This window comes from Paractinoplanes deccanensis, assembly GCF_016862115.1.
GTDB lineage: Bacteria > Actinomycetota > Actinomycetes > Mycobacteriales > Micromonosporaceae > Actinoplanes > Actinoplanes deccanensis.
On the sequence record NZ_BOMI01000144.1, the window covers coordinates 1 to 57,671 of the forward strand.

The 57,671-nt window shown below is 73.7% G+C and carries 45 protein-coding genes (1 of these 45 running past the window's edge); 24 read left to right on the forward strand and 21 right to left on the reverse strand.

The genetic code is table 11. From position 1 onward, the window contains the following. Positions 1-63: 63 nt before the first annotated feature. Together Ade02nite_RS34470 and Ade02nite_RS34475 are read right to left on the reverse strand one after the other, a co-directional pair. A complete protein-coding gene (locus Ade02nite_RS34470) occupies positions 64-978 on the reverse strand; it encodes an ADP-ribosylation family protein (RefSeq protein ID WP_203772980.1) in 915 nt (304 codons plus the stop codon). Positions 979-1,096: 118 nt separating this feature from the next. Beyond that, a complete protein-coding gene (locus tag Ade02nite_RS34475; protein ID WP_203772982.1) occupies positions 1,097-2,065 on the reverse strand; it encodes an ABC transporter substrate-binding protein in 969 nt (322 codons plus the stop codon). 91 nt (positions 2,066-2,156) lie between these two features. On the opposite strand from Ade02nite_RS34475, the gene Ade02nite_RS34480 reads away from it, so the two are divergent. Further along, complete coding sequence (locus Ade02nite_RS34480; RefSeq protein WP_203772984.1) at positions 2,157-5,492, forward strand: CHAT domain-containing protein; 3,336 nt, start codon at positions 2,157-2,159, stop codon at positions 5,490-5,492. Here the strand turns inward: Ade02nite_RS34480 and Ade02nite_RS34485 are convergent. Then, positions 5,456-6,673 carry an FAD-dependent monooxygenase gene (locus Ade02nite_RS34485; RefSeq protein WP_239169258.1) on the reverse strand — a complete coding sequence of 406 codons (1,218 nt, stop codon included), beginning with the start codon at positions 6,671-6,673 and terminating at the stop codon, positions 5,456-5,458. The two genes, Ade02nite_RS34480 and Ade02nite_RS34485, sit on opposite strands and share 37 nt — an antisense overlap. Positions 6,674-6,934: 261 nt before the next feature. Between Ade02nite_RS34485 and Ade02nite_RS34490 the strand changes: the two genes are divergently transcribed. Next, complete coding sequence (locus tag Ade02nite_RS34490) at positions 6,935-9,832, forward strand: AfsR/SARP family transcriptional regulator (RefSeq protein ID WP_203772986.1); 2,898 nt, start codon at positions 6,935-6,937, stop codon at positions 9,830-9,832. Here Ade02nite_RS34490 and Ade02nite_RS34495 read toward each other — a convergent pair. Further along, positions 9,795-10,256 (reverse strand): hypothetical protein, encoded by a 462-nt coding sequence (locus Ade02nite_RS34495; protein ID WP_239169259.1) that lies wholly within the window; start codon positions 10,254-10,256, stop codon positions 9,795-9,797. The genes Ade02nite_RS34490 and Ade02nite_RS34495 overlap by 38 nt on opposite strands. A gap of 143 nt (positions 10,257-10,399) precedes the next feature. On the opposite strand from Ade02nite_RS34495, the gene Ade02nite_RS34500 reads away from it, so the two are divergent. Together Ade02nite_RS34500 and Ade02nite_RS34505 are read left to right on the forward strand one after the other, a co-directional pair. Further along, positions 10,400-13,672 carry a TIR domain-containing protein gene (locus Ade02nite_RS34500; RefSeq protein WP_203772990.1) on the forward strand — a complete coding sequence of 1,091 codons (3,273 nt, stop codon included), beginning with the start codon at positions 10,400-10,402 and terminating at the stop codon, positions 13,670-13,672. Positions 13,673-13,788: 116 nt separating this feature from the next. After that, positions 13,789-14,262 (forward strand): hypothetical protein, encoded by a 474-nt coding sequence (locus Ade02nite_RS34505; RefSeq protein ID WP_203772992.1) that lies wholly within the window; start codon positions 13,789-13,791, stop codon positions 14,260-14,262. Positions 14,263-14,327: 65 nt separating this feature from the next. Here the strand turns inward: Ade02nite_RS34505 and Ade02nite_RS34510 are convergent, their stop codons facing one another. Then, complete coding sequence (locus tag Ade02nite_RS34510) at positions 14,328-15,467, reverse strand: RCC1 domain-containing protein (protein WP_379037967.1); 1,140 nt, start codon at positions 15,465-15,467, stop codon at positions 14,328-14,330. A 147-nt stretch (positions 15,468-15,614) separates the two neighbouring features. Here Ade02nite_RS34510 and Ade02nite_RS34515 point away from each other — a divergent pair, with 147 nt between their 5' ends. Together Ade02nite_RS34515 and Ade02nite_RS34520 are read left to right on the forward strand one after the other, a co-directional pair. Beyond that, positions 15,615-17,927 (forward strand): beta-L-arabinofuranosidase domain-containing protein, encoded by a 2,313-nt coding sequence (locus Ade02nite_RS34515; protein ID WP_239169260.1) that lies wholly within the window; start codon positions 15,615-15,617, stop codon positions 17,925-17,927. A gap of 188 nt (positions 17,928-18,115) precedes the next feature. Further along, complete coding sequence (locus tag Ade02nite_RS34520; protein WP_239169261.1) at positions 18,116-19,141, forward strand: alpha/beta hydrolase; 1,026 nt, start codon at positions 18,116-18,118, stop codon at positions 19,139-19,141. A 474-nt stretch (positions 19,142-19,615) separates the two neighbouring features. On the opposite strand, the gene Ade02nite_RS34525 is transcribed toward Ade02nite_RS34520, so the two are convergent. The 3 genes from Ade02nite_RS34525 to Ade02nite_RS34535 are packed head-to-tail and all read right to left on the reverse strand — an operon-like array spanning position 19,616 to position 25,100. Next, positions 19,616-20,827: a hypothetical protein gene (locus Ade02nite_RS34525; protein ID WP_203772998.1), complete on the reverse strand. Its 1,212-nt coding sequence runs from the start codon at positions 20,825-20,827 to the stop codon at positions 19,616-19,618. After that, positions 20,824-23,622 carry a glycosyltransferase family 39 protein gene (locus Ade02nite_RS34530; protein ID WP_203773000.1) on the reverse strand — a complete coding sequence of 933 codons (2,799 nt, stop codon included), beginning with the start codon at positions 23,620-23,622 and terminating at the stop codon, positions 20,824-20,826. The genes Ade02nite_RS34525 and Ade02nite_RS34530 overlap by 4 nt, the downstream gene beginning before the upstream one ends. Continuing rightward, positions 23,619-25,100: a lipopolysaccharide biosynthesis protein gene (locus Ade02nite_RS34535; RefSeq protein ID WP_203773002.1), complete on the reverse strand. Its 1,482-nt coding sequence runs from the start codon at positions 25,098-25,100 to the stop codon at positions 23,619-23,621. Before Ade02nite_RS34535 ends, Ade02nite_RS34530 begins: the two co-directional genes overlap by 4 nt. A gap of 176 nt (positions 25,101-25,276) precedes the next feature. On the opposite strand from Ade02nite_RS34535, the gene Ade02nite_RS34540 reads away from it, so the two are divergent. The 5 genes from Ade02nite_RS34540 (at position 25,277) to Ade02nite_RS34560 (ending at position 30,955) form a co-directional block, all read left to right on the forward strand. Further along, positions 25,277-26,410 carry a glycosyltransferase family 4 protein gene (locus Ade02nite_RS34540; RefSeq protein ID WP_203773004.1) on the forward strand — a complete coding sequence of 378 codons (1,134 nt, stop codon included), beginning with the start codon at positions 25,277-25,279 and terminating at the stop codon, positions 26,408-26,410. A 444-nt stretch (positions 26,411-26,854) separates the two neighbouring features. Next, on the forward strand, positions 26,855-28,735 hold the full coding sequence (locus Ade02nite_RS34545; RefSeq protein WP_203773006.1) for a glycosyltransferase: 1,881 nt from the start codon (positions 26,855-26,857) through the stop codon (positions 28,733-28,735). Positions 28,736-28,743: 8 nt separating this feature from the next. After that, complete coding sequence (locus Ade02nite_RS34550) at positions 28,744-29,853, forward strand: GHMP family kinase ATP-binding protein (RefSeq protein WP_203773008.1); 1,110 nt, start codon at positions 28,744-28,746, stop codon at positions 29,851-29,853. Then, positions 29,850-30,437 (forward strand): D-sedoheptulose-7-phosphate isomerase, encoded by a 588-nt coding sequence (locus Ade02nite_RS34555; protein WP_203773009.1) that lies wholly within the window; start codon positions 29,850-29,852, stop codon positions 30,435-30,437. The genes Ade02nite_RS34550 and Ade02nite_RS34555 overlap by 4 nt, the downstream gene beginning before the upstream one ends. Continuing rightward, a complete protein-coding gene (locus Ade02nite_RS34560; protein WP_203773011.1) occupies positions 30,434-30,955 on the forward strand; it encodes a D-glycero-alpha-D-manno-heptose-1,7-bisphosphate 7-phosphatase in 522 nt (173 codons plus the stop codon). The genes Ade02nite_RS34555 and Ade02nite_RS34560 overlap by 4 nt, the downstream gene beginning before the upstream one ends. A gap of 14 nt (positions 30,956-30,969) precedes the next feature. Here Ade02nite_RS34560 and manB read toward each other — a convergent pair whose 3' ends face one another. Continuing rightward, positions 30,970-32,001, reverse strand: coding sequence for a mannose-1-phosphate guanylyltransferase (gene manB, locus Ade02nite_RS34565; RefSeq protein WP_307871246.1), 1,032 nt, complete (start codon positions 31,999-32,001; stop codon positions 30,970-30,972). Between the two features lie 61 nt (positions 32,002-32,062). Between manB and Ade02nite_RS34570 the strand changes: the two genes are divergently transcribed. Continuing rightward, complete coding sequence (locus tag Ade02nite_RS34570; protein ID WP_203773015.1) at positions 32,063-32,815, forward strand: PIG-L deacetylase family protein; 753 nt, start codon at positions 32,063-32,065, stop codon at positions 32,813-32,815. On the opposite strand, the gene Ade02nite_RS34575 is transcribed toward Ade02nite_RS34570, so the two are convergent. Further along, a complete protein-coding gene (locus Ade02nite_RS34575; protein WP_203773017.1) occupies positions 32,772-33,872 on the reverse strand; it encodes a glycosyltransferase family 4 protein in 1,101 nt (366 codons plus the stop codon). The two genes, Ade02nite_RS34570 and Ade02nite_RS34575, sit on opposite strands and share 44 nt — an antisense overlap. Before the next feature lie 429 nt (positions 33,873-34,301). On the opposite strand from Ade02nite_RS34575, the gene Ade02nite_RS34580 reads away from it, so the two are divergent. After that, entirely contained in the window at positions 34,302-35,609 is a 1,308-nt protein-coding gene (locus Ade02nite_RS34580; RefSeq protein ID WP_203773019.1) for an epoxide hydrolase family protein, read from the forward strand. Positions 35,610-35,667: 58 nt separating this feature from the next. On the opposite strand, the gene Ade02nite_RS34585 is transcribed toward Ade02nite_RS34580, so the two are convergent. Then, entirely contained in the window at positions 35,668-36,117 is a 450-nt protein-coding gene (locus tag Ade02nite_RS34585) for an acyl-CoA thioesterase (protein WP_203773021.1), read from the reverse strand. Between the two features lie 240 nt (positions 36,118-36,357). Between Ade02nite_RS34585 and Ade02nite_RS34590 the strand changes: the two genes are divergently transcribed. Then, positions 36,358-36,927 carry a TetR/AcrR family transcriptional regulator gene (locus Ade02nite_RS34590; protein ID WP_239169262.1) on the forward strand — a complete coding sequence of 190 codons (570 nt, stop codon included), beginning with the start codon at positions 36,358-36,360 and terminating at the stop codon, positions 36,925-36,927. Between the two features lie 13 nt (positions 36,928-36,940). Here the strand turns inward: Ade02nite_RS34590 and Ade02nite_RS34595 are convergent, their stop codons facing one another. Next, on the reverse strand, positions 36,941-37,993 hold the full coding sequence (locus Ade02nite_RS34595; RefSeq protein WP_203773023.1) for a magnesium and cobalt transport protein CorA: 1,053 nt from the start codon (positions 37,991-37,993) through the stop codon (positions 36,941-36,943). Between the two features lie 10 nt (positions 37,994-38,003). Further along, complete coding sequence (locus Ade02nite_RS50815; RefSeq protein WP_203773089.1) at positions 38,004-38,447, reverse strand: nuclear transport factor 2 family protein; 444 nt, start codon at positions 38,445-38,447, stop codon at positions 38,004-38,006. Between the two features lie 20 nt (positions 38,448-38,467). On the opposite strand from Ade02nite_RS50815, the gene Ade02nite_RS34605 reads away from it, so the two are divergent. Further along, on the forward strand, positions 38,468-39,280 hold the full coding sequence (locus tag Ade02nite_RS34605; protein ID WP_203773025.1) for a response regulator: 813 nt from the start codon (positions 38,468-38,470) through the stop codon (positions 39,278-39,280). On the opposite strand, the gene Ade02nite_RS34610 is transcribed toward Ade02nite_RS34605, so the two are convergent. Both Ade02nite_RS34610 and Ade02nite_RS34615 read right to left on the reverse strand, forming a co-directional pair. After that, the gene (locus tag Ade02nite_RS34610; protein WP_203773027.1) at positions 39,266-40,252 is read right to left on the reverse strand and encodes an AraC family transcriptional regulator; all 987 of its coding nucleotides are present in this window, start codon (positions 40,250-40,252) and stop codon (positions 39,266-39,268) included. The two genes, Ade02nite_RS34605 and Ade02nite_RS34610, sit on opposite strands and share 15 nt — an antisense overlap. A 9-nt stretch (positions 40,253-40,261) precedes the next feature. Continuing rightward, entirely contained in the window at positions 40,262-41,950 is a 1,689-nt protein-coding gene (locus tag Ade02nite_RS34615) for a long-chain-fatty-acid--CoA ligase (protein WP_203773029.1), read from the reverse strand. A gap of 129 nt (positions 41,951-42,079) precedes the next feature. Here Ade02nite_RS34615 and Ade02nite_RS34620 point away from each other — a divergent pair, with 129 nt between their 5' ends. Both Ade02nite_RS34620 and Ade02nite_RS34625 read left to right on the forward strand, forming a co-directional pair. Further along, entirely contained in the window at positions 42,080-43,468 is a 1,389-nt protein-coding gene (locus tag Ade02nite_RS34620) for an alpha/beta hydrolase family protein (RefSeq protein ID WP_239169263.1), read from the forward strand. A 75-nt stretch (positions 43,469-43,543) separates the two neighbouring features. Further along, positions 43,544-43,888, forward strand: a complete 345-nt coding sequence (locus Ade02nite_RS34625) for a helix-turn-helix domain-containing protein (RefSeq protein WP_203773033.1) — start codon at positions 43,544-43,546, stop codon at positions 43,886-43,888. 3 nt (positions 43,889-43,891) lie between these two features. On the opposite strand, the gene Ade02nite_RS34630 is transcribed toward Ade02nite_RS34625, so the two are convergent. The 3 genes from Ade02nite_RS34630 to Ade02nite_RS34640 all read right to left on the reverse strand — a co-directional run bounded on the left by Ade02nite_RS34630 (position 43,892) and on the right by Ade02nite_RS34640 (position 47,726). Further along, positions 43,892-44,506 (reverse strand): ClpP family protease, encoded by a 615-nt coding sequence (locus tag Ade02nite_RS34630; RefSeq protein WP_203773035.1) that lies wholly within the window; start codon positions 44,504-44,506, stop codon positions 43,892-43,894. Next, the gene (locus tag Ade02nite_RS34635) at positions 44,503-45,129 is read right to left on the reverse strand and encodes a ClpP family protease (protein WP_203773037.1); all 627 of its coding nucleotides are present in this window, start codon (positions 45,127-45,129) and stop codon (positions 44,503-44,505) included. The genes Ade02nite_RS34630 and Ade02nite_RS34635 overlap by 4 nt, the downstream gene beginning before the upstream one ends. An 80-nt stretch (positions 45,130-45,209) precedes the next feature. Beyond that, positions 45,210-47,726, reverse strand: coding sequence for a sensor histidine kinase (locus Ade02nite_RS34640; RefSeq protein ID WP_239169264.1), 2,517 nt, complete (start codon positions 47,724-47,726; stop codon positions 45,210-45,212). 117 nt (positions 47,727-47,843) lie between these two features. Between Ade02nite_RS34640 and Ade02nite_RS34645 the strand changes: the two genes are divergently transcribed. The 3 genes from Ade02nite_RS34645 to Ade02nite_RS34655 are packed head-to-tail and all read left to right on the forward strand — an operon-like array spanning position 47,844 to position 51,010. Continuing rightward, positions 47,844-48,749: a TIGR03619 family F420-dependent LLM class oxidoreductase gene (locus Ade02nite_RS34645; protein WP_203773039.1), complete on the forward strand. Its 906-nt coding sequence runs from the start codon at positions 47,844-47,846 to the stop codon at positions 48,747-48,749. After that, complete coding sequence (locus tag Ade02nite_RS34650) at positions 48,746-49,720, forward strand: SMP-30/gluconolactonase/LRE family protein (RefSeq protein ID WP_203773041.1); 975 nt, start codon at positions 48,746-48,748, stop codon at positions 49,718-49,720. The genes Ade02nite_RS34645 and Ade02nite_RS34650 overlap by 4 nt, the downstream gene beginning before the upstream one ends. 9 nt (positions 49,721-49,729) lie before the next feature. Next, a complete protein-coding gene (locus tag Ade02nite_RS34655) occupies positions 49,730-51,010 on the forward strand; it encodes an alpha-hydroxy-acid oxidizing protein (RefSeq protein ID WP_203773043.1) in 1,281 nt (426 codons plus the stop codon). Here the strand turns inward: Ade02nite_RS34655 and Ade02nite_RS34660 are convergent. Further along, positions 50,973-52,169, reverse strand: a complete 1,197-nt coding sequence (locus Ade02nite_RS34660) for a Fic family protein (RefSeq protein ID WP_239169265.1) — start codon at positions 52,167-52,169, stop codon at positions 50,973-50,975. The two genes, Ade02nite_RS34655 and Ade02nite_RS34660, sit on opposite strands and share 38 nt — an antisense overlap. Before the next feature lie 31 nt (positions 52,170-52,200). On the opposite strand from Ade02nite_RS34660, the gene Ade02nite_RS34665 reads away from it, so the two are divergent. Beyond that, entirely contained in the window at positions 52,201-53,664 is a 1,464-nt protein-coding gene (locus Ade02nite_RS34665) for a GGDEF domain-containing protein (RefSeq protein WP_203773045.1), read from the forward strand. 12 nt (positions 53,665-53,676) lie between these two features. Beyond that, a complete protein-coding gene (locus Ade02nite_RS34670; protein WP_203773047.1) occupies positions 53,677-54,078 on the forward strand; it encodes a response regulator in 402 nt (133 codons plus the stop codon). On the opposite strand, the gene nhaA is transcribed toward Ade02nite_RS34670, so the two are convergent. After that, complete coding sequence (nhaA, locus tag Ade02nite_RS34675; RefSeq protein ID WP_239169266.1) at positions 54,069-55,352, reverse strand: Na+/H+ antiporter NhaA; 1,284 nt, start codon at positions 55,350-55,352, stop codon at positions 54,069-54,071. The two genes, Ade02nite_RS34670 and nhaA, sit on opposite strands and share 10 nt — an antisense overlap. 345 nt (positions 55,353-55,697) lie before the next feature. Between nhaA and Ade02nite_RS34680 the strand changes: the two genes are divergently transcribed. Next, positions 55,698-55,868 carry a hypothetical protein gene (locus Ade02nite_RS34680; RefSeq protein WP_203773051.1) on the forward strand — a complete coding sequence of 57 codons (171 nt, stop codon included), beginning with the start codon at positions 55,698-55,700 and terminating at the stop codon, positions 55,866-55,868. Positions 55,869-55,996: 128 nt separating this feature from the next. Next, positions 55,997-57,370, forward strand: a complete 1,374-nt coding sequence (locus Ade02nite_RS34685; protein ID WP_203773053.1) for a UTP--glucose-1-phosphate uridylyltransferase — start codon at positions 55,997-55,999, stop codon at positions 57,368-57,370. 29 nt (positions 57,371-57,399) lie between these two features. Here the strand turns inward: Ade02nite_RS34685 and Ade02nite_RS34690 are convergent, their stop codons facing one another. After that, positions 57,400-57,671, reverse strand: partial view of a cellulose-binding domain-containing protein gene (locus Ade02nite_RS34690; RefSeq protein WP_203773055.1) — the end only. The gene runs 889 nt beyond the window's last position; the window shows 272 of its 1,161 coding nt (coding positions 890-1,161); the start codon falls outside the window, past its right edge; it ends in the stop codon at positions 57,400-57,402.

Genomic DNA, 57,671 nt, shown 5'->3' on the forward strand with positions numbered 1-57,671 from the left:
AACGGGTAACCGACGAGCACGCGCGTGCGGAGGACCTGAAGATCGAAGAGTCCGCTCGGCGGATCAAGCGGCCAGCACCTGCACCGAGGGCAGGTCGCGGTGGGCGGCGTGGACCAGCGCGATCTCGGCCAGAGCGTCGCGGCCCAGCGCACGATAGGCGCCGACGAGCAGGTCGAGACCGGCGTCGCGATGCGCGTCGTCGTCGAGCCAGTGCAGTTCGCTGCCGACGGCCAGGGCGAGTGCGGGCTGCCCGGCGGCGAGTTGGTGGCGGGCCTCGGCGATCCACGCCGCGGCTTGGACCGGGTCGTCTTGGAAGGCGGCCAGCCGGGAGCCGGAGGCGGCCACCTGGGGGTCGCCGCTGCCCGGCGGCAGCAACGGCATCGGTGACATGGCGAGGTAGGACCGCGGCATCGACGCCGCGCCGGGTGGTCCGTCCTGCCGCAGCGCCGCCTCGTCGGCGGCCTGGTACCAGTCGAGGGCCTCGATCAGTGGGGCGACCCGGCCGGCTTCCTCCTCCTCGTCGCCGTAGTCGGCGAGGAACCCGTTCACCCTTTCGCGCACGACGCGCAGCAGGGTCGGCTCGGTGGACGTCCAGGTCTCGGCCGAGTCGCGGGCATAGTTGTGGGCGATGGCCGTCGGCAGCTCGGCGGGATCGTCGTACCAGAGCCCGAAGTGCAGGCCGTCCGTATTGCCTCGCATGACCGTCAGGAATTCCGCCGGATCGTGGCGGAAGCGTGCGTGCAGCCGCTGGTCGAGGCCGTCGCGGCCGCGCCGGTCGAGGCCGCCGTCGCGGAAGTAGTCGGTGACGCCCCAGGGCGAGAGGCCGATCTCGCCGAGGGCCGCGCCGTCGCTGGCCGCGAGGGCCGCGAACACTGCGACATGGTGGGGCAGCCGCAGTCCCCACACCTGACGGACGTGCGCCGCAACCGGCGAGAACCGTTGCGTCATGGTGGTGAGGGCGTCGTCTCGCGAAGTCATGACGGGATCGTAGGACCCGGCTACGACAAAAGACGGCTCGAGCCGCCCAGTGACGCAGCGAGCTGGTCGGCCCAGCCGTGACCCGGATCAGAAGGGCGGAGAGGCGAAAGAGAAGCGGTCAGGGCAGCAGGGCGTCCAGGTCCGGCGGGGTGGTGAGGAGGCCGTCGGTCTGGGCCAGGCCGGCCAGGGTCTCGACGGAGGCCCGGTTCACGTCGGCCGGCCAGCGGGGCAGGATGAGGGCGCTGCGGGTCTCGGGTGGGATCTTGGTGTAGGTGGCGAGCGCGTCGCGGACCTCGTCGGGGTGGGCGTCGGCGTAGGCGAGGGATTCCTTCATCGCCTCGGTGAAGCGGTTGACCAGGTCGGGGTCGCGGCCGAGGAGGGCCTGCGAGGTGAAGTACATGGCCACGGTCAGGTCCGGGGCGACGTCGACGTAGCTGGAGGCGATCTTGCGGGCGCCCGCGGCCAGGGCTGCCTGTTGGAACGGCTCGACGACGAAGATGGCGTCGACGCGGCCGGACTGCAGGGCCGGCACCTGTTCGGGGAAGGCCAGCTCGGTGAACTTGACCTTGGTGGGGTCGCCGCCGGCCTTGCGGACCGAGGCGCGGACGCTGGTCTCGGTGATGTTCTTCAGGGTGTTGGCGGAGACCGTGCGGCCGGCCAGGTCCTTCGGCGTGCGGATCGGGCTGTCGGCCCGGACGAAGAGGCCGGCGAAGTCCTTGCCGTCGACGCCGGTGCTGTTGTTGCCGTTCGAGATCGCCTTGATCGGCACGTCGCGGCTCTGCGCGAGCAGCAGCGAGATGGTGTTGCTGAACCCGAACTGGAACTCGCCGCTGAGCACGGCCGGCACGATGGCCGAGCCGCCCTGGGCGGTGGTCAGGGTGAGGTCGATGTCGCGTTCGCTGAAGAAGCCCTTGGCCTTGCCCAGGTAGATCGGGGCGACGTCGACGATCGCGATGACACCGACGTTGACCTTGTCGGGGCCGGCGGCCTCGTCCGGCTCGTCACCGGAGCCGCCACAGGCCGCGACGGCCAGGACCGCCGTGGTGAGGGCGGCGAGAAAGGCCGCGAGGGAAGGGGATCGCCGCATCGGGGCTCCGTCCGGCAGGAGCTGGCACAGGTCCCTGGCAACTTAGATCGACCAATGCCGATCGGTCAATGCCCGTCCGTCAGACCCTGGTGTGGACACCGACCGAGCGGGAGACGACGTACGGATCGTCACCGCGATCGACATCTCGTGGGCCTGCGAGCACTGCGGCGCCGACCAGCGGTCCGCGTGGCCGCTCGTCCTCGAGCTGCGCCCCGGCCTCACCTGGGACGGCCTCCATCCGGCGGTCACCCTGGACTGCGCGGAATGCGGCGAGGGCGCGATCCCCGGCCTGCCGTTCGTCATCCTGCCGCTGACGGCCGACGGCGTGCCGGCCGCCTTCGCCGTCGTGCCGCCGGTGCCGGGCGGCCCCGACCCGGAGGGGGCGCTCGATGAGCTGCGGCACTACCTGCCGCCCGAGGCCGTGAACGGGACCATTCCCGTGCTCTGGCCGAGCGGGGAGGGCGCGTTCCGGCGACCGGTCGCGGAGTCGCTGCTCGAACGCGACCACGTCGCGGAACGGCTGGGCTACGCGGCCGAGCAGCGGCCCGTGACCGAGGCGGTGATCGACCTGCTGCTCGTGTCCTCGATCGACGAGGCCCGCGCCGCGGTCGCGAGGCAGCCGGCGTTGCTGAGCGCCCGCGCCCCCGACGTCGTGGCCGAGTTCGTGAGCCGGCTGCCGGTGCCGGACGCCAGCGGCCCCCTGGCGGAGGCGCTGGTGCGCTTCCTGGAAGCGCTGCGCGGCGACCCGGACGACGCGGCCCTCGGGGAGGCCGTCGAGGCGTTCACCCTGCGGCGCGAGGAGGCCGTACGGACGTTGGCGGCGGAGGGCCGCCGCCGTGTCGAGTGGCTGGACGCCCACCCCGACGCCGGCGACGAGGATTGGGACCGCGCCGTGGCCGAGGCCGACGCGTTACTCGGCATGGCCGGTGCCGTCAGGGACCGGACGACGCTGCTGTTCGGCGCCGGAACGGCCCTGCTGTCACGGCAGCGCCGCAGCACCGAGGAGATCGAACGCGCCATCGCCTTCCTGGAGGAGAGCCGCACCCTCGCGCTGGCCTTCGACGACGAGGAGGGCGCCGTCCGGGCCGCGACCCATCTGGCGATCGGGCTGACGTTGCGCACCGGCCGGGACGACGAGGGCGCCGGACTGCGCCGGGCCGAGCAGCTGCACGGCGAGGCGATGGAGTTCCATCGCGCCCGGGGCAACGGCCCGGAACTGGCCCGGTCCGCCACCAACCGGGCACAGGCCCTGCTCCAGCTGGCCGAGACGGAGACCGGGGACGCCCGGACCGGCGCCCTGGAACGCGCCGCGGCGCTGTGCCGCGAGGCCCTGCCGCTGCGCCCGCGCGAGGCGAACCCGGTGGACTGGGCCTACACCGCGATGAACCTGGCGATCATCATGATCCGCCTGGCCGAGGGCAGCCTGGCCGATCACCGGCGGGCGGTAGAGGAGTCGGCCGGCCTGCTGCGCTCTGCGTACGACCTGTTCTCGGCCGCCGAGGACCACGAGGCCGCGCTGCGCGGCTCCCTGGAGCTGGCCATGGCGCTGTCCGGCCTCGCGGACCGGCTGCACCGCGAGGCCCGGAGGGAGGCCGTGCTCGCCGCGGCGGAGTCGATCGGCTTCGCCCTGCCCGAGGACGACGCCGACCCGGTCGCGTTCTGCCGGACTCTGGTGGTCAATCCGATGATGTACGGGCTCCGGTCGGCGCCACCGGAGATCCGCGACGCGGTCGAGGCCGTGCCGAGTGGCGCCGCCGCCGGCCTGCTCGCCGAGGCCGCGTCGGTCGCGCGGCGCGGCACGCGGGAAGCCGCGGAGGCGGGCAACCTGCTGTTGCGCAGCCGGTTCGCGCGCGTCTGCGCCGAGGTCGCCGACCTGCGGTACCGCAGCTCCGACGCGCTGATCGAGGCGCTGGAGGCGGCCCGGCCGCTGATCGACCCGGGTTTCGCTCCCGCCGACGCGCGCGAGACGGCCTGCCGCCTCGCCGACCTGCTGAGCGAGCGGGAGCAGTGGCCGCGGGCCTGGCGGGCGTACACCGACTGCCTCGCGCTCCAGGAGGCCGAGCTGCGCGACGCCGAGAGCCCGGAGGAGCGGTTGCGGGTCCTCGAGCAGCATCCGCTGGTGGCCCGCGCCGCCGCCTACGCCGGCGTGCGCTGCGGGGACCTCGCCGGCGCGGTGCGGGTGCTCGAGCGGACCCGGTTGCGCACCTTCGACGTCACGGTCGGCGAGAGCCGGCCGGGGCGGGCCGGCCTGCTGCGGTGGGAAGCGCCGACGCTGGAGGACATCGGGCGGGCCGCGACGCCGCAGCGCCCGGTCCTCTACGCCTGGAACGTCCCCTCCGGGGGCGCGCTCGTGCTGGTGGGCCGCGACGGCGCCGGGCGGGTGACCCTGCGGTCGTTCCCGGCGCCGCAGTCGTCCGGTGACTTCATCGCCCTGCTGCTCCGCGTCGACGACCAGGCCCAGGGCCTGGTGACCGCGCAGGCCGCCGACGCCGACCTGGCCCCGCCCATCGCGCGCATGGCCGAGGCGCTGGGTGAGCTGGTGCAGCCCGTCGTCGACGCGCTGCTGGCCGACGGGCTCACCCAGGTGGCGATCGTGCCGTGCGGCCCACTGGCCCTGGTGCCGTGGGCGGCCGCGCTGGTCACCGACCCCGCGACCGGCCGCCGGACACCGGTGGCGGAACTGGTGACCATCAGCACCGCGCCGTCGGCCGCCGCGCTCGCGCTGACCCGCCGCCGCGCCGGGCACGCCGGCCGCAACGGCCCGGTCGTGGTGCTCGCCGACCCGGAGAAGCCGGACCTGCCGCCGCTGCCCGGCGCGCGGCGCGAGGCTCGGGCGATCGAGGAGGCGCTGCCCGGTCAGGTGACCGTGCTGAGCGGCCGCGACGCGACGGTGACCGCGCTCGCCGCCCGGGCCCGCGGCTGCCGGATCCTGCATCTGGCCTGCCACGGCTTCAACAACCCGGCCGAGTCGCAGCTCATGCGCGTGTCGCTGAGCGACGGCGACCTGACGCTCGACGGCATCCGCGACCTGGCGCCGCTCGGCTCGCGGCTGGTCTTCCTCAGCGCCTGCCAGACCGGTCACGTCGACCTCGCCCGGCTGCCGGACAGCATGATCGGCCTGCCGCTGGCCTTTCTCACGGCCGGGTCGGCCGCCGTGCTCTGCTCGCTGTGGCCGGTGAGCGACGAGGCCACCGCGCTGCTCGTGGGACGGTTCTACCGGGAGCTCACCCGGATGGCCCGCGACGGCGAGGACGACGACGTCGCGCTCGCCCTGCGACGCGCGCAGCGGTGGCTGCGGACGCTGACGGACGCGCGGCCGTGGCGTCTCACCCGCGACGCGGTGCCGGCCGGCGAGGACGCGGACGACGGGCGGCGCCCGTACTCGGACCCCTATTTCTGGGCCGGGTTCGCCGTCGTCGGCTCGTGACGGCCGTCCGTGGTGGCGTCGTGGGCGTAGACCCAGTCGAGCGCGTTGAACGACCAGGCCCGCGAGCCGGCCGCCATGTGGCTGTCGCGTTCCCGCTGGGCCGGGCCGTCCGGCAGGTGGAAGCGGGTCTTGTTGCCGGCGGACATCTCCTGGAGGCGGGCCGTGCGGGGCAGACGCGCCTTCTCGTACGCGGTGAGCGCACCGGCCACGTCCGCGCCCCGCCGGAGCGGGCCGAGCAGGGCGGCCAGCGTGGCACCGTCCTCGATGGCCTGTGCCGCGCCCTGCGCCATGAACGGCAGCATCGCGTGGGCCGCGTCGCCGAGCAGGGTGACCGGGCCGTCCGACCAGCGTGGCATCGGCGGGCGGTCGAACAGCGCCCACACGTACATCTCGCCCGCCGCGCCGATCAGCTCGCCGACCTGGGGATGCCATCCGGCGTACGCGCTGAGCACGTCAGCCTTGTCCGCCCGGTCGGTCCACGACTCGCGGGTCCAGTGGTCGCGCTCCACCACCGCCACGAAGTTGACCGACCGCCGGGCGCTGATGAAGTAGTGCACGAAATGCCGGCCCGGTCCCATCCAGATCTGGGCGGTCACCTCCAGGTCCAGATGCCGTACGCGTTCCGCGGGCACCACGGCGCGGTAGGCGGCACAGCCGGTGAACCGGGGATCGCCGGGGCCGAACAGCAGCCGGCGGACCGTCGAGTGGATGCCGTCCGCGCCCACCAGCACGTCGAACCGGGCTGTCCCGCCGTTGGCGAAGCGCACCTCGGCGCCGTCGCCGTGGGAGGAGAAGCCGGTGAGCCGGTGGCCCAGATGGACGCGCTCGGCCGGCAGGGCGGCGGCCAGCGCGCCCAGCAGGTCGGCCCGGTGCATCTGGTAGTGCGGGAAGCCGTAGAGCGACTCGGCGAGCGGCGCGCGCAGCAGGGTGCGGCCGTCGTCCCAGCGGCGCTGGTGGAAGGCGAGCGGCCGGACGCCGGTCGCGGCGAGCTCGTCCGCGAGCCCGAGGCCGTGCAGGACGCGCGACGCGTTCGGGCTGACCTGCACGCCGGCGCCCACCTCGGACAGTCGCGGCGCCTGCTCGTACACGTGGACGTCGAGGCCCGCCCGCAGCAGGCTCAGAGCCGCGGACAGGCCGCCGATCCCCCCGCCGATGACGCCGGCCGACAACGGTTCCGTCATCCCTGCGATGGTTCGCCGCGGTCGGTGGCGTCGCTGCCGGATACCTGACAGCGCAAGCATTTGTGCAGGGCAGGCCGCCCGTCCTGTCCCGATTCCCCCGTACGCCTGCGCGCCGTCGGGCCGGGGCGGCCTGTTCCCTGCAACGCGAGCAATGGTCGTCTTCGCACCTTGTATGAAGCGTGCAAGACTTGTCCCGGTCCTTGTGGAGATCTTGAATCCCCAGGTGAGGGACCTGCCCGGGAGCGAGCGTGCGGAGGTCAGGTGACGGCGGAGTTCGGGGTGCTCGGCGCGGTGGAGGCCCGGATCGACGGCCGGCCCGTCGACCTCGGCCATGCCCGGCAGCGCAGCGTGCTCGCCGTGCTGCTCGTCGAGGCGGGGCGCCCGGTCACCGTCGACCAGCTGGTCGACCGGGTCTGGGGTGAGGACGCTCCGCAGCGGGCCACCGGCGCGCTCTACAGCTATCTGTCGCGGCTGCGGCGGGCCGTCGCGGACGCCGGCGACAAGGTGGCCATCGAGCGCCGCCCCGCCGGGTACGTGCTGACCGCCGACCCGCAGTCGGTCGATCTGCACCGGTTCCGCCGGCTCGCCGCCCGGGCCCGGGACGCGGAGTCCGACCGCTCCGCCGCGGAGCTGATCACGGAGGCGCTCGGGCTGTGGCGGGGCGAGCCGTTCGCCGGCCTGGACACCCCGTGGCTCGCCGCGACGCGGGAGCTGCTGCTCACCGAGCGGTTCGCCGCCGAGCTCGACCACCACGACGTGCTGCTGCGGCTGGGCCGGCACGGCGAGCTGCTGCCGTCGCTCTCCGCCGCCGTGGCCGAGCACCCGCTGGACGAGCGGCTGGCCGAGCAGTTCATGCTCGCCCTCTACCGCTGCGGCCGCCAGGCGGACGCCGACGAGCAGTACCGGCGGATCCGCCGCGGCCTCGCCGACGAGCTGGGCAGCGATCCGGGCGCCGGGCTTCGCCGCCTGCACGAGCGCATCCTCGCCGCCGACCCGACGCTCGCCCTGCCGGCCGGCGCCCCCGCGCGCGCCGCCGCTGCCCCGACGGTGCCGGCGCAGCTGCCGGCCGATGTGCGCGCCTTCACCGGGCGCGGCGCCGAGCTCGCCGCCCTGGACCGCTCGCTGGCACCGCCCGAGGGCGACGAGCCGCCGCTGACCGTCGTGCTCCTCTCCGGCACGGCCGGGGTGGGCAAGTCCGCGCTCGCCGTCCGCTGGGCCCACCGTGTCCGCGAGGCTTTTCCCGACGGCCAGCTCTACGTGAACCTGCGCGGCTACGACTGCGAGCAGCCCGTGGCGGTCGGCGACGCGCTGGCCGGCTTTCTGACCGCCCTCGGCGTGCGGGGCCCGGAGATCCCGCCCGGCGTCGAGGAGCGCGCCGGCCGCTACCGCTCCGAGCTGACCGGCCGCCGCGTGCTGGTCCTGCTCGACAACGCGTCCTCGGTGGAGCAGGTGCGGCCGCTGCTGCCCGGCACCGGGTCGTGCCTGGTGCTGGTGACCAGCCGCGACGCGCTGCCCGGCATGGTGGCGCTGCACGGCGCCGAGCGGGTCAACCTCGACCTGCTGCCGGTGGCGGACGCGGTCGGGCTGCTGCGCCGCCTGATCGGCGACCGGGTCGACCGGGAGCCGTCCGTCGCCGAGGACCTGGCCGCCGCCTGCGCCCGGCTGCCCCTGGCGCTGCGGATCGCCGCCGAGCTGGCCGCGGCGCGCGCCGACGTCTCGCTGGCGGAGCTGGTCGGCGAGCTGAGTGACCACCGGGTGCGGCTCGACCTGCTCGACGCGGGCGATCCCCGGGCCGAGGTGCGCGCCGTCTTCTCGTGGTCCTACCAGAACCTGCCCGACGGCGCGGCCCGCGTGTTCCGGCTGCTCGGCCTGCACCCGGGCGACACCGTGCACGCCGAGGCGGTGGCGGCGCTGACCGGCACGGCGGCCGGCGAGGCGCGGCGGCTGCTCGGCGTGCTGGTGCGGGCCAGCCTGGTGCAGGCCGGGCGCGGCGGCCGGTACGGCATGCACGACCTGCTGCGGGCGTACGCCGCCGAGCTGGCGGCCGCGCACGACCCCGAGCCGGAGCGCAGGGCCGCGCTGACCCGGCTCCTCGATCACTACCTGGCCGGTTCCGCGGCGGCGATGGCGAGCCTCTATCCCGAGCCGGGCGCGCCCGGCGGGGACCCGGAGGCGGCCCGGGACTGGATCGAGGCGGAACGGCCCACCCTGGCCGCCGTCTGCACGTACGCCGCCGCGCACGGCTGGCACCGGCACGCGATCGCGCTCGCCGGCACGCTGTTCCGCTATCTCGACGCGGGCGGGCCGGTCGCCGAGGCCGTCACGGTCACCGCCTCGGCCGTGTCGGCCGCGCTGGCGGTCGGCGACCGGCAGGCGCAGGCGCGGGCGCTGTCCGACCTGGGCCGCCTGCACCGCCGGCAGGGGCGTCTCGGCGAGGCGGCCGAGACGTACCGGCAGGCCCTGTCCCTCTACACGGACCTCGGCGACCGTGCGGCCGAGGCGGCGGCGCTGCGCAACCTGGGCAGCGTGCACTGGCGGCTGGGCGACTACCGGCGGGCGGCCGACCACTTCGAGCGGGCCCGGTCACTGCACGCGGAGCTGGGCGACGACGCCGGGCTGGCGGACGCCACGGTGCGGCTCGGCCTGGTCGACGCACGGCTCGGCGACGACGAGCGGGCCACCGGGCGCTTCCGGTCGGCCCTCGGCATCCACACGCGCCTCGGCGACCGGTTCTCCGAGGCGTACGTGCTCTCCCTGATCGCCCGCATCTCGCGCGAGCCGGCCGATCTGGAGCGGGCCACCGGCGCCCTGGAGCTGAGCCTCGCCGCGGCGCGGCGGGCCGGTGACCGCACGGCCGAGGCGTACGTGCTGACCGATCTGGCCGCGGTGCTCGCCCGCGACGGCCGGCCCGCCGAGGCGGCGGACCACCTGCGCCGTGTCGTGCTGCTGCACCGGCGGATCGGCGACCGGGCCAGCGAGGCGGAGGCCCTCAACGACCTGGGCCAGGCGCTGGGCGAGCTGGACGCCGCGGAGGACGCCCGCGCCCAGCACGAGCAGGCGCTGACCCTGGCCCGCGAGATCGGCGACCGGTACGAGGAGCAGCGCGCCCGCGCCGGCCTGCTCAGGGCCGGTGCACGCCGTCGACCCACAGCACCGTGACCTGGCGCCCGCGGGCCCGGGCGTAGGCGACGACGTCGCCGGTGCCGCCCACGCCGCGCGCCGGCCGGCCGTCCCACACGGCGAAGAGGTGGTCGCAGCGATCGACCAGGGCCCGGCCGGCGGCGAGGAACGCCTGCTCGCTGGGCTCCGGGTAGGGCATCGTGGTCACGCTCGCCGCCGCGCGCCGCAGGTCCTCGAACCGCGCCCGGCTGTCGTCGCCGAGCAGCGAGCCGGCGAATCCCTCGCACGGCAGCAGCACCTCGAGGACGCCGCCGGACGCCAGGATGTGGGTGGCGAAGAGCTGGTCGGCGCCGTCGGCGAGGCTCGACACCCCGCACAGGTCGGCGCCGGGCGGCAGCACCCGGCTCCAGTGGCGCACCGCGCAGTCGACGATGCTGGGCGGGAGGATCCGATGGCCTGTCACGCCGAACCGCACATCGACCTCCGCACCCCGGGCTCGTCACGCTGGTGAGGCAGTATGCCCCCACGATCTCCCGCCTTTGCTCACGGGGGCGGTGCCAGGCACAATCTGTCGCCGCACCACGTTCCGACCGCGGGGGACCCAGCATGACCTTCGATGGCTTCATCTCGTACAGCCATTCCGCCGACGGGCGCCTCGCGCCCGCCGTGCAGCGTGGTCTGCACCGTCTCGCCAAGCCGTGGCACCGCCGGCGCGCCCTGTGGATCTTCCGCGACCAGACCGGCCTGTCGGTGACTCCGGGCCTGTGGTCGTCCATCCAGACCGCCCTCGACGGCTCGCAGTACTTCGTGCTGCTCGCCTCGCCCGAGGCGGCGCGCTCGCCGTGGGTCAACAAGGAGATCGAGCACTGGATCGCCACGAAGCCGTCGGACCGCATCCTGCCGGTGGTCACCGACGGCGAGTGGGCGTGGGACGAGGCCCGCGGCGACTTCACCGAGGACTCGACGGCGGTGCCGCCCGCGCTGCGGGACGTGTTCACCGAGGAGCCGTTCTTCCTCGACCTGCGCTGGGCCCGCCGCAGCGAGCACCTGAGCCTGCAACACTCCCGCTTCCGCGACGCGATCGCGCAGCTCGCGGCCCCGATGCACGGGGTGAGCAAGGACGAGCTCGAGGGCGAGGACGTGCGCCTGCACCGGCGGGCGCGGCGGCTGCGCTCGAGCGCCGCGGTGACCGTGGCCGTGCTCGCGGTGCTGGCGGTGGTGACCGGGGTGTCGGCGGTCCGCAACGCCGACCGGGCCCGCAACGCGGCGGCGGAGGCGCTCCGCCAGCAGCAGGTGGCGGACAGCCAGCGCGACAACGCCGAGCGCGCCGCCGAGGAGGCGCGGCGCCAGCAGTCCCTGGCCCAGCAGCAACAGACCCGCGCGGCGCGCGCGACGGCCGAGGCGGAACGCTCCGAGCGGCTGGCCCGCGAGCAGCAGGCGCTCGCCGACCAGGCGACCGCGGTGGCCCAGCGCCAGCGCGAGCTCGCCGCGCAGGCGGCACAGCGCACCCGCGAGCAGGAGCGGCTGGCCGCGCAGGCGGCCGAGCTGGCACAGGGGCTCCGGCAGGAGGCGCTGCGGCTCAAGGACGAGGCGCAGCGGCAGGCGGGCATCGCGGCCGAGCAGCAGCGGCTGGCCCGGGAGGCGGCCGCGCAGGCCAAGGCCCAGCAGGCCAAGGCGCAGGAGCAGCAGCGCATCGCGATCAGCCGGCGGCTGATGAACCAGGCCACGGCGTCGCTCACCGACGACCCGCGGACCGCCCTGATGCTCGGCGCGGCGGCCCAGGCGCTCAACCCCGACGCGGCGACGCGCCGCCAGCTCACCGGCATCGTCACGGCCACGAACTACGCCGGCACGCTCGGCGGCGTGACCACGGCGGCGTACGCGCCGGACGGTGTCGTGGCGGCCATCGGCAACGACGGCCGGGTCGCGCTGTGGAAGGTGACCGACCCGCGCAAGCCCACGCGGATCGCCACGCTGCCCGGCGCGGCCACCCAGCGCCTTCTGGCCTTCACCCCGGACGGGCGCACGCTGGCGGTCGTGGGCTCGGGCGGCGACACCGTCCTGTGGGATGTCGCCGACCGGTCGCGCCCGGCCAAGCGCGCGACGCTGCCGGACGACGGCGACGTCACCGCCTTCGCGTTCGGCGCCGGCGGCGGCACCCTCGTCACCGGCACCTCGGCGGGCGTCGTCAGCGTGTGGGACACAGCCGGCCGGGCCCGGCCCACGCTGCTGGCCAGGATGACCGAGCAGCGCGGCTACCCGGTGGCGCGGCTGGCGCTCAGCCCGGACGGGCGCCTGCTGATCGTCGACAAGGGACGGTTCGTGCCCGTCTACGACCTCAGCGAGCCGGCCGACCCGGTGTCGCTCGACGGCATCCTCGACTTCGGCGCGTCGCCGATGGCGTTCAGCCCCGACGGGTCGACGCTCGCGGTCGGCGGCAGCGACGGCCGGGTGGCGCTCTACGACATGACGAGCCACGACATGACGAGCAAGGTCTCGTCGAAGGCGCAGGACGACCTTCCCCAGCCGCCGCCGGAGATGCCGGAGATGCCGGACGAGTCGCGCGAGCCCTTCGACTCGCTGGACGGGCTGACCGGGCAGATCACCTCGGTGGCGTTCAGCCCGGACGGCAGCGTGCTGGCCGCCGGCGACCAGAGCGGCACGGCGAAGCTGTGGGACCGCTCGGCGGCGGCGAGCCCGGGTGCCTTCGCCGGCGTGCGGGCGCGCGGCCCGATCACCGGGCTCACCTTCGGCCCGGGCGCGAAGACGCTGGCCACCACCGACGGGTCCGGGACGGGCACGCTGTGGAACGTGGCGGCGCCCGGCGCGCCGGCCTCGCTCGCCACGCTCGCCGTCCCGGGCGGGGCCACCCGGTCCACGGTCTTCGGCCCGGACGGGCGCCTGCTGGTGGCCGCCGGCGCGGACGGCACCGCGAGCACGTGGAACGTCGCTGACCCCGCTCATCCCGTACGAGGGGCCGATCTGTCCCTCGGCGGCGAGGATGCGCGTGCGGTGGCGTTCGGCCCGGACCGGCGCACGGCAGCGACCGTCGGCGCGGACAGCGGGACCCTGAGGGTGGGCGGCACGACGCTCGCCACCCTGCCGGGCGAGGTGCGTGGCACGAACGCGATGGCGTTCAGCCCGGACGGCAAGACCCTGGCCGTCGTCGCCGACGCCACCACGCTGATGCTGTGGGATCTGGCCGGCCGGCGCCCCACCCTGCGAGTCCGGCTGACCGGCAGCTTCGGCACGGCGGTGGCCTTCAGCCCGGACGGGCGCACCCTGGCCGCCGCGGGCGGCGCCGACCCCACCATCACGCTGTGGAACCTCGCGAACCGCGCCGCGCCCGTCCGGTTCGCGACGCTGAGCGGCCACAGCGACACCGTGGACGCGCTGGCGTTCAGCCCGAACGGGCGCCACCTGGCCAGCGGCGGCTACGACGACACGGCGGTGCTGTGGGACGTCGCCGACCGGTCGCGGCCGCTGCGGCTCGCCACCCTGACCGGCCACGCCAGGTGGGTGCGCTCGGTGGCCTTCAGCGCCGACGGCCGCACCCTGGCCACCGGCGGCTCCGACTACACCGTGATCCTGTGGGACACGGCGAGCCCGGCGGAGCCGATCCGGCTCGCCGCGGTGCGGACGGCCGACGGCGGTCAGGCGCTCGACCTGGCGTTCAAGCCCGACGGGCGCACGCTCGCCGTCACCGGCCAGCCCGCCAAGGATCCGGCGACCGTCACGCTCTGGAGCTATCAGAAGCTGAACGGCCTGCGCACCGACCCGGCCGCACGCGCCTGCGCGGTCGCCGGGCGCGGCCTCACCGCCGCCGAATGGGCCCGCTACGTGCCGGAGCTGCGCTATCGCCGCACCTGCGCCGGCTGACGCACCGGCGGTACCTGCTGGCGGGTACCGCCTTTTGCAGGCTGGCCGTGATGTCCGCCCGGCCCGGGCGGACGACCGTGGGCGGTGAGAGAGCCTTCCCGAAGGGAGCCGGTCCCATGACCGACCATGTCATGCCCGCCAGGCCGCACGTGGCCTGGCACGACGTCTCCATCGCTCAGCGAACGCTCGCCGTGGTCACCGCGGCCCTGCTCGGCATCGACGCCTACGTGCACCTGCACGATGCCGCCCAGTACGACCAGTTCCACTCGTCCGTGATGAGCGAGGGCACGCTCTTCCGGATCCAGGGCATCGTCGCGATCGTGGTGGCGCTCGCGCTGCTGATCTGGCCGCGCGTGCTCACCTGGGTGCTCGCGCTGCTGGTCGCGGGCAGCGCGGCCGTCGCGGTGGTGCTCTACACGTACGTCGACGTGGGCCGGCTCGGCCCGCTGCCCAACCTCTACGAGAACACGTGGCACGAGCCCGGCAAGGTCTTCTCGGCGGTGGCCGAGACGGTCGCGGCCCTGCTCGCCATCGCCGGGCTGGCCCTCGCCGTCCGGGCGCGCCGGGCCTCGGCCCGGCACGCCGTCTGACGGCTCGCCCCTGCCGACCCCGGGTCAGTCCGGCGCCGCGCTTCACGCGACGCCGGTGGCCCGGGTCAGGCCGGCAGGGTGACCTGGGCCGGCGCGGGGCGTGACGTCGTGGTGCCGTCGCCCAGCTGAGCGCTGGCGTTGTTGCCCCAGCACCACAGACTCGCGTCCGCCCGCTCGGCGCAGACGTGATAGCCGGCGGCGGCGTCGCTCGTCCAGCCGGTGGTGGTGCCGATCCGGACCGGGGCGTACCGGTGGGTCGTGGTGCCGTCGGCCAGCTGCCCGGAGGCGTTGTTGCCCCAGCACCACAGGCTGCCGTCGGCCCGGACGGCGCAGGCCGTGTCGAAGCCCGCGGTGACCCCGGTCCAGGACGAGACGTCGCCGACCCGCACCGGCGCGGCCTGGTAGGTGCCGCTGACGCCGAGCTGCCCGTATCCGTTCTCGCCCCAGCACCACAGCGAGCCGCCCGTGCGCGTGGCGCAGGTGAACAGGTGACCGGCGCTCACCGCCGCCCAGTCGGTGCCGGTGCCGACCTGCCCCGGGGTGGTGCGGTAGCTGAGGATGCCGAGGCCGAGCTGACCGGTCGAGCTGTCGCCCCAGCACCAGAGGGTGCCGTCGGTGCGCGTGGCGCAGGTGTGCGCGAACCCGGCCGTGACGCCGGCCCAGGTGGTGGCGGTGCCGACCTGGAGCGGGCTGGTCGCGTTGTAGACGGCGGCGCCGTCGCCCAGCTGGCCGAACCGATTGAAGCCCCAGCACCAGAGCGTCCCGTCGGAGCGCACCGCGCAGACGTGGCTGTCGCCGGCGCTGACGGTGGTATAGGTGGCGGTGCCGACCTGCACCGGGGCGGTCCGCCGCGTGGTGGTGCCGTCGCCGAGCTGGCCGCGCGTGTTGCTGCCCCAGCACCACAGCGTCCCGTCGACGCGGATCGCGCAGGTGAAGCTGGTGCCGGCGTCGATCGCGGCCCAGGCTGCGTCGCCCACGCGCACCGGGGTGGTCCGCGCGGTGAGGGTGCCGTCGCCGAGCTGGCCGGTGCCGTTGCCGCCCCAGCACCACAGGTCGCCGCCGGCGCGGATCGCGCACGTGTGCGCGTAGCCGCCGGCCACTGTGGAGTTGACGGGCGCGGCCGCGGACGCCGGCTGAGCCAGGCCGGCGACGCCGGCCGCGAAGAGCACCACGGCGATGACATGGATTACGAGACGTCTGCTCACGTCACGGAACGTTACGGGAGCGCTCCCAAACATTCAAGATGACTTTGACGTACGTGGATGCGTAACGACTTTTTGCCGCCCCTTTCTCGCACCATTCTCCGAACGACCCGGGGGTGCATAGTCCCATTGACGGTGAAGAATGCGGTTGTGAACGTTCTCACTCGCCGCCATCTCCTCCAAGCCACCGGCGCCGCCGCACTGGCCACCGCCGCCGGCACCCTCCTCCCCCGGCCCGCCGCGGCCGCGATCGTGCCCCCGGCCCGGTCCGACATCGGCGCCGCCGCGTTCCCCTTCGAGCTCGGCCAGGTGCGGCTGACCGCCGGGCGGTTCCTGGACAACCAGGCACGCACGCTCAGCTACCTGAGGTTCGTGGACGTCGACCGGCTGCTCTACGTCTTCCGGGCCAACCACCGGCTCTCCACCAACGGGGCGGCGGCCAACGGCGGCTGGGACGCCCCGTCGTTCCCGTTCCGCTCCCACATGCAGGGGCACTTCCTGACCGCGTGGGCGCAGGCCGCCGCGGTGCTCGGCGACACGGTCTGCCGGGACAAGGCCGCCTACATGGTCGCGGAGCTGGCCAAGTGCCAGGCCAACAACGCGGCCGCCGGGTTCGCCCCGGGCTACCTGTCGGGCTTCCCGGAGTCCGACTTCACCGCGCTGGAGGCCCGGACGCTGTCCAACGGCAACGTGCCGTACTACTGCGTCCACAAGACGATGGCCGGGCTGCTCGACGTGTGGCGGCACACCGGCAACGACCAGGCGCGCACCGTGCTGCTCGCGCTGGCCGGCTGGGCGGACACGCGTACCGCACGGTTGAGCGCGAGTCAGATGCAGGCCATGCTGGGCACCGAGTTCGGCGGCATGAACGAGGTCTTCGCCGACCTCTACCAGCAGACCGGCGACGCGCGCTGGCTCGCCGCGGCGCAGCGTTTCGACCACGCCGCCGTGTTCACGCCGCTGGCCGCCAACACCGACCAGCTCAACGGGCTGCACGCGAACACCCAGGTGCCCAAGTGGGTCGGCGCGGCCCGCGAATACAAGGCCACCGGCGTCACCCGCTACCGCGACATCGCCGCGAACGCCTGGAGCATCACGACGCGCGCGCACACGTACGCGATCGGCGGCAACAGCCAGGCCGAGCATTTCCGGGCGCCGAACGCCATCGCCGGCTACCTGACGAACGACACCTGCGAACACTGCAACTCGTACAACATGCTGAAACTGACCCGGGAGCTCTGGCTGCTCGATCCCGGCAACGCCGGCTATTTCGACTTCTACGAGCGGACGCTGCTCAACCACCTGATCGGCGCGCAGAACCCGGCCGACGGGCACGGCGGCGTCACCTATTTCACGCCGCTGCGGCCCGGCGGGCGCCGAGGCGTCGGCCCGGCCTGGGGCGGCGGCACCTACTCGACGGATTACAGCTCGTTCTGGTGCTGCCAGGGCACCGGCATCGAGACCAACACGAAGCTGATGGACTCCATCTACTTCCACGCCGGCACGACGCTGACCGTGAACCTGTTCGTACCGTCCACACTGACCTGGTCGCAGCGCGGCATCACGGTCACGCAGACCACCACGTACCCGGTGAGCGACACCACCACGCTGACCCTCTCGGGATCCATGAGCGGCTCGTGGAGCATCCGGGTCCGGATCCCGGCGTGGACCCAGAACCCGGTGCTCGCCGTCAACGGCGTCACCCAGGCGGTGACCGCGACGCCGGGCACCTACGCGACCGTCACCCGCACGTGGGCGGCCGGCGACACCCTGACGGTCAAGCTGCCGATGCGCGTCGTCATGCAGCCGGCCAACGACAACCCGAACGTCCAGGCGATCACCTACGGGCCGGCGGTGCTGTGCGGCAACTACGGCAGCACCGCGCTGACCGCGCCGCCGTCGCTCACCGTCTCGTCGATCACGAGGACGAGCAGCACAGCCCTGACGTTCAGCGCGACGGCCGACGGAGCGCCGGTGGCCATCGGGCCGTTCCACGACGCGCACGGGTTCAACTACACCGTCTACTGGAACACCGGCGGCGCCGGCACGACGTACAAGCTCGTGAACGTCGCCACCGGCCTGGTGCTCGGCGTGCGGGACATGTCGACCGCCGACGGGGGTCTCGCCGTGGTCTGGGGCGACACCGGAACGGCGGACCACCGCTGGGAACGGGTGGCCGACGGCAGCGCGGTCCGGTTCCGCAACGTCCACAGCGGCAAGGTCCTGGGCGTCGAGAACATGTCGACCGCCGACAACGCCCGCGTCCTGCAGTGGAGCGACAACGGCACCGCCGACCACCGCTGGACCCTGACCGACCTGGGCAACGGCACCTACAAGATCCGCAACGTGAACAGCGGCAAGCTGCTGGCCGTCCTCAACGGCGCGAGCGCCTGGGGCACCCAGGTCGTGCAGGACCCCGACAACGGCACTGCCGACAACATCTGGCGGCTCGCCTTGCCCTGATTCAGCCCGCGGCGGGCCGCCCCTCCACGACGACGTGGCCGGGGCGGCCCGTCGCGGCCCGGCTGACCACGCTGCGCGCGGCCGGCGCCCGGAGGAGGGCGTCGACGTCGACCAGGGCGCCGCTCCCGCCGCCCTGCGGCCGACACGAAAGGGAGATCGGCCGGAGTCGATGGTGTTTTACTCGGTGCATGTTGCCTTGGAGTCATGAGCTGTCCGGCCGGCTGCATCAGGAGACGATCGACTCGGCGCTGCTGCGCGGCAATCCGCTGGGTGACCCGCACGAGCGGCCGCTGTGGGTCTACACGCCGCCCGGCTACGAGTCGGGCTCGGCGCGCTATCCCGTCATCTACGTGATCCAGGGCTACACCGGGCACGTCGGCATGTGGGCCAACCGCACGGCGTTCCGCCAGCCCTTCATCGAGACCGCCGACCAGGTGTTCGCCGGCGGCGAGGCGCCCGGCTGCATCCTGGTGTACGTGGACGCCTGGACGGCGTACGGCGGCTCCCAGTTCGTCGACTCGGCCGGCACGGGGCCCTACCACTCGTACCTCTGCGACGAGGTCGTCCCCTGGGTGGACGCCCGCTATCGCACCCTCGCCGCGCCCGAGTCCCGCGCGATCAGCGGCAAGTCGTCCGGCGGCTTCGGCGCCATGATCACCCCGATGTTGCGGCCGGACCTCTTCGGCGCCCTCGCCACGCACGCCGGCGACGCGCTCTACGAATACTGCTACCTCAACGAATTCGCCAAGGCCACCCGCGCCCTGCGCGACCACGACCACGACATCCAGAAGTGGTGGTCGGACTTCCGGGGCCGTACGGCGTTCACCGGCGAACACGACAGCACCCTCCTCATCGTCCTCGGCTGCGCCGCCGCCTTCTCCCCCGCCGCCGACGGCACCCCGCAGCTGCCGTTCGACCCCCGGTACGGCCGGCTGATCCCCGAGCTGTGGGACAGGTGGCTCGCCTGGGACCCGATCCGCATGATCGACCGGTACGCCGGCGCCCTCCGCTCCCAGCGCGCCATCTGGATCGACGCCGGCACCCGCGACGAATGGTTCCTCGACCTCGGCGCCGAGGCTTTTCGCGCCGGCCTGGACCGCATCGGCGTCCCCGCCGAGCGCGTCCAGTTCGAGCTGTTCCCGGCCGGCCACGGCGGCATCGACTACCGCTACCCGCGGGCCGTCGCCTGGCTCGCGAACCGCCTGGCGCGATAGGGCGGTCTCCACGAACGTCTGCCGGTGGCCCGGCATTCGTTGTGAATACACACCCTCGGCGTAGGACCGGGACGCCGGTGGTGGGCACGCCGCCCGGGGTGCGGGTGGTAATGGAGGACCGCGGCGGGATCGCGCTGCCCGGCGAACCGACGGCGGCAGGACATGTCCCTGCCCCGCGGTTTGCTGATCTTCTTGCGGCAGGTGGGGCACGCCGGCGAGGTGCCGCGTTCGTCAGCGCGCCACCGATGCGCGACGGCTCAGCCGATCATGGTCTGTGCTGCCTCGTGCAGCGCGTGCCAGACCCCGGCGACGGCGCCGACCCTCGATCAGACACGGCGCGGCGGACCACCACTAGCGCCGCGCCATCTTGACATGGTACATATGCACCAGTGACTAGCCGTCATGCGCAACCAGCGAACGCTCGCGGTCACCGGTCCGCTCGGCTCCCGCGTCCGAGCGGCACGATTGAGCAGGTCAGCGGGCGGCGCGGATGCGGTCGGCGTAGGCGTCGAGGCTCAGCGGCCCCTGCCAGAGCTGCTCGTCATGTGCGAAGTTGAAGACGTCGAAGCCGCAGCGCACGGCCTGGCGCAGGGCCGCCGCCAGCATGCCGTGGCCGGAGGTGTCGGCGTAGTACGCGCCCTTCGCGGGGCCGTCGCCGTAGCCCGGGTTCTCGCCGCCGGTGCGGAAGCCGTACTCGGCGGCGAGGCGGGTCTGCCAGCGGGTCGCGGACCAGGAGTTCGCCGCGGGGCTGGTCACCGCGACCTGGCGGTCGGCGGCGGTGCACGTGTCGTCGCCGCCCGAGCCGTCCGCGACCGAGGAGATGTAGGTCATCAGGCTCGGCGTGCCCGCCAGCGCGGCGTAGTACTGCTGCCATGCTCCGCCGATGCCCAGCAGGCCGTCGGGCAGGAAGCGGGCGACCGCGTCGGCGTACGCGTCCGGCCGCACGCCCGAGCCGGGGGTGATCGCCTGGTACGTCCCGGTGTAGCCCAGGGCGCCGAAGCGGGACATCTGCCACCTGGTCACGTCGGCCAGGGCGCCCACGTACCAGTCCGCCCAGGCGCGGACCTGGGCGCGGGTGGCCCGCCGGTCCCCGGGACGCCAGCCGGGCATGGGGTTGGCGGCCATCCCCGCCGCCATCGCCGGGCCGTTCTGGGCGGCGCCGCTGAAGGCCGCGTACGACCCTCGGGTGTTGTAGAGCATCTCGGCGTTGCCGCCCGCGGTGAGGCGGATGTACGCGAAGTTGCGCACGCCCAGGTCGGCGTCGACGCGGGCGAAGTAGGCCGCGGCGGCGTCGCGCACCGGCTGGCTGAACACCATGTCGATGCCGGGCAGCCGGGCGCCGTGCTGGTCGACCGCCACGGCGTCCGGCAGCCGGCGCACCCAGTCGGGGCTGTAGTGCAGGCCGAGCGCGAGGGTCAGCTGCTGCCCGGCCGCTTGGAACGTCCGCATCCTTTCCTTGACGGTGGCCGTGTAGGCGGCGGAGAACTCGCCGCGCACCGGTTCGTAGGCGCTCCAGTCGAGTTCGAGGGTGGCGCCGCGCACGCCCGCGGCGTTCTCGGCGGCGGCGGCCGGGGCGTGCGAGCCCAGGGTGCCGAAGACGATGCCGGGCGGCGGCGTGCGGCCGCCGCCGCCGCACGCCGCCACGGCCATCAGCGCGGCCAGGGCGGTGGTCACAGGTCGGGTCACCGATCTTCAACCCGCAGGGCCGCGTACGGGTTGTCCGCGCCACCCGATCCGGTCACCGCGGCCGCGAGGTGGGCGAGCGAGGCCCGCTGCTCGCCGCCCAGGCCGGGTGCCGAGGCCAGCACCTCGTCCAGCGGTTCACGATCGAGGACGCGCACCACGGCGGCGAGCAGCCCGACCGGCCCGTCGCCGGTGCGGTCGTGCAGCAGCACCAGGGTGGCCGCCGAGTCGCCGCCGGCGCGGGTGTCGCGCAGCAGCCGCGCCACCGACGCCACCTGCTCCGCGGAGAGGGCGTCGCCGTCGCCGATCCGCAGCCCCACGAAGCGGATGCCCACGCTCTCGGCGGCGGCCCGTTCCTCGTCGCCGGAGAGGGTGGAGTCGTCCCGCCCGTTGATCGCGATCATGCCGCGGACCCCGTAGTCGTCGTGCAGCCGGACGAGGTCCGCCTCGTCGGGCTGGCCGGCGCGGACAACGCCCGGGGCGACCGGTGCGGCGTGCGGGAGCGCCGGCAGCGTGGCCGGCTCCTCGTGCAGGACCACCCGCGCCGTGAGCGCCGCCGCCAGCAGGGCGGCGAGCGCGCCGACCCGGGTCAGCACCGCCCGCCGGGAAACGGGGGTCAGCTCCCGCAGCCCGGGGTCGGGCGCCGGCGGTGGTGGCGGCGGCGAGCGATCGGGTCGCCGCCGCACCACGAGCACGGCGACGACGAGGTAGAGCGCCACGACGCCGGCGAGCGTCCAGGCGAACGGCCGCACGCTGGTCGGCTGGGGCGACTCCGTCTCGGCCGGCAGCGGGGGCGGTGCGTCCGGCTGCCGGGCCGGCGCCGGCGGGTCCACCAGGCCGGCGTCGAGCACGGGGCGGCCGATCGGGGCCAGGCGCACCTGGGCCGAGTCGGTGGCGCGCTCCAGCACGCCGCCGGCGAAGGCCTGCCGCACATGCCCGTCCGGCATCGCCGTGGCCGGTCCGATCGCCGGGCCGAGCAGCCGATCCATCCCGCCGCGGTAGGCCTTAGCGATCGCCGGATCGGTCAGCGCGGGGTCCGGGGCGAGCGGGGGAAGCTGCGTGGCCGGGTAGCGCCGGGCGAGCTCCGCCACCACGGGCAGCGCCGTGACCGGCCCGCCGCGACCGGTGGTCAGAACGGCGCCGGCGAACACCTGCCGGCCCTCGCCCGATCGCCAGCCGCCGGTCAGCGGGGGCCCGGCGACCGCCTTGCCGCCCAGCGCCTCCCAGCCGGTGGCGAAGGCGCCGTCGGGCCCGTCCACCACCCGGTGCCCGCCGCACCGCGATCCCTCGGTGACGACGAAGTCGCCGGCCGCCGTCCGCTCGACCCCGGCCGTCGCGTCGTAGGGGTCGGCGGCCACCCGCCACAGTTCCAGGCCGCGATACGTGGCGCTGGGATACGCCGCGAGCCGGGTCCCGTGGTCGCGCACCCACGAGGCCAGCTGCGGGCTGGAGTTGCCGAACCGCATGCCGGCGTCCTTGTCGCTGAGCACGAACAGGCTCACGCCGTGGCTCAGCGCCCCGGGGCCGGTGGCATAGGAGGTGATCGGCCGTGACGGGAACAGCTGCACGAAACGCTCGGTGTCGCCGGTGGCGTTCAGCGCGGCGCAGGCCGGCACGTTCGCCGCGACGTAGCGGGTCAGCCGGGCGAGGCCGTCGTTGCGGGTGGCCGAGAAGCGCGCCCAGCTGCCGGTCGAGAGCACCAGGACGGCGGCGAGCAGTGCCCAGGCGACGCCGGCACGCCATCGCGGAGCGGCCAGGACGGAGCCGGCCATCAGCACCGTGCCGACCAGCGACGCCGGCACGACGTACACGAAGAACTGCTCGTTGAGGGTCCCCAGCAGCACCGTCCAGGCACCGAAGGCGTAGCTGGTGATCAGCCAGGCGAGCAGCCACCGGGCGGAGCCGCCACCGCGCCGCACCAGGAGCCAGACGGCCGCCACCGCGCCGAGCGCCAGCACCACGTACGACGTCACGTATTGACCGAGTTGCTCGGACAGCCCGCTGAGCAGCGAGACACCCGGCCGGTTCCAGCCGGTGGTCTGCACGATGCCGAGCAGCCGCTGCAACGTGACGGTCTTGACCTCGACGAAGCTGGTGAGCAGACCCAGCTGGACCGCCCAGAGCACGAAGATCGACCACAGGGCGAGCGCGGCGGCCAGCGCGGCGAGGCACTGCCGCACCAGCCGGCGGTCGCGGCTCAGCAGCGCGTACACCACCGGGGTGAGCACCATGAAGATGCCCACCTCGTTGGTGAGCAGCGTCAGGCCGCCGGCCAGTCCGACGACCGGGACGAACCAGCGCGACCGGCGGCCGTGCAGCCAGATCGCCAGGTGCAGCGTCACCAGGCAGGCCAGGAGGGCGAAGGGCTCTATCATGGCCATCCGGCCGAACCGGAGCAGCACCGGGTCGGTCGCGGCGAGCACCGCGGTCACCAGGGTCAGGACCACCCGGCCGCGGCCCGCGAGGCGATAGGTCATCAGCGCGATGAGCACCACGTTGACCACGCTCACCAGCGCCGCGAGCAGGCGGGTGTCGGTGATGACGTCGACGAGCGGCTGATCGTGCGCCCCGAGAACGCGCAACCAGGCCGCCTGGGCCAGGAAGGAGAGCGGCGGGTGCACGAAGAGCGGCCGGTTCGTCCAGGTCAGCGACCAGTCCTGGGCGACGGCCTGGTCGGCACGGCTGTAGACGACCTCGTCGTACTGGGTGTCGGGGCTGCGGCCGAGGTTCCAGAGCAGGAAGACGGCAGCGACGCTCGCGCAGGCCGTCAGGAGCGCGACCAGCCGGCGGGCGGTCACGCCGGCACCCGCCCGCGCCGGGGCCACATCCGCCGCAGGGCGGTCAGCGCGCGTTCGACGTCCCGCTCGCGCACCAACCGCAGGCGGATCGCGGCGGCCGCGTAGATCACCAGGGCCGCCGCCACCACGGCGAGCGCGGGCAGCGCCGGCAAGCGGGCCGCCAGCGCCGACAGGGCGGCGAGCGGCGACAGAGCCGCCAGGTAGCGCGCCACGGCGCCGCGCGGGAACCATCGTGGACGGTGGGCGCGCCGGTACGTCCGGGCGAGGGCGATCGCGCCGGCCCACGTGCCGATGCCGAAGGCCGTCGCCGCACCGGCGATGCCCCACGTCGGCACCAGGACGGCGAGCGCCGCCGCCTCCACCACCAGCGCGACCGGCACCCAGGTGGCCACGGCCGGCAGCTCCCGCGCGTTCAGCGTCTTGAGCAGGACGTCCATGGCGATCAGGCCCGCGGTGCCGACGGCCAGGAGGCGCAGGACGCCGGCCGCCTGCGCGTAGTGCGGGGGGAACAGCACGCGGAGCACCGGTCCGGGCGCCACGACCAGCACCAGCAGGAGCGGGACCAGCGCCAGGGGGATCCAGCGGAAAGCCGCGCGGAACCACGCGTCGACCTCCTGGGCCGTGCGGGCCGCCGCGATGAACGGGAAGACGGCGTTGCTGAGCGCGTCGCCGACGAAGAAGGGCGCCCGGGCGAGCACCGTGGCCGCCTGGTAGAGGGCCAGGTCGGCCGCGGTGACGCCGCGGTCCTGGCCGATCACGCTGAGCGCGAGGACGTCGACGGTGAGGATGCCGGCGAACGCCGAGCTGGCGAGGCCGATGGAGACGGCGCGCCCGCTCGTGCGCCGCCAGGCGACCGGCCCGCTCCGGGGCAGCCGGTCGCGCAGCGCCCACACACCGATCGCCGCGGAGAGCACGGCGCCGATCAGGAAGCTGATCGCCACCCCCGCGACACCCAGCCCGAGCACGCCGACGACCAGGACGGACACGGCGACCTTGATCGCGATCTCGGAGATCTGCATGACGCCGTAGCCGTCGAACCGCCGCTCGCCCTGGAGACCACCGCCGAGCGCGCTGGTCAGCGAGAGCACCGCGATCATGGCGCCGACGCAGATCACCGTGACCCCGGACGCGCCCGGCACCACCGTGCGGGTGAGCTGGGCGGTGACGAAGACGGCCAGCAGCACCGCGCCCAGGGCGGCGTTGCCCAGGAACGCGGCACGATAGGTCGCCGCCACGGCGCCCGCGCCGGGGTCCTTCGCGATCGTCGCGGCCAGCACCCAGGGGAAACCGGCCGACAGGATCATGGCGCAGAGGAACTGAACGTTCTGCAGCACGCTGACCGAGCCGAACTCCGCCGGGGTCAGCAGCCAGGCGAGGGCCACGCCGAAGCCGTAGTTGAGCACGGCGCCCAGCCCGAACCGCACGATCAGCACGACGCCGCCGCCGGCGGCACTGCGCCGGCCGGTGAGATTCATCATGCCCGGATATCCGTCAACGTCATCGGTCGCCTCCGTGTCCAGTGTTCGGGTGCAGTGCCGGTACACAGGAGACAGCCGCGCAGTGACTGGGAATCCCACCGGCTCACTGGTAGGAAGGCGGGACGATCCATTCCGCAGTCGTACGTTCACGGTACCGCTCGAGGAGCTGATCGGACATGGCCCCATCCACCCCGGCGCCTGACCGGACGGACCATCTCGCCCTGGACGGGCGGGTCCTGTCCGACGAGTACCACGGCATCGGCCGCCTCGCCGAGATGCTGCTCCACCGGCTGGCGGGCTCCGCGGAGTTCGAGGTCACGGTGTTCGTCCGGCCGGGACAACGGTCGCGGCGCTTCGACATCGACGGCCTGATCGAGGGTCTCGGCTACCGGCGGGCACACTTCGATCTGCCGCTGACCTCGCCGATGCAGTGGATCCGCTGGCCGGCCGCGCTGCGCCGGGTGGGCGCCACGGTCACGATCTCGCCGTACAGCCTGGGTGGCCCGGTGGTCGGGGGCGGGCGGCGCGGCACCTTCGTGCACGACTGCATCATGGAGACCGACGCCCGGTTCGCTCCCGACCGCCGCACCCGGGCGCTGTACATGATGCACACCGCGATGATGGCGCGGCGCAATCGGGTCCTCACCCGCAGTTCCGCGTCGGCGCGCGACATCGAGCGCTTCTACCGGGTGCCGGTGCGGGACTGGCAGGTCATCCCCGGCGGGGTGGACGAGACCTTCGCCCGCGGCGCCCGGCCGGCCACCAGCATCGACGGGCAGGACCTGCCCGCGACCTACGTGCTCCAGGTCGGGGCGCGGCGGCCGCACAAGAACGTGGCGGGGCTCGTCCGGGTCCTGCCCCTGCTCCCCGAGCACTACCACCTCGTCCTGATCGGCACGATCGACGCGCGCTTCCCCGATCCGGTGCCCGCGCTGGCCGGCGAGCTCGGCGTGGCCCACCGGATCCGTCATCTGCCCCGGGTGAGCGAGGCGGAACTGCACAGCGTGTACGCCGGCGCGGAGGCCTTCGTCTATCCCTCACTGATCGAGGGCCTCGGCCTGCCGCTGCTGGAGGCGATGGCGGCCGGGCTGCCCGTCGTGGCCAGCGACATCCCGGTGTTCCGCGAGATCGCCGAGGACGCCGCGCTCCTGGTGCCGCCGGACGACCCGCGGGCCTGGGCCGAGGCGATCCTGCGGCTGCGGGCGCCGGCCGAGCGGGCGGCCCTGGTGGCCGCCGGCCACGAGAAAGTGACGAAGAACACATGGGACGTCACGGCGGCGAAAATGCTCGACGCGATCCGCAGGATGTGAAGGTGATCAATTGCGGGCGCGTATCCCGCTGGTGACCGCAAATTGACGCGAAACAGCGCCGCCACGGCCTGTTAGGAAAGCGTTCACGTTCGTTGCACAGTGGAAATCAAAGCGGCAGCGTTCCGGCATGACCGTCCACTGAGAACGGACACGGGCTGAGAAACCGGGCGAAACCATAAAGTAAAAGCAGCATGTCGGGCATGGTCACTCGGAAAGGGTCGTCCGAGCGCGCGCTTCCGATCACCGCGTCGAACCCCTAGCATCGGTTCCGGCGACAGCGCGCAGTCCATTTTGGCCATCGCCCGGCGGCCCGATCCGTCGCCGGCAGGCGCCGTTCTTCACTCTCCTTACGATTCTTTTGACAGTCACGTCCGTCAATGCAACATCCATAAGATCCGTTGCCGACGTGAGGAATTTTTCGTGTCTCAGACCGCGCAGAGACCCGTGCCCGGAAGCCGAGAGGATCCGGTCGGCACGCCGGCCGGTTCCGGGCGGATCGCCGTCATCGTGCCCACCCGCCACGAGGCGGACAGCGTGGGACCGCTGTACCACCGGCTCCGCGCCGCGCTGAACGGGCGGAACTGGGAGATCGTCTTCGTCGACGACTCCGACGACGAGACGCCCGCACGGCTGGCCGATCTGGCCGGCCACGATCCGCGGGTCGCCGTCGTCCACCGCGCGCCGGACCGGCGCCCGGGCGGGCTGGGCGGTGCCGTGCTGGCCGGCTTCGCCGCCACCGAGGCCGGGGTGCTCGCCGTGATGGACGCCGACATGCAGCACCCTCCCGAGGCCCTGCCCCGTCTCGTGGACGCGCTCGCCTCCGGGCCGGCCGACCTTGTGGTCGGCACGAGATACCGGGGCCGCGGCTCGGCCGAGGGGCTCAACGGCTCCTTCCGGCACCAGGCGTCGCGCGCGTGCCGCCGGCTTGTGCACGCCGTACTGCCGCGGACCCGGGTCTCCACCGATCCGCTGGGCGGCTTCTTCGCGCTGCGGCGCGAGGTCGTCGACGGCGTGCCGCTCCGGCCGATCGGCTACAAGATCCTGCTGGAGATCCTCGTCCGCGGCCGATGGAACGCCGTCGACGAGGTGGAGTACACGTTCCGGCGCCGGTTCGAGGGCGCGTCCAAGTCGGGGCTCGGCGAGGCGCGGCGCTTCCTGCGCCACGTCGTCGCGCTGCGCCGGGCCGCGCCGGCCACGCCCGCCCGGCCGGCCGGTTCGCACCGCCCGCTGCGCGTGCTCATCTTCACCTCGGAGGTCGCCCCCGTCGTCAGCGGCATCGCCACGTCGATGGGCAATCTCAGCCGCAGCCTCACCGCCGCCGGCCACCAGGTCGACGTGGTCAGCCGGGCCGACTTCCCGCGCCTGGTCCACCGCGAGGTCCGGCTCTCCGGCTTCGCCCGGTCCTGGCCGCGCTTCCGCCGGCGGCTGAGCGCGTACGACGTGGTGAACGTGCACGGCCCGGTGCCCACCATGAGCGACGCGTTCCTGCTGCTCGCCGCGACGATGCGCCGGCGCCGGCGCCCGGCGGTCGTCTACACGCACCACAGCGACCTCGCGATCCCGGGGCTGCGCGGCCTCTGCGCGCTCTACAACCGGATGCATCGCCGGGTGGCCCAGCTCGCCGACGTCATCCTGGTCAGCTCGGCGGAGTACCGCGACCGGATGCACATGCCGTCCGGCCCGCACGTCGAGATCATCCCGTGGGGCGTGGACACCCGGCGGGTGCTGCCCCGGCCGCCCCGGCCGCCCGGCGCGGCGCTGCGCGTGCTCTTCGTCGGCCAGCTGCGCCCGTACAAGGGGGCCCACATCCTGCTCGACGCGGCCGGCGACCTGCCGGGCGTGACCGTGACGCTGATCGGTGACGGCCCGGAGCGCCCGCGGCTGGAGGCCCGCGCGGCCGGCCTGCCCGCGGTCACCTTCCGCGGCCGGGTCAGCGACGCCGACCTGTGGCACGCCTACAGCACCCACGACGTGATCGTGCTGCCCAGCCTCACCACCGCGGAGGCGTACGGCCTCGTGCTCGGCGAGGGCATGGCGTCCGGCTGCGTCCCGGTCGCCAGCGACCTGCCGGGCGTGCGGGAGGTGGCCGGGCCGAGCGGCCTGCTCGTCGCACCCGGCGACGCGGAGGCGCTGCGCGACGCGCTGAAACGGCTCTCCACCGACGATGCCCTGCTGGACCGTCTCGCCCGCGCCAGCCTCGAGCGCGGCCTCGCGATGTCGGTCGAGGCGGCCACAACCCGGCACGACCAGGTCTTCCGCCACGTGCTCGACCACACCGGCGCGCGGCGCACGGCCACGCCCGCCCCTCGCACCACACACCCCTAGGGAGTCACGTGCCCAGTCTCATCATGAACGACCCGCGGACCGAGCCCCGGTCCGCACCCGACCACACGGCGATCCGTGGCGACACCCGGGCGCTGCGGCTGCGGGCGAAGGCCCCGCTGCGGGTGAGCTTCGCCGGTGGCGGCACCGACGTCGCTCCCTTCCCCGAGACCGAGGGCGGCGCGGTGCTCTCCGCGACGATCGCCCGCTACGCGTACGGCAGCCTGACGCCGCGCCCGGACGGCGCGATCCGCATCTCGTCCGAGGACCTCGGCGTCTCCCTCGAGTTCGGCGTCGACGAGCGCCTCACCCTCGACGGGGAGCTCGACCTCGCCAAGGCCGCGGCCTGCCACCTCGGCGACCTGGCCGGCGGCGAGCGCGACGGCTACGAGCTGCGCATCCACAGCTCCGCACCGCCCGGCTCCGGCCTGGGGTCGTCCTCGGCGGTGATGGTGACCCTGGTCGGCCTGCTGCGCGACCGGTACGGCCTGCAGATGGACGCCTATCAGGTCGCGCACACCGCGCACCGGCTCGAGCGCCACGACCTCGGCATCCGCGGCGGCCAGCAGGACCACTACGCGGCGGCGTTCGGCGGCTTCAACTACATCGAGTTCCTCGGCGGCGACCAGGTTGTCGTCAATCCGCTGCGCGTCCGCGACGACACGCTCGCCGAACTGGAACACAACCTGCTGCTCTGCTTCACCGGCCGCACCCGGGCGTCGGACAACATCATCGCCGACCAGTCGGCCCGCCTGGCCGGCGCCGAGCTGGACACGGTCGAGGGGCTGCGGGCCCAGAAGGAGCTCGCCACCGCGATGAAGCACGCGCTGCTGCGCAACCGGCTGCGCGACTTCGGCGCGCTGCTCGACGAGGCCTGGGAGCAGAAGAAGCGGATCAGCCCGAGGATCAGCACCGCGTACATCGACGAGGCGTACGCGGCGGCGCGCGCGGCGGGCGCCCTCGGCGGCAAGATCACCGGGGCCGGCGGGGGCGGCTTCATGCTCATCTACTGCGACTTCGACCGCAGGCGGCAGGTGGCCGCCGCACTGACCGACCTGGACATGACGGTGGAGGAGATCACCTTCGCTCCCACCGGCCTGAGCACCTGGAGCCCACGATGACCTACACGACCGTGCTGCGCGACCGCATCGGCGAGAGCGCCGAGACCAAGACCCGGCTCACCCGCGACGACGAGCTGATGGACGTGCTGGACGGCATCACCGCGACGGTCGTCGAGTGCGTGGCGAGCGGCCGTACCGTGTTCTTCTGCGGCAACGGCGGCTCGTCGACCGACGCCGAGCACCTCTCGGCCGAGCTGCTCGGCCGTTTCCGGTACGACCGGCCGTCCATGTCGTCCTACTGCCTGGCGAGCAACACGGCCGCCATGACGGCGATCGGCAACGACTACAGCTACGACCTGACCTTCGCCCGCCAGCTCGCCGGCCTGGGCCGCAAGGGCGACGTCCTGATCGGCCTGTCCACCAGTGGCAACTCGGCCAACGTCGTGCAGGCCGTGATCCAGGCCGCCGACATGGAGATCACCACCGTGGCGTTCACCGGCGCCGACGGCGGCAAGCTCGCCGGCCTCGCCGACCACACCTTCCGGGCGCCGTCCTCCGAGACCGCCCGGGTGCAGGAGTGCCACATGGCGGTGGGGCACACGATCTGCGAGATCGTCGAGGCCGCCGTCCACCCGCGGCCGTGAGGCGCTGGTCCGCCGTCCTGCTCGACCGGGACGGCACGGTCAACGTCAAGGCCCCGGAGGGCGAGTACGTGTCCGGTCCCGCGCAGCTGACCCTGCTGCCCGGGACCGGCCGGGCCGTGCGCCGGCTGCGCGAGGCCGGCATCCCGGTGTACGTGGTGACCAATCAGCGCGGCGTCGCCCGGGGCAAGCTCACGATGCGCGACCTGGACGCGGTGCACGAACGGCTCGTGGCCCTGCTGCGCGCGGAGGGAGCCGAGCTCGACGGCATCTACGCCTGCGTGCACGAGGCCGGCCGGTGCGACTGCCGCAAGCCGCTGCCGGGCCTGTTGCGGCAGGTGGCCCGTGATCATCCCGGCGTCGACCTGACCCGCAGCGCGATGGTCGGCGACGCCGCCTCCGACGTGGCGGCGGGGGCGGCGGCCGGCTGCACCACGGTGCGGCTCGCCGCGACACCCGACGCCGCGGCCACCGTCACGGTTCGCGCCCTGCCCGACGCCGTGGGCTGGTTGCTGCGGTGACGGGCGCCGGGCGGTCAGCCGGCCGCGGCAGCCTCCGCCCGCAGCACCGAGCCGGGCGGCACCTGCGCGCCGTCGCCGAGCAGCACGCCTTCGACGACAGCGCCGTCGCCGACGGTGGCGCCGCGGCCCACCGCCGTGCCGGTCAGCCGCGCGCCGGCGCCGATCCGGGCGTCGTCGAAGAGCACGCTGCCGGTCAGGCGGGCCCCGGCGCCGACCTCGGCACGCCGGCCCACCACCGTTCCGGCGCTGAGGGTCGCCCCGCCGTTGACCCGGGCCCCGGTCATGACGAGGGTCTCCCCCGGCGTGCCGTGCAGGGCGGCGGACGGCGCCCGGCCCAGCACCAGATCGCAGTTGCCCCGCACGTACGCCGCCGGCGTGCCGATGTCCAGCCAGTACGCGTCGTCGCGGAGGCTCCGCACGCGCCGCCCCTCGGCGATCAGCGCCGGGAAGGTCTCCCGTTCCAGGCTCACCACCCGGCCGGCGGGGATCGAGAAGAGGGCCGGACGCGAGAAGACGTACGTCCCGGCGTTGACCTGGTCGGTGGCGGGCCGGTCGGTCTTCTCCGCAAAGGCCAGCACCCGCCCGTCCGGGCCGGTGGACACCACGCCGTAGGCGGCGGGATCGGGCACCCGGCGCAGGTGCAACGTGAGGTCGGCGTCCTGCCGGCGGTGGCTGCGCACCATCGCGGTCAGGTCGAGCCCGCCCAGCACGTCGCCGTTGAGGACGACCACCGGGCCGTCGCCGCGCAGGTGCTCCGCGGCGTTGCGCACCGCGCCGCCCGTGCCCAGCGGCTCGTCCTCGACCGCGTAGGTCAGGGTGATGCCGAGGTCGCGGCCGCCGCCGAAGTGCTCGCGGAACATCTCCGCCTTGTACGAGGTGGCGAGCACGACGTGCTCGGCGCCCGCCTGCCGGGCACGCAGGATCTGATGCGTGATGAACGGTATTCCGGCGAGTGGCAGCATCGGTTTCGGAGTGGTTTCGGTAAGCGGCCGCAGTCGCGTTCCCTGACCACCCACCAACAAGACAGCCTCCATATTGAACATCATTATCCATCAATGTTTCGAGCGGAAGTCCGGCCGGGTGAACATGAGGACATCGGTGAATATCATGGATCTTCTGCCCGCCGGTGAGCCGGTTTTGTTCGTCTCGCCGCACCTGGACGACGCGGTGCTGTCCTGCGGCGCGCTGATGGCCGCCGTCGCGGACCGGTGCCCCACGGTCGTCGCCACGGTCTTCACCGCCGCCGGCAGCCCGCCACACACCTACGCTGCCCGGCGCTTCCTGCGCGACGGGGGCGGCGGCAGCGCGCAAACCCTCTACCAAACCCGCCGGCACGAAGACACCGAAGTGCTCTCCCAACTGGACGCCGAGCCACTCCACCTGGGATTTCCCGACGCTCTTTTTCGCCGGCGCCGCTTCCCGGCCGGCGCCGCGCTGGTGCTGCCCGAGCTCGCGCACCGCTATCCGACCTATCGCTACGACATCGCCCGCGGCCGCGTGGCGCGCGGCGACCGTCCGATGATCGCCGACATCGTGACGGCGATGTCCGCCGCGGCGGCCCGCGCCCGCGTGATCTTCTGCCCGCTCGGTGTCGGCCGGCACGTCGACCATCTCATCACCCGCGAGGTGGGAACGCGATTCCCCGAGCGGGTCGTCTACTATTCCGACTTTCCCTACGACCAGACGTCCGCTCCCGATCGCGGCTTTGTCGCCCGGCACAGGCTGACGTCGTGGAAATGGGACGTGGGCATCGCGGAGAAAGCGCGCCTCATCCGCGGCTATCGAAGTCAGGCGGACGGGCTCTTTCCCGGCGGCGTCATTCCCGCCGCGCCGGAGGTGTATTGGTCCGCGGGCCGATGAGCTCGTCGATCAGGGCACGGTAGCGCTCACCGATCACCTCCCAGTCGTGGTTCCTGCTGAAGTCGTAGCCCCGCCTGCCCAGCTCCGCCCGGCGCCGCGGATCGGCGACGAGGTCGCGGAGCGCCCGGCCCAGCGCGGGCACGTCGAACGGCGGGACCCGCACCACGCAGTCGTCGCCCATCCAGCGCAGCTGGGGCAGGTCGAAGCAGACCACCGGCTTGCCGTGCGCCATCGCCTCCAGCGCGGCGAGGCTGAACGTCTCGAACCGGGACGGCACCACCATCGCGGCGCACGAGCGGATCAGCTTCTCCTTCTCCGCCCCGGTCACCCGCCCGGCCATCGTCACGTCGGCGCCGGCGGCCTCGACCAGCCGGCGCAGCCTGCGCTCCTCGGCGGGCACGCCGGAGCCCGCGATCACCAGCGGCATCCCCGCCGGGACGCGGCGCAGCGCCTCGAGCAGCAGGTCGAGCCCCTTCTGCTGCACGTCCACGCGGCCGAGGAAGAGCAGGTGGCCGCCGGCGCCGAACTCGTCCTCGGCCACCACGGGCCGATGGACCCCGTTGGGCACGAGATGGCAGCCGGCCGGGCGCGCGTACCGGACGATCGCCTGCCGGTCGACCTCGTTGAGCGTGACGAAGTGCCGGTACAGCCGCAGGGCCCGGCGCTCCACCAGGTGGAACGGCAGCCGGTACTTGCGGGCCATGTCGGCGCCGCTGAGCATCTGCACCAGCGCGACGACCCGGCGCCGGTACACCACCGGCAGAGGGCTGGCGGAGAACGGCGGGGACAGCGTCTCGATCCACACCGCCGGCCGGCGCAGCAACGCCACGAACGGCAGAAGCAGCTGAAAGAGGATCTGCCCTCCGCGCGGCCCCGCCCAGCCCACGGGGAGGTGCACATAGCGGACGCCGTCACGGGTCCCCGACCGGCTGCCCCGGTAGGACCCCGTGTAGACCACGACGTCGAAGGCCCGGGCCAGCCGGACGGCGACCTCGTGCACGACCACGGGACCACCTCCGCTGTAGTACGGGTTTCCCGTGCTGTCGAAGATGGACATGGCAACCGAACGCACGCCGGATCGCATAGTGATCGACACGCTACCGCCGGCCACCATGCTCCGGCATCGGCGAAGTGGCCGCTCGGGGGGCCCGATCATCCCTCCGCACTCGCCGGGCGGGCGCCATTCTCCGATTTCTCCACCGGACGGGCTCGGGACAGCGATGCCTGGTGCGGGCCGCGCCGATGACGGCCGCCAGGGTCGGCTTCGCCACGTGCGCACCTCGCCAAATGTCCACCTTGCCCTCGGCTGCGCCGGATACCCTTTCGCTTCGCGGCATTCGTCCCGCGGGGAGCCGGCGGCCCGCGGCGACTCCGCGGGTGGGTGACGGCGCTCACCCAGGGTCGGAACCAGGGGCGTACACGGGCTCGCCGGGCCCGATGGCCTGGGCATGCTTCGTGCCGACAAGGATCACGAAGGGAAACTCCGATGCCCTCACCCGCCATCCCCACCCGGCGCTCCGTCCTGCAGGGCGGCCTCGCGGCCGGCGTCGCCGTGGCCGCCACCGCCTCCGGTGTGCTCGGCTCCAGCCCGGCGAACGCGGCCGCCGCCACGCCCTCCTCCGCCGCCGACAAGATTCGCCCGTTCCGGGCCTCGATCGCGGGCACCCGGCTCACCGAGCTGCGCCACCGCGTCGGCTCGACCCGCTGGCCCAGCCGCGAGCTGGTCGCCGACCGCGAGCAGGGCGTGCAGCTGGCGGCGTCCCAGGCCCTCGCCAAGTACTGGAAGACCCGCTACGACTGGCGCCGGTTCGAGGCGAAGCTCAACAAGCTTCCGCAGTACACCACCGAGATCGACGGCGTCGAGATCCACTTCATCCACGTGCGGTCGCCGCACAAGGACGCGCTGCCGCTGCTGGCCACGCACGGCTGGCCGGGCTCGATCGTCGAGTTCGTCGATGCGGCCGGCCCGCTCACCAACCCGACCGCGCACGGCGGCAAGGCCTCCGACGCCTTCCACCTGGTCGTGCCGTCGATCCCCGGGTACGGCTTCTCGGGCCAGCCGACCGAGCGCGGCTGGGACGCGACCCGCGTGGCGAACGCCTGGGTCGAGCTGATGCGGCGCCTCGGCTACCCGAAGTGGGTGGCGCAGGGCGGCGACGTCGGCGCGGTCGTCACCGACACGCTGGGCCGCCTGTCGCCCGCGGGCCTGGCCGGCATCCACATGAACCTGCTGGTCACCGCGCTCGGCGGGGCCCCGGTGCCGACCGTCACCGCCGAGGAGCAGGCCGCCAAGGCCGCGCTCACCGCGTTCCAGACGACCGGCAGCGCCTACCTCACCGAGCAGTCCTTCCGGCCGCAGACGATCGGCTACGCGCTGTCCGACTCGCCGGTCGCGCTCGCCGCGTGGATGCTCGACCACGACACCGACAGCTACACCAAGATCGCTCGTACGTTCCTCGGCGGCTCGCCGTCGGGCAACCTCACCCGGGACCACGTGCTGGACAACATCTCGCTCTACTGGCTGACCAACTCCGGGGTCTCGGCCGCCCGCATCTACTGGGAGAGCGCCCACCCGCAGGCGGCCGGCGGTGCCACCCCGCCCGCGATCAAGGTGCCGGTCGGCTTCAGCGCCTTCCCCGGCGAGCTCTTCCAGGCCCCGCGCAGCTGGGTGGAGAGCGGCTACCCGACGCTCAGCTACTACAACAAGCCGGCCCGGGGCGGGCACTTCGCCGCCTGGGAGGAGCCGGAGCTGTTCACCGCCGAGGTCCGGGCGGCGTTCCGCGCCCTCCGCTGATCACCCGCGGTACACCCGGAGCCCCGGGCCGGCGATCGACTGCCGGCCCGGGGCCGCGTCACACCTGGGCGGGCTCGCGCAGCAGCTCCTCGATGTCGGCGCGGGCGCGGGCGGTCCACGGCGCCGGCTGCTTCGTCCGCGGGTCGATCTTGATGGAGACCCGGTGGCCGTGCGCGTACTCCTCGGCGCCGTCGCCGGAGAGCAGCCGGAAGCCGAGCACCATGCTGGTGGTGCCGGCCTTCTCGGCCCAGAGGTGCATGACGACAGTGCCGAAGTCGGTGATCGGCCGGTCGAACGTGATGGCGACCTCGCGCAGCAGCTGGTAGCCGTCCTCGTCCAGCCGCCGGCCGGAGAGCCGGTAGCCCTTCGACGCCCAGTGCGCGGTCACGGCCCGGTCGAGCAGGGCGACGAAGCGCGGGTGGTAGAGCGTGCCCATGAGATCGAGGTCGTCCCAGTAGACCTCGACGGGCACGAGCGCGCCGTAGGAGACGGTGAACTGTTCGGTCATATCCCCTACGACGCGCCCGTCCGCCGGGCGTTCAGCCGATCAGAAGGTGCCCTTGGCCACGTCGGCCAGGGTCACGCGGGTGACCGTGTAGTCGTCGATGGGTTCTTCGGCAGGTACGCGAGGGCCGTCCGCTTGTAAGCCTCCTTCAGGTCACCGGTCGCGGCATACTTCGCGGCGGCGACCGCCTTGAGCCGGCCGGCCTGATTTGGACCAGGCCGTCCAGCGAGGGACCATGGGAGGGTGACCAGAACTTTGACGGCGAAGGGCGCCGCCACCCGGCAGCGGATCGTCGACGCCGCCGCTCAGCTCATCCGTACGGCCGGGGCCGCCGGCACCAGCCTCGACGACGTGCGCGCCGCCACGGCGACCAGCAAGAGCCAGCTGTTCCACTACTTCCCCGACGGCCGCGCCGACCTGCTGCTCGCCGTCGCGGAGCACGAGGCCGCCCAGGTCCTCGCCGTGCAGCGTCCCTGGCTGGACGACCTGACCACCCGCGAGTCGTGGCGGCAGTGGCGCGACGCGGTGCTGCGGCACTATGTCGAGCTGGGCGACCGCTGCCCGCTCGGGGTGCTCACCGCCGAGCTGGGCAAGTCGTCGCCGGAGACGCGTGCCGTGGTCGGCGAGCTCTACGACACGTGGGAGGCCGAGCTCGCCCGGGGCACCCAGGCCATGGGCGTCGAACGGCCGCTCGAGGTCGCGCGCGCGATCCTGGTCGCCATCCAGGGCGGCGTGGTCATGCTGCGCGCCACCGGCCGGGTGTCCTACCTCGAGACCGGCCTGGACGCCGGCCTCGCGCCGCTGCTGCGGTGACCGCCCGACGGCCTCACAGCCAGCCGGCGCGGCGCAGCAGGCGGTAGAGGACGCCGGCGCCGAGCAGCATGAAGAGCATCACGCTCGGGTAGCCGTAGCGCCAGTCCAGCTCGGGCATGCGCGCGAAGTTCATGCCGTAGATGCCGGCGATCGCGGTCGGCAGCGCGGCGATGGCCGCCCACGAGGCGATCTTGCGCATGTCGTTGTTCTGGTCGACGGTCAGCTGCGCGAGGCGCGCCTGGAGCAGGGCGTTGAGCACGTCGTCGAACGCGATCACCCGCTCGGCGGCGGCGGCGTGGTGGTCGGCGACGTCGCTGAAGTAGCGGCGGATCTCCTTGGGCAGGTCGGCGAACTGCTTGCCGGCCAGGGCGGCCAGCGGCCGCTGGAGCGGCAGCACGGCCGACTTGAACCTCATCAGCTGGCGCTTGAGCTGGTAGATCTGCTCGACGGTGACGGGCGACCCGGGCGCGAAGACGGCCTCCTCGGTCAGGTCGAGGTCGGTCTGCATCGCGGCCGCGATGTCGACATAGCCATCGACGAGCCGGTCGAGGATCGCGTGCACCACCGACCACGGGTCCCGCACGGGCAGCGAGGGGTCGGCGCGCAGCGAGCTGAGCTCCATGACGGTGCCCTGCCGCACGGTGATGAGGAAGTGCGGCCCGACGAAGATCCGGACGAAGCCGGTGCTGACGATCTCGCTGGTCGCGGTGACGCGCTCGTGCTCCACGTATCGGGCGGCGCGGACGACCAGGAAGACGACGTCGTCGTACCGCTCGATCTTGACCCGTTGCTCGCGGTGCAGGACGTCCTCGACCGCCAGCGGGTGCAGCCCGAAGACGTCGGCGACGCGGGTGAGCGCGGCCTCGGTGGGCTCGTGCAGGCCGAGCCAGACGAAGCCGTCCTCGTGCTCGCGGGCCTTCGCGTAGAGCCGCGGCAGGTCGGCGGCGGAGCCGGGGCGCTCGACGGCCACCCCGTCGACATAGAGGTCACAGCCCACGATCGCGGTGTGGTCGGCGCGCCGCGGCACAGCGGGCCGCGGCGGCTGCCACGTGCGGCGAACGTCCACGTGCGCGAGCCTACTGGGGACGGCGCTCCAGGGACGTGACGACGATCTCGCGGGCCGCGCGCGATGCCCTCGCGGACCACCTTCTCCAGGGCGGCGATGGCGGCCACCCGCTCCAGCATCGGCCGGCTCGCCCGCTCGGCCAGCGCCCCCAGTGCTCGGCGCGCACGTGCGCGTGGACGGTGGCCCGGTCGCCGTCGACCTCGATGACGTGCCCGGTGATGACGTGGTGGTCGCCACGTAGGGCGCGAACGCGGCCCGCAGCACCTCGGTGTAGTCGCGCAGCGGCATCGTCATCGGCGGGATCCCGGCCACCGACTCGAAGTCGAGCGCCACCAAGTTGTCGCGATACGCCACCGCCGATGCGGGATGCATCGATGGTCCTTCGAGCGCGTGATAAACGCCGTAGCGGTTGACCGGAAGGGCAAAGCCTCCCAAAACTGGCTGTTCGAGCAATCCCGTCCCGGGAAGGTCATCGTGAAGGCGAACAGAGCCGGCACCCCCACCGGCAGCAGGGAACGCCCCGGCAATCTCACGATCAGCCACGCCGCCGACAACGCGGTCGTCGAGCTGGCCGTCCACGGGCAGTGGACCCGGCACACCGCTGTCGACGTGTACGACGCGCTGCGGAAGGCGCTCGCGGAGCAGCCGTCCGCGATCATCATCGATCTTCAGGAGATGAGCGATCTCGACGGCCTGAGCGTGCCCACGTGGATCGCCGCGAGCCGGGCCGCCATGTCGCTCCAGCCGCCGCCCGTGGTGGCGCTCTGCGCCCCGCCCACCCGGCGGCTGGTCACCCGGCTCCGCCAGCTCGGCTGCGCCCGCTTCCTGACCCTGTTCGTCACCGTCGGCCAGGCGCGCGCCGCCGTGGCGAACGCCCTGCCGCTCACCGACCGGCTCCAGCTGCGCTGGCTGCCGCCGCACCCCGACTCGCTCACCGCCGTGCACGACGCGATCCGCTCGGCCGACCGGGCCTGGACGGTTCCCGCGCTGGTCGGCGCGGCGCAGGACGTGGCGCGCGATCTGGTCACCGACTCGCTGGAGCACGCGGGAACCGCCATGCTCTTCACCATCTGCCGGCGCCGCGGCAGCCTCTATCTCGCGCTTCGCGACCACGAGCCCACCCTGCCGCCGCTGCGGCGCCCGGGCGCCGGCGGCGGGACGCCGGCCCGGTTGCCCGTCGTCAACGGCCGCAGCTGTGTCTGGGGCGCCTCGACCGTCCACGACGGCAAGCTGGTCTGGGCCGTCGTCCGCTCCCGGCCTGCTCCGGCCCTGTCAGGCGCTGCGTAACGTCCGGTGCGGGTGGGTGCCGTACCGGGTGCGGTAGGACGTCGCGAAGCGGCCCAGGTGGGCGAAGCCCCAGCGGCGGGCCACGTCGGCGACCGTGGTGAGCCCGGGATCCGAGGCGCGCAGCTCCTCGTGCGCGCAGGCCAGCCGCACGTCGCGGAGGTAGCCCATCGGGGTGCAGCCGAGGTAGCGGCGGAAGCACGCCTGCAGCGTCCGGCCGGTGACCCCGGACAGGGCGGCCAGCTCGGCCAGGGTGAAGGGGCGCCGCGGGTCGGCCTGGATCGCGTCGACGGCACGGCGCACCGGCTGGGGACGGAAGGCGAGCGGCTGCCGGGTCAGCAGGTCGTGGTCGGCGTGGTCGACGGCCAGCAGCAGGCCGATGGTGAGGCTGTCCTGAAGCTGCTGCACGATCAGCGGCTCGCGCAGCAGGCCGGTGTCGTTGCCGAACTCCGCGGCCACCAGGCGGATCATCGCCGCCCAGCTGCGGCCGAGGCCAGCCGTGATGTCGAGCTGGGCGGGGAGCCGGATCGGGCCGCCGCGGTCCGCGCCGGTCAGCGTGCGCAGCTGCCGTTCCAGGGCGCCCCGGGCGATCTTGACGCCGAGCTGGCGGCAGTCGGCGCCCCACCGGTCGATGACCACCTCCTCGCCCACCCCGAAGAGGGAGGCGTGGCCGCCCGCCCCGACGACGGCGCGGCCGCCCTGCCGGGCCTCCAGCCGGCCCGCCAGCGGCACCCCGACCTGGTAGGCGTCCGGGTTCTCGTACCCGAGCGTGACCTCGGCGCCGTACCGGCAGTCGCCGATGGTCAGCGGCCCCAGCCGCAGCAGGTCGAAGCGGGCGTCCAGGCGCCCGTGCCGCCCCAGCGGGTGGAAGAACTTGCGCGGGTAGTAGTGCCGGCCGCCGAACGACCGGATCTCGTCCACGTCGGCCGAGCGCATCGACAGACGCTCGGCCCCGGTGAGTGAGGTGGTGGTCACCGTTCGATATTAGGGAGACGCGAGCAGCCGCTCGCGCACCTCCCGGCGCAGGACCTTGCCGATCTGGCTGCGCGGCAGCTCGTCGACGAGCTCCAGGCGGCGCGGCGCCTTGTAGCCGGAGAGCCGCTCGCGCGCCCACCGCAGCGTCGCCTCCGCGTCCACCGAGGCGCCCTCGGCCGCGACGACAACGGCGACGACCTCTTCGCCGGTACGCTCCGACGGCAGCCCCACGACAGCGGCGTCCGCCACGTGCGGGTGCTCCCGGAGCACGTCCTCCACCTCGGACGGATAGACGTTGAAGCCGCCCGTGATGATCAGCTCCTTGACCCGGTCCACGATCGACAGGAAGCCGTCCTCGCTCATCACGGCGACGTCGCCCGTGCGGATCCAGCCGCCCGGCAGCAGCACCCGCTCGGTCTCCTCCGGCATGTTCCAGTAGCCGGAGAACACCTGCGGCCCCTGGATCAGCAGCTCACCCGGCTCGCCCGGCGGCATGTCGCGCGCGGGGTCGTCGCGGTCGGCGATGCGCACCCGGGTGGACGGGTACGGGACGCCGATCGAGCCGATCCGCCGGCGCTGCGACATCGGGTTGCCGACCGTGATCGGCGACGTCTCCGTCATGCCGTACCCCTCGATGAGCAGCCCTCCGGTGAGCGCCTCCCACGTCTCGACGGTCTTCGGCGGCAACGGCATCGCGCCGCTGAACGAGTAGCGGATCGAGGTCAGATCGGTGCCGCGCTCGCGGGCGGCCGCGGCCAGCCGGTCGTACATCGGCGGCACACCCGGGAAGAACGTCGGCGGCCGCCGCTTCGCCGCGTCGAGCACCATGCCGGCGTCGAACCGCGGCAGCAGCACGATGGTCGCGGCGATCTGCACGGCCGTGGTGAGACACAGGGTCAGGCCGTACGCGTGAAAGAGCGGCAGCACGGCGTAGAAGGTCTCGCCGCCGTCGCGCAGGCCGGGCACCCATACGCGGCTCTGCTCGGCGTTGGCCGCCAGATTGCGGTGGGTGAGGATCGCACCCTTCGGCGTGCCGCTGGTGCCGCCCGTGTACTGGAGCAGCGCGGTGTCCCCGGCGCCCGGCCCCTCGACGGAGGCGGCGATCGGCGGCGCGCCGGCGACCAGCGCCTCCCAGCTGAGCGCGCCGCCCGGCAGCGTCCCGCTCATCTCCGCCCGCGTCTGGCGGGCCCGCGCCACCGGCAGCCGGAGGGCGAGCCGCTTGAGCAGCGGAAGGGCGGCGGTCAGGTCGACGCCGACGATGGTGACGACCTCGGTGCGCTCCGCGGTGGCGGCCACCGTCGCGGCCACCTTGTCCCAGCAGATCGCGACCCGCGCGCCGTGGTCGGCGAGCTGATGGGCGAGCTCGTCGGCGGTGTAGAGCGGGTTGTGCTCGACGGCGATCGCGCCGAGCCGCAGCACCGCGTAGAACGCGACCACGTGCTGCGGGCAGTTGGGCAGGATCAGCGCCACCCGGTCGCCGGGGCCGACGCCGAGCGCCCGCAGCGCCTCCGCCGCCCGGGCGACCTGGTCGCCGAGCTGGGCGTACGTGGTGGCGGCGCCGAGGAAGTCGAGCGCCACCCGGTCGGGAAACCGCGCGACCGCCCCGTCCAAGTTGGCGGTCAGCGCCCGCGCCGGCTCGGCGATGTCCGCCGGGACGCCCTCCGGATAGGCCGCCAGCCAGGGCCGCTCGTCGGTCATGAGGCCTCCCGAACCTACGGTTGCGTAACTTCGTCGAGGCTACCCGCCGTCCCTGAAGTTGATCATCCGGGCAAGCGGAGCTTGACACCCGTCGATGCGAGGCATGAGATGTTACCGGGAGGTAACGCCATGCTCCGGAGCCGCGCCGCCGTCGTCGCCCTCACCGCCCTGCTGATCCCGCTCGCCGCGCCAACGCCCGTCCGGGCCGCGCCGCCCGTCTGCGACGCTCCGGTCCCGAGCACCACCCAGCCCGGCTACCTGGTCGCCGATCCGGACTGCGATCTCGACGGCACGCCGTTCACCCCGCTCCCCGGCGCGCGCGTGCACACCGGCATCACCGCCGGCGCCGCGTACCGCATCGAGGTCCCCGGCAAGTGGAACGGCGGCCTGGTCGTCTTCGCGCACGGCTATCGCGGCCGCGGCACCACGGTCTACGTCGACGATCCGGGCCTGCGCGAGCACTACGTGGCGCGCGGCTACGCGTGGGCCGCCTCCAGCTACGCCACCAACGGCTACGACGTCGGCCAGGGCGTGCGCGACTCGGTGGCCCTGATCGACGTGTTCCGGCGGGTCACCGGCGCCCGCGCCAAGTCCGTGATCATGTCGGGCGCCTCGATGGGCGGGCACGTCACCGCCGTGGCGATCGAGGAGCACCCGCGCGCGTTCGCCGGCGCGATGCCCTACTGCGGGGTGCTCGGCGACACCGCGCTCTACGACTACTTCCTCGACGCGAACGTCACGGCCGCCGCGCTCACCGGCGTGCGGATCGAGTTCCCGCTCCAGCCGGGCGAGGACTACCAGGCACGCTGGCGCTCCCAGGTGGGCCGCATCGTGCCCCAGCTCGGTTTGCCGTCGGGCAGCACACCCGCGGGCCGCACGTGGTCGGCCGTCCTGGAGCGCCGCAGCGGCGGCGAGCGGCCCGGCTTCGACAGCGCGTTCACGTACTGGAACTCGCTGCCCTCCCTGCCGCCGCTGGCCGACCTGCCGTTCCTCTTCGGCCTCTATCCCGGCCTGCAGGGCGGCACCGCCGGCATCGCCCCCGGCAACATCGCCGACAACCGGCACACCGTCTATCGCAGCACCGACCGGCTCTGGCCCACCGCGCAGGAGTGGCGCCTCAACCGCGACGTGCTGCGCGTGCGCCGCACCGCCGGGGCCGGCCCCGGGCTGTCCGGCGTCCCCCGCGTCGACGGCCGGCCATCCGTCCCGGTGCTCTCGCTGCACGACATCGGCGACCTCTTCGTGCCCTTCTCGATGGAGCAGGTGTACGCGGCCCGCGCGGCCCGCAACGGCCGGTCCGGCCTGTTCGTGTCCCGGGCGATCCGGGGCGCCGGCCACTGCGACTTCACCCAGGCCGAGCTGCGCCAGGGCTTCGACGACCTGACCGCCTGGGTGCGCGGCGGCCACCGCCCCGGCGGCGACGCGATCCTGGACCGCCGCGCCGTGGCGGACCCGGCGTTCGGCTGCCGCTGGACGCGCGGCACCCACCAGGGCTTCGTGGCGCCGGCCTGCCCCTGAGCCGATCGCTACGCTGCTGGCTGAACCGGGGTGCGCCGGGTATCCGCGCCGGCCCGCGCTCACTACGGTCGAGCCATGGCGGACAACACCCGGCGGTCCCGGCCCCTGCTGCGCACCCTCGTCGGCGAGGTGCTCCGGCGCCACCGGCTCGAGCAGGGCCGCACCCTGGCCGAGGTGGCCCGGGAGGCCTGCGTCTCGGTGCAATACCTCTCCGAGGTCGAGCGCGGCCGCAAGGAGCCGAGCTCCGAGATCCTCGCCGCCGTCTGCGACGCGCTGCGCATCGAGCTGGCCGACCTGCTCGCCGAGGTGGGGCGCGATCTGGTGGTCGACCGCGCCCCGGTCATCCGGCTCGAGGCCGCCCGCCTGCGCCGGGCCCAGCGCCCGCAGCGCGGCGGCGACGTGTTGTTGATGGCCGCGTGAGAGTCAGGCGGCGCCGAGCCGATAGGCGGGTGTCTCCCGCCGGGTGATGACCCGGTCGGCGAGGCCGTAGGCGACGGCGTCCGCCGCCGACAGCGTCATGCTCCGGTCGGTGTCCGCCCTGATCTTCGCGACCGAGTGGCCGGTGTGGTCGGCGAGGATCCGGTCCATCTCGGCGCGCACCTTGGCCACCTCCTTCGCCTCCACGGCCAGGTCGGGAAGCGTGCCCCGGGCCTGGCTGGACGGCTGGTGCAGGGTCACCTTGGCGTGCCGCAGCACCGAGCGCCGGCCGGGCGTGCCGGCCGCGAGGAGCGCCGCCGCCGCGGACGACGCCTGGCCGACGCAGATCGTGGCGATGTCACACCGTACGAAATGCATGGTGTCGTAGATGGCGGTCAGGGCGCTGAACGAGCCACCGGGCGAGTTGATGTAAAGACCGATCTCCTGCTCGCCGGCCGACTCCAGGTGGATGAGCTGGGCGATCACCACGTTGGCGACGCCGTCGTCGATCTCGGTGCCGAGGAAGATGATCCGGTCGGAGAGCAGCCGCGAGTAGATGTCGAAGGCCCGCTCGCCGTTGGGCGTCTTCTCCACCACCGTCGGGATCGTGTACTGGCTCATGCGCTCAGCCCCATCGGCTGCCGTGTCATCTCCGGGCGCACGTCGTCGACGCTGTCCAGGATGTGGTCGATCAGCCCGTACGACAGCGCCTCGTCCGCGGTGAACCAGCGGTCGCGCCGGCTGTCCCGCTCGACCGTCTCGATCGACTGCCCGGTGTGCTCGGCGGTCAGCCGCAGCAGCGTCTGGCCGACCCGCTCCAGCTGGTTGGCGTAGATCTCCACGTCGGCGGCGGTGCCGCCGAAGCCGGCCGAGCCCTGGTGCATCAGGATCTGCGCGTGCGGCAGCGCGAACCGCTTGCCGGGTGTGCCGGCGGTGAGCAGGAACTGCCCCATGCTGCCGGCCAGGCCGAGCGCCAGCGTGCTGACGTCGTTCGGGATGAGCCGCATGGTGTCGTAGATGGCCAGCCCGGCGGTGACCGAGCCGCCCGGCGAGTTGACGTACAGGCTGATCACGCCGCGCGGATCCTCGGCGGACAGCAGCAGCAGCTGTCCGCAGATCCGGTTGGCGATCTGGTCGTCGACCTCGGCGCCGAGCACGATGATGCGCTGGTGCAGCAGCCGCGCGGCTACCTGGTCGTCGATGGACCCCACACTCCAGGGGGCCGCCGCTGTGGCAACGGGCATGGTCTTCTCCTCGGGCTCTGCCGGACGTTCCGGCTTCCACCCTCGGGCGGCGCGGCGCGGCTCGCCAAGCCGATCTGCTGTCAGCAGACGACCGGCAGCCGCACCCGGACCACGGTGCCGGACGGGTGGTTCGCGGCCAGCTCGATCGTCCCGCCGTGCAACCGGACGATGGTGCGTGCCAGGCTGAGCCCGAGCCCGCTGCCGGTCATGCCCTGGTGGCGCACGTTGCTGCCGCGGAAGAACCGGTCGAAGACGCGGTCGCGCTCCTCCTCCGGGGTGCCGATGCCGGTGTCGGCGATGCGCAGCTCGGCCGTGCCCCCGTCCGCGTGCAGCTCGATGTGCACCTGCCCGCCGAGCGGGCTGTACCGGATCGCGTTGGACAGCAGGTCGTCGACGACCTGCCGGAGCCGCCCCGCGTCGCCGTCGACGACGAGCCGGGGCGGCAGCTCGGTGTGCAGCAGCACGCCGATGTCGGCGGCGTGGTGCCGGGCCGCCGAGACGGCGCCGGTGACGATCGCCGTCAGGTCGATCCGCTCGCGGTTGAGCCTCAGATAGCCGGAGTCGAGGCCGGCGAGGTCGAGCAACCGGTCCGCGATCTCCTGGAGGCTGGTGGTGTTGCGGGCGACCGAGCGCAGCATCTGCCGCTGGTCGTCGTCCAGGTCGGCGGCCTCGTCGGCGAGCATGGCGACGTTCGCGGCGATCGCGGTGAGCGGGGTGCGCATCTCGTGCCCGACCAGCGCGATGAAGTCGTCCTGCGCCCGGGTGAGCTGCCGGGTGAGCTGCTCGGCCCGGCGCAGCGCGACGTAGACGCCGATCTGCGCGGCGACGCCGTCCAGCAGCACGGTGAGCAGCTCCTCGTGGACCTCCTCGGTGCCCGCGTAACAGGTGAGGACACCGAGCAGGGTGCCGCCGTCGCGGACCGGAACGGCCAGGACGGCGCGGATGCCGCGGCGCAGCCACGTCTGCACCTCCGCCCGCTCCTCCGGGGTGTCGAGCTCGGGGCTGTCGGCGACGTCACCCACCCACATCGCGTGCCCGCTCTGCCAGACCCGCCCGGTGACGCAGATGCCTCGTCGCGGGTTGCGCCCGAAGAGCCCGTCCCGGTCGTGGTCGTCGGCGTCCCAGTGCCCCACCGAGCGCAGCTGGCCGGAGGTCTCGTCGATGAGGAAGAGCTCCGCGCAGGGCCAGCGCAGGGTGGTGGCGACCGCCCGCAGGACCGGCCCGCACGCCTCGGCCACGGTCTTCGCCTGCCGCAGCGCCTCCTGGACCGCGAGGTGGCAGGCGCGGAACCGCTCGGCGCGGCGGATCGCGGTCAGCTCGTGCGCCACGGCCACCGCGCCCAGCACCCGGCCGTCGTCGGCGCATATCGGCCGGGCCGTGGTGGCGAAGGTGCGCACCGGCTCGCCGGGCGCCGTGGTCAGCACGTCCACCGCGTCGACGGCCTCGCCGCGGAAGGCGCGCATCAGCGGCGTCCGCTCCCACGGCATCGGCCGCATGTCGGCGTCGTGCAGCACCCCGTCGACCGTCGCCGGATAGTCCGCCGGCAGCGGCTCGGTGAGCGCGAGCCCCTGGATCTCGCGCAGCACCCGGTTCATCACCACCACGCGGCCGGTGTCGTCGCAGGCCATGACCCCCACGGTCAGGCTGTCCAGCAAGGCGTTCAGGAAGCTGCCGTTGCGGTCGGCCAGGTCCTCGGCGGCCGCCTGCCGGGACAGGTCGGTCAGGAAGACGCAGGCCAGCGCGCCGGCCGCGCCGCGCACCACGGACAGCGACGCCTGCACCGTCAGCCGGTGCCCGTCGCGGCGCAGCACGCTGACCTCGCGCAGCACCGGCCGGGTGGGCCCGGCGGCGAAGAGCCGGTCGAGCGCCGCGCCGATCGGCTGCCCGCCGTAGTCCGGCAGCAGGCTCTCGTCGAGGTGGCGGCCGCAGACGTCCGAGGCGGTGAACCCGAGCAGTTCCTGGGCCGCGCGGTTGAAGCCGACGATCACCCCGTCCGGGTCCACCGCCAGGAACGCCTCCTGCACACTGTCCAGCAGGGCCGCGCTGTCCAGCGTCGCGACCCGGGTGGCGGCCTCGACCGGGGCGGGCGGGCGCAGCACCCCGGCGACCTCCAGCAGGGCCGCCACGTCGTCGTCGGTCCATCGCCGGGGCGCGGTGTCGAGCACGGTCACCGAGCCCAGCAGCCGGTCGGTCTCGTCCCGCATCGGCACGCCGAGGAACGCGTGCACGCCGTGCTCGGTCACGAGCGGATGCTCGCGAAGCTCGTGCGGCAGGTCCCCGCGCAGCACCGGGCTGTCGTGGATGACCGCGTGCTTGCCGACCGAGACGGCGATCGGCGCCCGCCCCCGCGCGCTCAGCGACGGCGGCAGGCCGTACGTGCCGACGTGGAACTCCTCCTCGTCGCCCACCAGGGTCACCGTCGCCATCGGCGCCTTCAGCAGGCGAGCCGCCAGCCGCGCCATGGCGTCCAGGGGCAGCGGCTGCGCCGGCAGGGCCCGGCGCGCCCGGTCCACCGCCGCCAGGCGTGCGGGATCGTCCAGAACCGTTTCGTCGAGCACCACGCTGTCCCACAGATCCGGCCATCCGGTGAGCGGCATACCCACCGGACTGCCCGTATTACCCGAATTGCTCGCTTTAAACGACCGACCGGGATTTATTCTCGCCCGCCCTCGCCGCTCCTGTTCCGCGGCGCTCCCGTCTGCTATCCACAAAGGATGGAACTGGGAATCGCACTACCCACGTCCGGGGCGCTGGCGTCCGTGTCGAACATCGCGCGCGTCGCGCGAGAGGCCGAGCGCCTCGAATACGCGGCGGTGTGGACCTACGAGCGGCTGCTCCGCCCGCTCGCCAAGATCATGCCGGGGCCGGACGGCAGCCCGCAGCGCATCCCCGAGGACTACCGCGAGACGTACGAGCCGCTCGAGACCCTCAGCTACGTCGCCGGCCTGACCGAGCGGATCAAGCTCGGCACCAGCATCATCGACGCCCTGCTGCACGTGCCGGTCGTGCTGGCCCGGCGGTTCGCGACCCTCGACCAGCTCAGCGGCGGCCGGGTCGTCGCCGGCATCGGGCAGGGCTGGATGCCCCAGGAGTTCGCCACCGCCAACGTGCCGCTCAAGCGCCGCGGCGCGGGCCTCGACGAGGTGGTCGCCGCGATGCGCGCCTGCTGGGGCCCCGACCCGGTCGAATACCAGGGCCGGTTCTACGCGATCGAGGCCTCCGAGGTGAACCCCAAGCCGGTCCAGCCGCACGTGCCGATCATCGTGGGCGCGAACACCGAGGCCGGCCTGCGGCGGGCGGCGCGCATCGCCGACGGCGTCAACCCCAACGCCTTCTCGTACGACCAGACGGTGGCGGCCGCGGCGACGTTCCGCTCGGCGGCCGCCGAGCTGGGCCGGGACGCGGACGCCCTCACCGTGACCGCCCGCGCGAACGTGCCGATCACCACCGACCCGCTGGGCGACGGGCGCCCGTTCCTGGGCGGCTCCCCCACCGAGATCGCCGGCGACCTGAAGCGGCTCGACGAGGCCGGCGTCGACCACGTGCTCTTCTACAACCTGGCGGCCGACGACCTCGACACCCACCTGCGCCTCATGGACGAGCTGCGGACCAGGGCATGACCCGCCGGCTGATCCGCCCGCGCCGCTGGACCCCGCCGGCGCGGGCGGATCACGGCCCCACCGCTCCCCTGACCGTGGGGCGGCTGCTGCCGGCCGGCGGCCACGGCCCCGAGGACGTCATCTTCGACCACGAGGGCCACATCCTCACCGGCACGGCAGGCGGCAAGGTGCTGCGCATCGACCCCGCCACCGGCGACCACACGCTGCTGGCCGAGACCGGCGGCCGCCCCCTGGGCCTGCACCCGCGCGCCGACGGCTCGGTGCTGGTCTGCGACCACGACCGGGGCCTGCTGGCAGTACGACGTGACGGCACCGTCGAGGCCCTGGTCACCGACGACGTCGCCTTCGCCAGCAACGTCGTCGAGACGCGCGACGGCACCATCTACTTCACCACATCGAGCACCCGCTGGAACCTCGACGACCACCTCGGCGACGTCTTCGAGCACTCCTGCACCGGCCGCCTGCTGCGCCGCTCCCCCGACGGCACCGTCACCACCCTGCTCGGCCACCTCAAGTTCGCGAACGGCCTGGTCCTCGCCCCCGACGAGTCCCACCTGCTGCTCGCCGAGACGGCCGGCTACCGCATCCGGCGCTACTGGCTGACCGGCCCGCGCCCCGGCCACGCCGAGATCCTCGTCGACAACCTGCCCGGCTTCCCCGACAACATGTCGCTCGGCAGCGACGGCCTGCTCTGGGTGGCGATCGTCGCGCCCCGCAACGCGCTGCTCGACCGCCTGCTGCCGCTGCCCGGCCTGCTGCGCCTGCTCGTGTGGAACCTTCCCGACGCGGTGCGCCCGAAGGCCGCCCCGATCGCCTGGGCGATGGCCTTCACGCTGGACGGCCGCCCGGTCCACGACCTGCGCACCACCGACGACGGGTACGGCTTCGTCACCTCGGTCGCCGAACGCGACGGCACCGTGGTGCTCGGCAGCCTCACCCACGACACCGTGGCGCTCCTGAGCATCGACTAGCGTGCGTCCATGTCCACCACGCCTGGCGCCGGGCTGAGCCGGCTCAACACCATCTATCGCGCCGGAGTGCTCGGCCGACGGCCCCGGGTGCCGGCCGACTTCGCCGAGCTCGAACGGCGGGCGCGCCGCGCCAGCAGCCCGGTGGCCTGGGCTTATGTGGCCGGTGGCGCCGGTGAGGGCCGGACGATGCGGCGCAACCGGGCGGCGTTCGACCGCTGGGCGATCGTGCCCCGGATGGCCTCCGGCGCCGTCGAGCGCGACCTCTCCGTCGAGCTGCTCGGCCGCCGCCACCCCACGCCGGTGCTGCTCGCCCCGGTCGGCGCGGGCGCGCTGATGGGCGCCGACAGCGACCTGAAGACCGCCCGGGCCGCGGCGGCGACCGGCACCACGTACATCCTCTCCAACCAGGGCTGCAACCCGATGGAGGACTGCGCGGCCGCGATGGGCGACGCGTCGCGCTGGTTCCAGCTCTACTGGAGCAAGGACGAGGACATGGTCGACAGCCTGATCGCCCGCGCCGAGGCGGCCGGCGCGGGAGCGCTGGTCGTCACCCTCGACACCACCGTGCTGGGCTGGCGGCCACAGGACCTCAACCTCGGGTCGCTGCCGTTCAGCCGCGGCCAGGGCATCGCGCAGTACACGTCCGACCCGCGCTTCCGCCGGATCGTCGCCGAGCGGCTCGGCCGCCCGTCGGCCCGGCCTCAGGTGACGCTCGGCGCGATCCGGACGCTGCTGGCGATGGCACGCAACCACCCCGGCGGGTTCCTGGCCAACCTGCGCTCCCGCGTGCCGCGCGCGTCGGTCGAGACGTTCCTCGACATCTACTCCAACGCCGGGCTGAGCTGGGACCACCTGGCCACGCTGCGCGGCCGTACGAGGCTGCCCGTCGTCCTCAAAGGCATCCTGCACCCCGACGACGCGCGCCGCGCCCTCGACCTGGGCGCCGACGCGATAGTGGTCTCCAACCACGGCGGCCGCCAGGTCGACAACGCCGTGGCCTCCCTGGACGCCCTGATCACCATCCGCGACGCGGTCGGCCCCGCACCCACCCTCCTGCTGGACAGCGGCATCCGCACCGGCGCCGACGTGTTCACCGCCCTGGCCCTCGGCGCCGACGCCGTCCTGCTGGGCCGCCCCTACATGTACGGCCTGGCCCTGGCCGGCCGCCCCGGCGTCGAGGACGTCATCCGCAACATCATCGCCGAGCTGGACCTGACGATGGCCCTGACCGGCACCCCGGCCATCCCCGCGATCACCCGGGACCTGCTGCGCCCGGATACGGCGACGTGAGCGTGAACGGCGTCCGGGCCAGCTCCAGCACCGGCGCCGGAAATCGCGGCCCCTCGACGTAGTAGCGGGCCCGGGTGCGCCCCACCGGCGCGAGCAGCCCGGCGGTGGCGAGATCCCGAAGGTCCCGCTGGGCCTGGTGGAGCGTGAGCCCTTCGGCCTGCTCGTACCGCGTGCGCCGGACCCGCCCGCCGACAGCCACGTCATGCAGCGCCGACACGACCCGCCCGTCCAGGCCGTTGGCGCCCGCGAACGCGGCGAGCTCCTCCCATACGGCGAACGACTGATCGATCCGGTGCTGCACGGTCTGCGCCTGCTGGTGATATGCCGTCAGGTTGAACCGCACCCACCCGGACACGTCCTGGTCGGGGCGGTAGGTGGCGCCGCGCCGCTGGAGTTCCCGGTAGTACTCCCACGTGTTGCCGGGCCTGCCGAGCCACGCCTCGATCGACGAGAACTCCGGGGCCAGCACCCCCTCACGAGCGATCAGGAGCGTCTGGAGCGACCGTGACATGCGGCCGTTGCCGTCCGCCCAGGGGTGGATCGAGACCAGGTGCAGGTGGGCCATGGCCGCCCGGATCAGCGGGTGCGAACCGTCGTCCGCGTTGAGCCAGGCGACCAGCTCGGCCATCAGCTCGGGCACCTCGTCCGCCGCGGGGGCGGTGTAGGCCGCGACCCGCGGGTCCCGGGGATCGGTGACGTAGACCGGTCCGGGCCGCCAGCGCCCGGCCGGCTTGCCCCGGGCGTTGCGGTGCCCCTGGAGCATCCAGTGCAGGGCGTTCAGGAAACCCTTGCTGTAGGCGAAGTCGGCGACGTCGTGCAGCGCCTGCACGTAGGTCATCATCCGCTGGTAGGCAAGGGTTTCCTCGCGGTCCTCGTCCGAGACGTCGACGTCGCGCTCGCCGTCCATCAGGTCCTGGACGTCCTGCGTGCTGACCCGGAAGCCCTCGATGGAGTTCGACGCCGCGACGGCGTCGGCCGTCAGGAACCTGCGGAGTCCGGTGACCCACGTGGCGGGGCGGGTCCGGGTCTGCGCGCGGATCCTGGCGCGCATCTCGTCGATGGCGGTTAGGACGGGGCGGTCGGCCGGAGTGAGGGCCGGGGTGGGAAACAGCACGGCGACCACGATGCCGTGGGTGTCCGGTGGGTCACAACGGCTCACCGGGCGGGGCTCGGCTGTCGACGAAACCGGCATGAGCGCCCCGGGAGTCCGCTGGTTTATGGTCGCCGCCGTGGCCGCGGTCGCGGGTGCGGTGGTCACGTACGGCTCGGATGTCGGGAACGTCGTCTATGTGGCGATCTACCTGGTGCTCTGCGCGCTGAGCTGGCGGGCGGCGCGGCGGGCGGACGGCGACTCGCGGGCGCCGTGGACGCTGATCGCCGTGGCGATGAGCCTGTGGTTCGCCGGGGACGTCGTCGAGATCGTGCAGTACTACGTGTCCTCGGTGCCGACCGTCGGGGTCACGGATCTCTTCTGGCTCGGTGGCTACCCGCTCTTCGCCGTGGCGCTGACCATGATGGCGCGGCGGCGGGCGCCGGGGCGGATGCGGGCGGCCGTGCTCGACAGTCTCACGCTGACCGTCGCGGCCGGCGCGGCGAGCTGGCAGTTCCTGGTCGAGCCGGTGCTGCGGGCCGGGTACGGCCTGGCCGACTCGATCGTCCCGGCGCTCTACCCGGTCGCCGACGTGGTGCTGCTCGCCGGGATGCTCATCGTCGCGCTCTCGCCGGGGACGCGGACCGCGCCGACCCGCCTGCTGCTCGGCGCGATCGGCGTCTACCTGGGCGTGGATCTCGGGTACAACCTTCTGCCGTACGTCCTGGACGCCGCCCTCGTGGAGCGCCTCGGTGCCCTCATCATGCTCGGCAACGCGCTCGCCGTGGCCGCCGGCCTGCACCCGGGCCGGGGCGAGCTGACGCGTCCCGGCGAGCGGGTGTCGCTGCTGCACCCGGCGCGCGTGCTCTTCCTCGGGCTGGCGCTGATGACCACGCCCCTGCTGGCGATGCTCCAGTCGGGCTTCGACCACCGCGAGATCATCCTGGTGGTCGCCACCACCGCGTGCGCCGCCTTCGTCCTGGCCCGGTTCACCACGGCGGTGCGCGAGCAGGAACGCGCGCAGGCCGAGCTGGCGTACCAGGCCCAGCACGACCCGCTCACCGGCCTGGCCAACCGTGCGGTGCTCACCGAGCGCCTCGGGCGCCTGCTGCCCACCGGCGATACGGCGGTCAGCGTGCTCTACCTGGACCTGGACGGGTTCAAGGAGATCAACGACCGGCACGGGCACGACGCCGGCGACGCCGTACTCCAGGCGGTGTCACGGCGGCTGTCGGCGGCCGTACGGGAAACCGATCTCGTCGCGCGCCTGGGTGGTGACGAGTTCGTCCTGTTGTGCCCGGCCACGCCCCGGGTCGACGCGATCCGGCTGGCGGAACGGGTGCTGCACGACGTGGCGCAGCCCATCGCCTGGCACGGGCTCGCCCTGCGGGTCGGCACGAGCATCGGCATCGCCGACCGGCCGCACGGCGCCGAGGCCGGGCCGGCGGCCGTGCTGCGGTCCGCGGACATCGCCATGTACCACGCGAAACGGCAGGGCCGGGGCCGCTGGGCTGTCGCATCCTCCGGCGACGCGCAGCTCGCACCGGAGACAATCGCACCGTAGGAAGGAGCGCTCATGTCCGCCCAGCAGCCCGTCGTCCTCGTCGTCGACGACGATCCGGACATTCTGGAAACCATGTCACTCATGCTGCGCAAGCGCGGCCTCCGGGTGCTGACCGCCGCGGGCCCGGACGAGGCCATGGCCGTGTGCCGGGAGCGGGGCGCGGAGATCAACGTCCTGGTCGCCGACCTGTCGCTGCCCGGCGACCTCAACGGTGATCTCGCCCGTCGCGTCGTCGCCGAGCAGCCGCACGTCAAGGTCGTCTTCGCCACGGGAGTGCCGCGGAACATCGCCCTCGCGACCGGCCTGGTCGACCCGTCGGCGCCCTACCTGCTGAAGCCGGTGGACGCCGACACGCTGGCCTCCGTGGTGCACGGCCTCGTCCCCGCGCGGACGGGCTCCGGCCGTCAGCTCTGATAGACGTCGGGGATCTCGTCGCGGTCCCGGTCGACCTGCTCGGCCTCGTACAGCCGCCGGTAGACGCCGTTGCGCAGGCGCAGGATCACCGTCCCGATCAGGGCCGCGGCGAGCGAGCCGGTCAGCACGGCGACCTTGACGTGGGCGTCGGAGACGGTGCCCGCGCCGAACGCCAGCTCGCCGACGAGCAGCGACACCGTGAAGCCGATGCCGCCCAGCACGGCCAGGCCGGCCACGTCGATCCAGGCCAGGCCCTCGTCGAGGCGCGCCCGGGTGAAGCGCGCGGTCAGCCAGGTGGCGCCGACGATGCCGATCGGCTTGCCGAGCACCAGGCCGGCCATGACGCCGATCGCGACCGGCTCGGTCAGCGCCGAGGTGAGCCCGTCGAGGCCGCCGACCGTCACGCCCGCCGACATCAGCGCGAAGACGGGCACGGCCACGCCGGCGGAGAGCGGCCGGAACCGGTGCTCGAAGTGCTCCGCGAGCCCCGGACCGTCGGCACCGTCGCGGCGCAGCACCGGCACGGCGAAGCCGAGCAGCACCCCGGCGACGGTGGCGTGCACCCCGGAGGCGTGCATGAGCGCCCACGTCGCGAAGGCCAGCGGCAGCAGCAGCCACCACGCCCGCACCCGGCGCTGCACCAGCACGGCGAACAGGGCCAGCGGCGCGAGCATGCCCAGCAGCGGCCACACCGACAGGTGGTCGGTGTAGAAGATCGCGATGATCACGATGGCCAGCAGGTCGTCGACCACGGCGAGCGTGAGCAGGAACGTCCGCAGGGCCGACGGCAGGCAGCGGCCCACGACGGCGAGCACCGCCAGCGCGAAGGCGATGTCGGTGGCGGTCGGGATCGCCCACCCGTCGGTGGCGCCGCCCGCGTTGAACACCAGGTAGATCAGGGCGGGCACGACGACGCCGCCGAACGCCGCGGCGACCGGCACGGCGGCCCGCCGCGGATCGCGCAGGTCGCCCGCGACGAACTCGCGCTTGAGCTCCAGACCGGCCACGAAGAAGAAGATCGCCAGCAGCCCGTCCGCCGCCCACGTGCCGAGCGACAGGTGAAGGTGCAGCGCCTCGGGCCCGATCGCGAAGTCACGCAGCGACTCGTAGCCGCCCGACCACGGCGAATTGGCCCAGACCAGCGCGATCACCGCTCCGGCGAGGAGCAGGGCACCGCCGATGGTCTCCTTGCGCAGCACGTCGGCGATCCGCCGTGCCTCGGGCCAGGAACCTCGGCCGAGGATGGTCGGGACGCGCTTGGGCTGCTGTGTCACGGAAAGTCCTTTCTCAGGGGTCGGTCCATGCATCGCCGACCAGACTTCCCGGCACACCGCCCCCCACCCTACCGGCCGCTCCGGGCATCGACCCGGCCGATGGGGGGTACCCACGCCGGGTGAGCAGGGACAAGACCTACCGGCCGCGCGCGCTCAGCGCCTGGACCCGCACCCATCTGGTGGAGCCGCCGGGAGGCAGCGGCAGCGCGCGGCGGGCGCGCTTCTCCGCGAGGACGGATCGAGGACAGTTACCGCCGATCATGCGGTGCCGGGGCTAGGATTCGGCCCGTCGAAGGGCCCTCCGGCATGTTCGGAACCAGTCCAGAAGACGAACGGGGGTACCACATGAAACGCTCCCTCCGCCGCACCCTCACCACGCTGGCCGTGGCCGGGGCGCTGGCGGCGACCGGCGGAGGTCTCGGCGCCGCGGCGTTGCACGCCAAGCCGCTCCGCGCCGAGGTCGCCCCTGACGCGGGTGCCGGCCACGTGCTGGCCAAGCCGCTGCGGGCCGAGTGACCGCCGGCTGATCTCCGCGAGACGGCGCTTCCCGGCGCTCGGACAGGCCGGGGAGCGTCACCCCGGCACGCGTAGGCACGGCCGATCCGGGGAATGCCTACGATGACGGGAACCACGGAGGATCAGACATGGACGCGCCCCCCTATGTGCACGCGACGCTGACCAAGGCAGAGAAGGACGGCGCGCACCCGGCCGAGCTCGCCGCCCTGCGCCGGCGCCTCGACCAGCTCGACGAGCCCCGTGCCGGCCTGCTTCCCGGCGACGACCTCGAACCGCTGCGCGACGTGGCCGGGCTGGAGGAGCTGCCCGAGCCCTCAGCCGAGCGGGCCCGCGAGATCCTCGACGGCCTCGCCGTGCTCAAGCTGAACGGCGGGCTCGGCACGAGCATGGGCCTGACCGGGCCGAAATCGCTGCTCGAGGTCAAGCCCGGGATGAGCTTCCTCGACGTCCTCGCCACCCAGATCCTGGCCGTACGCGAACGCTACGGCGCCCGTCTCCCGCTGCTGCTGATGAACTCGGCCGCCACCCGGGGGCCTTCGCTCGCCGCCCTCGACCGCTACGACGGCCTGCGCGACCAGCGCGTCCCGCGCGACTTCCTGCAGGGCCGCGAACCCAAGCTGCGCGCCGACGACCGTTTCCCGGTGGAGTGGCCGGCCGACCCCGAGCTGGAATGGTGCCCGCCCGGCCACGGCGACCTCTACACCGCGCTGGCGGCGTCGGGCACGCTCGACCGGTTGCTCGACGCGGGCCTGCGCTGGTGCTTCGTGTCCAACTCGGACAACCTGGGCGCGACCGTCGACGTCCGGCTCGCCGCCTGGGTCGCGGCCGAGGAGATTCCGTTCGCGATGGAGGTCGTGCGCGGCACTCCCGCCGACCGCAAGGGCGGGCACCTCGCCCTGCACCGCGGCCGGGTGGTGCTCCGCGAGACCGCGCAGGTGCCCGACGGCGACAGCTCGTTCACCGACGTCGAGCGCTGGCGGTTCTACAACACCAACAACCTCTGGATCGACCTGCGCGCGCTGCGCCGGCTCCAGCAGGAGGACCCGGCGGCCCCGGCGCTTCCGCTCATCGTCAACCACAAGACCGTCGACCCCAAGGACCCCTCCAGTACGCCGGTGATCCAGCTCGAGACGGCGATGGGCGCGGCGATCGGCTCCATCGCCGGCGCCCGGCCGGTGCTCGTGCCCCGCACCCGGTTCGCGCCGGTCAAGACCACCGACGACCTGCTGGTGGTCCGGTCGGACGCCTACGAGCTGACCGCGGACGGCCGCATGCTCCCCACGTACGACGGCCCTGGTCCGGTCGTGACCCTGGACCGCGAGCGCTTCCGCCTCGTGCCCGGCTTCGAGCGGGCCTTCCCGGCCGGACCGCCGTCGCTGCGCCGCGGCACCCGCCTGCGCGTCGACGGCGACGTGACCTTCGGGGCGAACGTCGTCGTCGAGGGCGACGTCCACCTGACCGGCCCGCGCCACGTCCCGGACGGTGCGGTGCTGCGCGGCTGATGCCGCCCGCCCGGTGACGCTGACGCCGCTCAACAACCGTTGCGGGCACCGCTGACGGCGACGTCGTCGTACCACAGCGTGTCCGCGCCGTCGCCGTAGCTCTCCCACCCGAGGCGCAGGTCGGTGAGCGCCGGCCGCCAGGCGCGGTTGAGCCACTGCCCGTCGATGTCGTGGGTGGGCGTGCCGTCCGCCAGCAGGCCGGGCACCGACGTGCCGTTCAGCCAGGTCTCGATCGTCCCGGCCGAGCCGTCCACCTTGAACTCGACGCAGTTCCACGTGTTGACCGGCAGCGGGGCGGACA

Bases quoted from the DNA above. Each gene is read 5' to 3' on its own strand.
- Ade02nite_RS34535 (WP_203773002.1), bottom strand. From the start codon at position 25,100: ATGATGAATCTCACCGGCCGGCGCAGTGCCGCCGGCGGCGGCGTCGTG.
- Ade02nite_RS34475 (WP_203772982.1), bottom strand. From the start codon at position 2,065: ATGCGGCGATCCCCTTCCCTCGCGGCCTTTCTCGCCGCCCTCACCACG.
- Ade02nite_RS34620 (WP_239169263.1), top strand. From the start codon at position 42,080: ATGCTCCGGAGCCGCGCCGCCGTCGTCGCCCTCACCGCCCTGCTGATC.
- Ade02nite_RS34680 (WP_203773051.1), top strand. From the start codon at position 55,698: ATGAAACGCTCCCTCCGCCGCACCCTCACCACGCTGGCCGTGGCCGGG.
- Ade02nite_RS34570 (WP_203773015.1), top strand. From the start codon at position 32,063: ATGGATCTTCTGCCCGCCGGTGAGCCGGTTTTGTTCGTCTCGCCGCAC.
- Ade02nite_RS34630 (WP_203773035.1), bottom strand. From the start codon at position 44,506: ATGAGCCAGTACACGATCCCGACGGTGGTGGAGAAGACGCCCAACGGC.
- Ade02nite_RS34520 (WP_239169261.1), top strand. From the start codon at position 18,116: ATGTTGCCTTGGAGTCATGAGCTGTCCGGCCGGCTGCATCAGGAGACG.
- Ade02nite_RS34585 (WP_203773021.1), bottom strand. From the start codon at position 36,117: ATGACCGAACAGTTCACCGTCTCCTACGGCGCGCTCGTGCCCGTCGAG.
- Ade02nite_RS34655 (WP_203773043.1), top strand. From the start codon at position 49,730: ATGTCCACCACGCCTGGCGCCGGGCTGAGCCGGCTCAACACCATCTAT.
- Ade02nite_RS34580 (WP_203773019.1), top strand. From the start codon at position 34,302: ATGCCCTCACCCGCCATCCCCACCCGGCGCTCCGTCCTGCAGGGCGGC.
- Ade02nite_RS34650 (WP_203773041.1), top strand. From the start codon at position 48,746: ATGACCCGCCGGCTGATCCGCCCGCGCCGCTGGACCCCGCCGGCGCGG.
- Ade02nite_RS34640 (WP_239169264.1), bottom strand. From the start codon at position 47,726: ATGCCGCTCACCGGATGGCCGGATCTGTGGGACAGCGTGGTGCTCGAC.
- Ade02nite_RS34635 (WP_203773037.1), bottom strand. From the start codon at position 45,129: ATGCCCGTTGCCACAGCGGCGGCCCCCTGGAGTGTGGGGTCCATCGAC.
- Ade02nite_RS34470 (WP_203772980.1), bottom strand. From the start codon at position 978: ATGACTTCGCGAGACGACGCCCTCACCACCATGACGCAACGGTTCTCG.
- Ade02nite_RS34685 (WP_203773053.1), top strand. From the start codon at position 55,997: ATGGACGCGCCCCCCTATGTGCACGCGACGCTGACCAAGGCAGAGAAG.
- manB (WP_307871246.1), bottom strand. From the start codon at position 32,001: ATGATGTTCAATATGGAGGCTGTCTTGTTGGTGGGTGGTCAGGGAACG.
- Ade02nite_RS34645 (WP_203773039.1), top strand. From the start codon at position 47,844: ATGGAACTGGGAATCGCACTACCCACGTCCGGGGCGCTGGCGTCCGTG.
- Ade02nite_RS34625 (WP_203773033.1), top strand. From the start codon at position 43,544: ATGGCGGACAACACCCGGCGGTCCCGGCCCCTGCTGCGCACCCTCGTC.
- Ade02nite_RS34500 (WP_203772990.1), top strand. From the start codon at position 10,400: ATGACCTTCGATGGCTTCATCTCGTACAGCCATTCCGCCGACGGGCGC.
- Ade02nite_RS34670 (WP_203773047.1), top strand. From the start codon at position 53,677: ATGTCCGCCCAGCAGCCCGTCGTCCTCGTCGTCGACGACGATCCGGAC.
- Ade02nite_RS34505 (WP_203772992.1), top strand. From the start codon at position 13,789: ATGACCGACCATGTCATGCCCGCCAGGCCGCACGTGGCCTGGCACGAC.
- Ade02nite_RS34485 (WP_239169258.1), bottom strand. From the start codon at position 6,673: ATGACGGAACCGTTGTCGGCCGGCGTCATCGGCGGGGGGATCGGCGGC.
- Ade02nite_RS34540 (WP_203773004.1), top strand. From the start codon at position 25,277: ATGGCCCCATCCACCCCGGCGCCTGACCGGACGGACCATCTCGCCCTG.
- Ade02nite_RS34575 (WP_203773017.1), bottom strand. From the start codon at position 33,872: ATGTCCATCTTCGACAGCACGGGAAACCCGTACTACAGCGGAGGTGGT.
- Ade02nite_RS34555 (WP_203773009.1), top strand. From the start codon at position 29,850: ATGACCTACACGACCGTGCTGCGCGACCGCATCGGCGAGAGCGCCGAG.
- Ade02nite_RS34665 (WP_203773045.1), top strand. From the start codon at position 52,201: ATGAGCGCCCCGGGAGTCCGCTGGTTTATGGTCGCCGCCGTGGCCGCG.
- Ade02nite_RS34615 (WP_203773029.1), bottom strand. From the start codon at position 41,950: ATGACCGACGAGCGGCCCTGGCTGGCGGCCTATCCGGAGGGCGTCCCG.